The following is a 57,404-nucleotide window of genomic DNA, read 5'->3' as shown; positions in this document are numbered from 1 at the left end:
TTAATGGAGGCAATTGGCGCTCAATTGGGCATCGCCATCAGTCAATCTGAACTTTACACTAAAAGCGTCGATTCAGCTCGGATAGCACAAGAACAAGCTGCCAAACTAGAAGTAACTCTGTGCGAACTCCAGCAAGCTCAAACTCAGCTCGTGCAGGCAGAAAAAATGTCGAGTCTCGGTCAGATGGTAGCAGGAATTGCCCACGAAATTAATAACCCGATCAGCTTTATTTTCGGCAATCTTACCTACACAGAAGAATACACCACAAATTTGATGAAACTGGTGCAAATGTATCGAGATGAATACCCGGAACCTTCTCCGGATATTCAGCAGGCAATAGAGGTGTTAGAACTAGATTTTGTGCTAGACGACTTGCCGAAAATGCTGTCTTCTATGCAGGTGGGAGCCACTCGCATCCGCGATATCGTGAGGAGTTTGCGTAATTTTTCTCGCCTAGATGAATCTGACATGAAAAAGGTTAATATTCATGAAGGCATCGACAGCACATTGATGATTTTAGAACACCGTCTGAAAGTTCAGCCCGTTAGCGTAGCCGGTACGGAGTACCGTCGCCCCGCAATTCAACTCGTTAAAGAATACGGACAATTGCCACTCGTGGAGTGCTACGCCGGACTGTTAAATCAGGTGTTTATGAATATTATCGCTAACGCTATTGACGTTTTACAACAATCGCTCGAAAATCCGGGAATTATCCGCATTCGTACAGCGGTAGAAGGTACTCTCGCTGTGATTAGAATTGCTGATAACGGTGCAGGCATGACCGATCGAGTCAAGCAGCGGATCTTTGACCCGTTCTATACTACAAAACCGATCGGTTCGGGGACAGGGATGGGTTTGGCCATTTCCCATTCAATTATTGTCGAAAAACATAAAGGTGAAATCAAGTGTTTCTCGGTGGTGGGGAAAGGCAGTGAATTTATAATAGAGATTCCGATTAAAAGAACAGAAAATTAAATTGGTTCTTTGCAAAAATAGTAATGTAAGTCAGTCGGAAAAACCCTATTTTTTTGTATTAACTTTAAGACAGACTCACCTATAGGCTGCAAACAAATAAAAGTTATTTTCACCGAAATTTGTCTGGTATACAATATGCACGAGAAAACTAAAATTGATATGATATTAAAAATCTAAAATCTAAAATCTAAAATCTAAAATGGCATTACCTCCCGGCAGTTTAGGTTTACCCCTAATTGGCGATACCCTCAACTTTTTGCTAGATTCCCAATTTGCCAATAAACGCCACCAGCAGTACGGGCCCATTTTCAAAAGCAGCATTTTCGGACAGCCTACCGTGTTTATGTGTGGCAAAGAGGCTAATTTGTTTGTTTTAAGCAATGACAACCAATATTTTGTTGTGGCTTGGCCTGCCAGCACGAGAGCGCTTTTAGGGCCGCTTTCCTTGGCGTTGCAAACGGGTGCTAGCCACCAAAATCGGCGTAAGTTGCTGTACCAAGCGTTTCAGCCGCGAGCTTTGGGCGGGTACATCGGCGGGATGGAAAATATCACTCAGCGCTATTTAGAAAAATGGGCCAAAATGGAAACCATGACTTGGTATCCAGAACTGAGAAATTATACTTTTGATGTTGCGGGTAAGTTGTTAGTAGGGATTGAAAATGGTTCGGAAACGGCGCTAGGACATTATTTTGAAACTTGGTGCAATGGTTTATTTTCGATTCCTTTAGATGTGCCTTGGACTCAGTTTGGCAAGGCGAAAAAATGTCGCAAGCTGCTGTTGGCAGAACTTGAAAAGATTATTCGCGATCGCCAGCAAGGAACCCCTAGTGGCAATGATGCTTTGAGTTTGCTGATTTCGGCTCGCGATGACGAGGGAAATAGTTTGAGTTTGGATGAGTTAAAAGATCAAGTGCTGTTGCTGCTGTTTGCCGGACACGAAACTTTAACTTCAGCGATCGCCTCTTTTTGTCTTCTCCTAGCTCAACATCCCGATGTGATGGCAAAAGTGCGGGCCGAACAGCAGCAGTTCCCCACAAGTGAACCCCTAACATTGGAACAGCTCAAACAAATGACTTATTTAGAACAGGTTATGCGAGAAGTGCTGCGTTTAGTTCCACCGGTGGGAGCTGTTTTTCGGACAGTAATTAATGCTTGTGAGTTCGGCGGCTATGAAATTCCCAAGGGTTGGAGCCTGATTTCTGGGATTAATCAAACCCATCAGGATAGTCAACTTTATCCTGAACCCGATCGATTCGACCCCGATCGATTTAGCTCGGATCGATCGGCTAAACCGTTCAGTTACGTGCCATTTGGTGGAGGTTTGCGAGAATGTTTGGGCAAAGAATTTGCCCGGTTAGAGATGAAGTTGTTTGCGGCAAAGATTATTCGGGAGTTTGAATGGGAGCTTTTACCGGATCAAGATTTGAATTTAATCCGAGTACCGACTCCTCATCCCCGCGACGGTTTGCAAGTGAAATTTCGGCGGAACTATTCTTAAGAAAAGGCAAGATGCCTGTTCCACAATAGGTAAATGTTCTTGTGGGGTGGGCACGCTCGCGTGCCCTGAAACCCTTATTGATAATGGTGCAAGATCTCAGTCTCAATCAACATCCAATTGCATCGGCCCCAAATACTTAGTTAAATAAGGAGAAAAAACCTCATAAATCAGCGTCAGTGGCTTCCCGTGATGCCAAAACAAATAGTGTCGCCCCCAAAAAGGCCCCGACTGTTCAAAAGCTGATTCCAAAGCAGCCGAATTACCCAAATAAATGCCTTGCACGTCCCGATACAATTCTGTGCGCAGCCGCGCTAAACTGGCCCAAATTGGCAAAGATTTATTTTGTAAATATTCATCTACATGGCTCGCTTCCCACCAAGAAGTTGCATAGGCCAAGCGCTGTCCCGAAGCAGTCCGCAGCCACACTTGGCGGCGCAGGCGCGGCCCCGGAACGGCGACAATTTGCTGGGGCGCGCCGTCTGCGTCTTCACCCACTAAAGACATATCGATCACATCTACTTCTGTGGGTTCCCCTGTCAGCAGTTGCAGGTGACGGGTGGGGGAACCGTCGCCTAGAAGCAGTATTTGCCATGCCGGTGCGAGCTTGGCGTGGGGCAAACCCTTCTGTACTGCGTCTTCGGCTCCTTGCCACAGGGGGTTGAGAGCGTGCCAGGTGCGGCTGTTTTTGGGTGTGAATGTTGCAGTCAAGGGTCTTTACAAAACTTAATTTTTTATTTATTATAACGCTTCTTCAATTATCCACTCAAAAATAAAAAATTGAGCGACCGAGGACGATCGCCCATAGGATGTCCGGTTAAATAGTTATAATACTTCTGTTCGGGATTTTTATTCTTCCTTCTTCCTTCTTTCTTCCTTCTTCCTTCTTCCTTCTTCCTTCTTTCTTCCTTCTTCCTTCTTCCTTCTTCCTTCTTCCTTCTTCCTTCTTCCTTCTTCCTTCCACTATATGTTACGAATAACCGAAATAAAACTCCCCCTAGATCATCCTCAAGATGCGATCGCCAGCGCCATTCTCAAAAAGCTGCAAATTCCCCCCGAAGAATTGCTCGGCTATTCCATCTTCAAGCGCAGCTACGATGCTCGTAAAAAAGCAGAAATCCTCCTTGTCTATATTGTGGACGTAGAGACGACACAGGAAAAGCAACTTCTCCAACGCTTCAAAAAAGATCCTCATGTAATGGTGACACCAGACACGAGTTATCGCTATGTAGCGCAAGCCCCCAACAATTTGACGATTCGCCCCATTGTGATTGGTACAGGGCCGTGCGGTATGTTTGCAGGTCTGATGCTGGCACAAATGGGGTTTCGCCCCATCCTTTTAGAACGCGGAAAAGCAGTGCGCGATCGCACAGTTGACACCTTTGGATTTTGGAAGAAAAAAGCAGAATTCAACCCAGAATCTAACGCTCAGTTTGGCGAAGGTGGTGCGGGTACTTTTTCCGATGGCAAACTCTACAGCCAAGTTAAAGATCCTCAACATTATGGACGCAAGGTGCTGACGGAACTTGTGAATGCGGGAGCTTCACCGGAAATTTTATATATTAACAAACCGCATATTGGCACGTTCAAACTGGTGGGAATTGTCCAAAGTCTTCGCGCCCAAATAGAATCATTAGGCGGAGAAATTCGGTTTCAAACTCGTGTAGAAGATATCCACATCGAAAATGGAAAAGTGCAGGGAGTTACCCTAGCCAGTGGAGAATATATTGCTAGTAATTATATAGTTTTGGCGGTGGGACACAGCGCCCGCGATACTTTTGAAATGTTGTTTTCGCGCGGGGTTTACATCGAAGCAAAACCATTTTCTGTAGGTTTTCGGGTCGAACATCCCCAAACTATCATCGATCGCTGTCGTTTTGGCGATCGGGCGGGCCATAAGCTTTTGGGCGCCGCCGATTACAAACTGGTTCACCACTGCCAAAACAATCGTTCTGTATATAGTTTCTGTATGTGTCCCGGTGGTTTGGTAGTGGCGGCTGCGTCAGAACCGGGGCGACTTGTCACTAATGGGATGAGTCAATATTCTCGCAATGAACGCAATGCTAACAGCGGGATTGTGGTGGGTATCACGCCGGAGGATTATCCCGGTCATCCCTTAGCAGGAATTGAGTTTCAGCGTCGCCTAGAAGAACGGGCATTTGAGTTAGGTGGTGGCACTTATAACGCCCCTGGGCAGCTTGTGGGTGATTTTTTGGCAAATCGCCCTTCCACGGCGCTAGGCAGCGTGCAGCCGTCTTATACGCCGGGAGTTGTGATGACTGATTTGAGCGAAAGTTTGCCAGATTATGCGATCGCAGCTATCCGCGAAGCACTTCCGGCTTTTGACAAACAGATTAAAGGATTTGCGATGGATGATGCGGTTTTGACTGGGGTGGAAACGCGCACTTCTTCACCAATTCGGATTAAACGCAAGGAAGATTATCAGAGTTTGAATACAGAAGGTCTTTATCCTGCTGGGGAAGGTGCAGGATATGCGGGTGGAATTCTGTCGGCGGGGATTGATGGAATTAAGGTGGCGGAGGCGGTTGCTTTGAGTATTTTGCAATCTTCAAACCATAAAATTTGATGCGGGATTTGAGGATTTTTAGATGGTTTGAAGATTGCCGTCAACTGTCAACTGTCAACCGTCAACTGTCAACCGTCAAGTCTGTTCAAACAGCAGCTAAACGCGATCGAATTTCCGTATCGGTATACTCAGGCGTCCAGCCTTCTTTGGTGGTAAAATACCGCACAGCTTTAATTTTCCGGGCTGCTGTCAAATAAAACCAGTGTTCTGTATTCGCCGGCACGTTGATAAATTCTTCCGGCTGCACTGTGAGTTCGACTTGGCTGCCGTCGGGCCGCACGAAGCCGAAAATGCCCTCGCCTGCTACGATATAGCGGACTTCATCATCGGCGTGGATGTGGCACTTGTTGAATTTGGACAGCATGGTGTCGAGGTTGGGAATGTCTGGGTGCAGTACGAGTAAGTCGCGATCCTGATAGCCTGCACTTTGGTTTAGCTGTTGAAAGTAGCCGTCGAGAGCTTGCAGCACTTGCTCTTTTTGATTGTCGTCAAGAGCATCTTTCGCTAACAAATTTTGAATTTCAGCGCTGTCACCCACGGGCCAGCGGTTGAGTTGAATGTTTAAAGGCGCGAGTTCGCGCGCAATGTCGCTTAATTGAGTGTAGGTTGTACCGTTTTCGAGTTGCAGGATAGCCATTTTTGCACGTTCCAATTTTTGGATGAGGCGATAAACAGACACAGCGAAAGATGTTTGTCGATCGCGCCTGTACCAGAATCCCAATTTTAACGCTAATTTGAACAGGCTTTCCGGCCTGTTCCACAACAGTTCAATATTTGTCGCGATAATATTATAAGTCAGGCGCCAGCTAGCACCAGCAGCGATGGCATTACTGATATCTTAAATGTAACTTTTGCAACAACTATGCCTACTTATACGGGAATTTCTAGCGAAGCATTTCAGCATCCCCTCGATCGGCAAGCTGAGGAAGCGCTGCGCAGCGTACCTGGATTTGACTTAATTGCCAGCAAATTTGTAGAATTTGTCTACGAACGACCGCAATTCGTTTACCTAATGGGAAATAGCATTCAAGTCGGCCCACGCCAATATGCCAGCATTTATCATATATTTCGGGAGTGCTTGCAGGATTTAGATGTTTTTCCAGAACCTGGTTTGTTTGTTTCTCAGAATCCCTCAGTTAACAGCTATGCCCTGGGGAAAAACCAGCCTTATGTAGTATTAAACACTGGTCTTTTAGACTTGTTGGAAGAGCCAGAAATTAGGGTAGTATTGGCTCACGAGTTGGGACATATTAAATGCGGTCATCCAACTTTAAATCAAATGGCGACGTGGGCAATGAGCGTTGCCTCGACAATTGGCGAGATGACTTTCGGGCTGGGAAATATGGTAGGCAGCGGTTTAATTTACGCTTTTTATGAGTGGCGCCGCAAGGCTGAATTATCGGCAGACCGGGCGGCTTTGTTGGTAACGGATGACTTAAACAGTGTGATGAAGACGATGATGAAACTTGCGGGAGTTAGCAGTAAATATGCTGACCAATGCAGTTTGCAAGAATTTATCCGCCAGTCTGACAACTATCAAGAGCTCGATCGAGACAATCTCAACCAAGTGTATAAGTTTTTACTTTACAACGGCGGTCAGGGCGTGATGCTGAGTCACCCTTTCCCGGTGGAACGCCTGCGGTATTTGCGAGACTGGGCAAGTTCCGAGGAATACCGCCAAATTAAGCTGGGGAACTACAAGCGGGCTGTAGCTGAGGGTGCGGTTGATGTGAAGTCCCAAACGCCTAACAGCGAGACGGAGGCTTTGCGCCGTCAAATTGAAGAGTTGCAGCGGGAGATCGATCGGCAAAAATCAAAGCGAAACTAAGTTTAAATTCCTCGTTTCCAGGCTCTGCCTGGGAACCAGCTAAATGTTTTGTTGAAGATTTACCGGATGTGAGGGAGGGAGAAACGTAAAAGGAAGGTAAACCAGTGAGAGACTTACTCGCAAATGGTCTCCAATCTAAAAACTGTCCCCTCCTTTCGGAAATCTGTTTCTGAGGAGGTGTAGTTTAAATCAAGAGAAGCTTATAAATCAACGGGGCTAAAAAAAATGATTATTGATAACGCAATGAATACTAAGAAGCCAACTTCTAAATTTTTCGGCAATGTGGGAAAAGTCGCGATCGCCCTGACTCTTCTGGCCGCCGGCATGGCATTTACAAATCCTGGGAGAGACAAATACCTAACTTATGCTTCCGGCGTACTCGAAACCGAGTTGGAAAGCACTGTGTGCAAAGATTCTCGCGTTCCGAAAGCTTTGAGCGGCATTACAGATACTTTGATCGGCAGTTGCAAGAATTTACTGACTTCGCAACGGGACACGATCGAAGGCTTGCTCGACAATACAACGCAGCGTCAAAATTTGGGCGTAGCCAGTATTTACACAACTGAATTAGGCAAAAAAAGCTATCAAACTGTTGGAGCTTTTGGTAACTTTGTTACCCTGCCACCTAGTTCGGAAAATGCTCAAAAGTAGAGTCGAATTAAGTTCAATTGTAGGAACCGGGTTTTGGAGAAAGCCCGGTTTTTGCTTGCGTAATTATATATAAGTAAATCTAAATAAATTCGGATACAGGCAGCACATATTTTTAATCAAGCCCGCTATTAAAGCCAAATATTAAGTTTTATTAAATATGAAAAGTTATTGTGCCACTTAATATTAACATTAACACTATAAAGTTTAATGTTTAACAAATAAGCAGATGGCAATGCAATTAAGTAAGGGTGAGAGATTTAATATCTCTCAAGAAGCGCCCGGTTTAAAAAAAATGGCGATCGCCCTCGGTTGGCAGGTGACAGAGGCAGGGCAAAGCTACGAGATTGATGTCTCGGCGTTTATGCTAGGTGCTGACGGCAAAATACCTAACGATAAATATTTTATCTTTTACAATAATCTGCAATCCTTTGACAGTTCGGTACTGCAATCGATTCCTGAAACAAACAACCAAGGTCAAGAGAATAAGACTATTTACGGCGTTATCTTAGAAAGAGTTAATCCTGAAATTGAGGAAATAACTTTTGTTGTGACTATTCACGACGCAGAGAAAATTAATGCAAATTTTAGCAATATCAAAAATGCTTTTATCAAAATTAGCAATTTGGATACAAAAAGCGAACTGGTTCGGTATGAATTAAAAGAGAATTTTTCGCGAGAGACTGCTGTAGAATTTGGTCGTTTGTATAGAAAGAATGGAGAGTGGAGATTTCAGGCGGTAGGAGCAGGATATCAGGCTGGATTGCAGAGTTTTGTTGACAAGTATTGCAGCTAAAACAGTAATAATATTGCTCCAATTACTAACGAGTTGGCAGCGGGAACAGCAGATGATTTGCAGTTCCCGGCTGGGGAGTTGGACGTGAAGCCAGAACCGGAAGCGGAACAGTTTCGTCTGGAGATTTTGGTAAATTTGTTACCTTGCTACCTAGTTTTGAAAATGCTCCAAACTAATGTCAAATTAAGTTCAATTGTAGAAACCGCTTGGGGCAGAAATTCCGGTTTGTACTTAGGTAATTCTCTCTAAGTAAATCTCAATAAATTCAGATACAGGCAGCAGATATTTTTAATCAAGCCCGCGATTAGAGAAACTCTGTTAAATTTCATTAATTAAAGAACTTATTGTGCCACGTAACATTAAGATTAGGAATATAAAATTTTAGGTTTAACAAATAAGCAGATGGCAATGCAATTAAGTAAGGGTGAGAGATTTAATATCTCTAAAAAAGTGCCTGGTTTAAAAAAAATGGCGATCGCCCTGGGTTGGCAGGCGACAGAGGCAGGACAAAGCTACGAGATTGATGTCTCTGCGTTTATGCTAGGTTCTGACGGCAAACTACCTAACGATAAATATTTGATCTTTTACAATAATCTGCAATCCTGTGACGGTTCGGTACTGCAATCGATTCCTGAGAAAAACAACCGAGGTCAAGAGAATAAGACTATTTACGGCGTTATTTTAGAGAAAATTAATCCTGAAATTGAGGAAGTGACTTTTGCTGTCACTATTCACGAAGCAAATAAAATCAATGCAAATTTTAGCAATATCAAAAATGCTTTTATCAAAATTAGCAATTTGGATACGAAAAGCGAACTGGTTCGGTATGAATTAAAAGAGAATTTTTCGCGAGAGACTGCTGTAGAGTTTGGTCGTTTGTATAGAAAGAATGGAGAGTGGAGTTTTCAGGCGGTAGGAGAAGGATATCAAGCAGGATTGCAGAGTTTGGTTGACAAGTATTCCAGCGGAAATAGCAATAATATTGCTCCCATTAGTAGGGAGTTGACAGCGGGAACAGCAGCAGATGATTTGCAGTTGCCGGCTTGGGAGTTGGAGGTGGATTCAGAACCGGAAGCGGAACAATCTCGTCAGACGACTCGAAGTGTACAACCATCACGATTTAACAATCAAGTTAATAATTCGCGAAGCCGCAAAATACCCGCAGCTTTATTAGCAAGTTTAGGCGTTTTGATGTTGGGAACAGGTGCAGGGATGAGCGCCGTTATGCGATCGGGAAATGAAACGCTGAAGCAAGCGAACATACTGGCAGTTGAAACGCAGAATGCAGGGAAAGTCACCGATGTAAATCTGCTCAGAAGTTTCGATCGACGACTTAAAGAAACGATCGCCAATTTAGAGAAAATTCCTAACTTCCCCGGCTTTGGGTATCAACAAGCTAGAGCAGATTTGCTGCAACTGCGCCCGAGTTTGGTTCCAGTAGCGCAAAATTTACAGGCTGCAGAAAGTCTAGAAAAAGCTCAACAATTGGCGATGGAAGCTGCTGTAGTTGTGCAAAAGCCGCCTCATCCGATGGAAGTTTGGCATCAGTCGCAAAGTAAATGGCAACAGGCGATCGCACTTTTAGAAGCGATCGATTCACGTACACCTGTTTATAATTTAGCTCAAAATAAGTTATCTAATTACCGGGCCAATCGCGCTGTTATTAGTCAAAGAGTTGCGAGCGCTCAAAAAGCCGCAACTTTCAGCAACCAAGGTTCTTTGAAAGTTCAAAAGGGAGATGTTCCGGGGGCGATCGCCAATTTTACTCAGGCTTTAGCGCTGAATCCGAACATACCTCAAGCTTACCTCGGATTGGGAATTGCTACTTCCAAACAGGGAAACAAGCAGCAAGCAATTTACAATTACGATCGAGCGCTGCAATTTAATCCTAACTTGGCAGAAGCTTATTTCGGTCGCGGTCAAGCATACTATGAATTGGGAAATAAGCAAAAGGCGATCGGGGATTACGAACAAGCTATTCGCGTTAATCCTAATTATGGTTTGGCTTATTTGGAACGAGGTGCTATTCGCTGTATGCTGGGAACAAAATCGCCAGCAGTAGCAGACTTTCAACAAGCGGGAGAACTTTTCTCAAAGCAAGGAGACGGAAATAATTACAAACTAGCACAAAGCTTTATTAATGATTGTCAAAAACCGATTGTACAGGCTGCAATCTGCGATTATCGAAGGAACATAGACTCCTTCGGCAGACCCTGCGGTCGCTCTATTAATGTTCCGATTATAATTAGAAGAAAATCGGTGATCGATGCCTCAAACTCTGACTCTACTAATATTAAAAGCAATAGCACAGTTGAAAAAATATCGCCTGAAAATTCAGATAGCAGCAGCACCAGAACTCGCAGCAGGAGAAGAAGCAGAAGATAAACCTCACTCGCATTAGTTAATATAGCAACCGCCAAGACGGTTAGGACGTTGTTAATGGCTGAAACGATGGATTTTATTGCTTCTTCCTTCTTCCTTCTTCCTTCTTCCTTCTTCCTTCTGGTATAGATGACAAAATCTGCTGGTAAGCATCGATGGTTTGTTGGGCGATCGCCTCCCAGTTATAATGCTTTTCGGCATACTCTTTGCCGTTCAATCCCCGCCGTTGGCGCTCCTGTGGATTCAGAAGTGCTGATTTGATTGAATTGGCGATCGCCCCTATTTCCAAAGGTTCTACCCAACCAGCTTCTGCTTGCTGTATGTCTTCGGCAATATGTATGCGATCGGAAATGGCGACAGGTACACCGGCGGCCATTGCTTCTGCTACAGCAATGCCAAAGTTTTCGTAATAAGAAGGCAATACAAATAAGTCTGCCTTTGTCAACAGTTCCCTTTTTAAATCACCGCTCACAAAGCCAGTTATTGTTGTGTATTTTGCTAAGCTTGAATTCTGAATTTGCACTTTAATTTTTGTTTCATAATCAGCATCTTGGGGACTAGAGCCCGCTAAAATAAAGTGAAACTCTACGCCCGTTTCTAAAATACTTTCTAATGCTGGAATTAGCAAATCAAGCCCTTTTTTAGGTTCAATTCGCGACATAAATAAGATGATTGGCACTTGAGATTCCCCCCGCAATCTCTTAGGAAACAAACCTGCTGTCACCCCCAATGGAATCACCAAATCTCGTGGCACAGGCATCTTGCCTGTGAAGTCCAAATTTCGTGGCACAGGCATCTTGCCTGTGCTCCCCACACCAAATCTTTCTGAGATTTTAGCTTCTTGTTTACTCGTGAAGTGAATTGCGGCTGCCCCTGCTAAATTAGGACGTTCTAAAAGTGCTGCATAAATCTGTTTTAAGCGCTTTTTTTTCTGCAAATCGGCGGGGTCAAGCATACCGCAGGGACGGATAATATACGGTAAGTGGCGATATCTAGCAATTGTGGCGGCAAAGGTAGTTACTGGCGAGAATAAAGCGTGAATGTGGGCGAGGTCAAATTGTTTCGCATTTTCATTCAACCACTGCAATAAACTCAGAGAAAACTTATATCTACGAAACGGAGAACAGCGGAAATAAATAATCTGATAACCGTTTTGTTTGATGGGTTGATTTAAGGGGACATCTAAGGGAATTTGACCGATATCTCCATTAGAATCAGTGGTGATAATTGTGACATCAGCACCTCGGGAAGCCAGGGCCGCAGAAAGTCCGAGTACCATTTGACTGGGCCCCCCGTAGACTAGGGAAATTGAGGGGATAATTTGGAGAATCCGCATCAGGGATAGTTATTTAAATCCACATACCAACATCTCCCATTACAAATTTAATTATCTGGAAAAGGTTGCCCGTCTAGCTGTTCAGCTTCCTCTCTCTTTGTTGCTGTAATTTGGGTATTGTGAGCCATTGTCTTGGAAAATTCATACATTTCACTGGATTTTGCTTCCGCAGCTTTCACAATTTCAAGGATTTCCAGGAGTTGGGTTTCATCTGGTAATTGTTTCATGGCAATGCTTCTAATCTCTCAACTACTTTGTCAATCATAATTTTCGATTCTGGAGCCATATGTAGCAAGGCTGCTAAATAATCTGTTGCTTTTTTAACCTCTTCATCGGGCACACCAGCCAGCAATACATTGCCCACAATGTGCTCTGCTTGTAAGCGAGTACCTGCTACGTTGAATTGAAAATTGGTGATGGAAGAAAAATATTGCATCAGTATTTCATTCTGGGGAAAAAGAGACATTGCTCTTCTAAGTGCAAAAAGTCCCTGCGTTGCTTGGCGTTCGGTATCGTGCAGTACCTGGTAGAGTTCGTCTACCAAAGGTCGTATGTCGGAAGGAATAGACATTTACCACAGCTTTTATTTAACACTTGCATTCTACTACTAAAAATTACAACAATTCTTTGTAAAATTCCAACAAGTGGTCAGCTAAAGCTTTATTGGTATAATTGCTCATCGCTCTATGATAACCCCGATCGCCCAAATCTGCCGCCAACTCCGGCCGCTCCATCAATTGCTGCAAACACTCTCGCAAAACCCCTGCATTTCCCTCGGGGAATACTAACCCCGCATCGCCGATGACGTGGGGAATTTCCCCGCAGTCGGAACCAATAACCGGAATTTTACAGGCCATCGCTTCGATTAAAACGTGACCGAATTGTTCTTTCCAGCCCACTGTGGTCAAAGTTTTGAATTTATAGCTGGTTTGCGAGGGCAATACCAAACAGTTCATTAAGTTAATGTAGGGAGGGATTTCCTCGTGCGAAACGCTTTCTACCCAAATTATGCGGTCGCTGATTCCCCATTCCATACATTTTTCTGCGAGTTGCATCCGCAATTTTCCTTGTCCTACTAACAGCCACTTCCAAGAGAGTTTTTTCAACCCTGCCAAGGCCTCAGCTAAAGTTAACAATCCTTTTTCTTCGACAAATCGCCCTACAAATCCTACCACAAAATCGGTCGGTTCAATGCCGAACCTGCGGGATAAATCAGCGTCTTTACCAGTGCGGCGAAACAAAGTTTCATCTACTCCGAGTTGTGGCATTACTTTCACCGCACCTTGATAGCCCCGCTGCCGCAAAATTTTAGCTCCATCTAAGTTCCCTGCAATAATTCCGTCGGTGTGCTGAAGATTGTAATTTTCTAAAATTGAAACAGGCCACTTCAATTTATAAGGCAGATTCCACCAGGTAAATAATATATTTTTTGCTTTTAGTTTGAGCAGTTTATTTAAAAATATTAATTGCGCGCAAGCGAGGGATTTTGAACCTTGTTCAACTTGGATAATCTGCGGTCTAAAGTTTTCTAAAATTTCAATTAAATCAGTACCAAATGTTAGCAGTCCTTGATTGTTCTGGCTGTAATTGGAGACTGCGACTACTTTAAATGAGCCTTCTTGACAGAATTGTGTTTCTATAATTTTATTTTGTACGCCTCCGGGTTTCCAACGCTGCGGCACTGCAACTGTTACTTCAATATTGGGTTCGAGATTTGCTAAAATTTTCAATTTTGCCCGATTTATGTCCACAATATAGGTGTGGCTGGCAACGAGGATTCTCATTGTTTATTCAGTGGTAATTGGAAATTGGTAATAAAACTTATTTACCGTTAATCTTATCTTGACGGGTGTAAATTTGTCCGTCGTTCCATAGAGACTGAATTAATGTATTGAGGACACTGATAAAACCGAGGAGATAAAAACTAAATCGAACGATAATTTTAATGGGCGATCGGCTTTTATGGCAAGGCGGATTCCCCAAAACGTGGCAGTCAAAAAGTTTGGCAAAAAATCGCAGGCATTGAAAAGCTGTTAAATTTGTCAATCCCATTAGAAAGTGATTGTGATAAAATGTGACTTGATATTCGATCGATCGCGTGCTGACATCGTGACATCCGCCGCTCTCTTCCCCAAAGTGAACTAAACACGCATTGGGATCGTACCAAATTTTCATGCCAGTCGATCGCAATTTCAAACAAAAATCCGACTCTTCCCGTACCGCACTCCCTACAAATCGCTCGTCAAACCTCAGCCCGCACTCGGCAAAAACCTGCCTGCGAAATGACATATTGCAGCCTCTAGCCGAGAGCACCTGCTGCGGTTTTACTGTATGTACCAAATCTATAAAATACCAGGCAATGCCTGCATCCATCGCTTCTGAGGGCAAATATTCGATCGCCAAATCGCCTCCAGAAAAATCCAATTTCATTCTGTCAAAAACCCTGCCCGCCACACATCCCACATCAGGTTTTTCTAAATAGTTGTCAGCGTGAGCCGTCAAAAAACCATCTGGCAATTGTACATCATCATCAATAAATAAAATAATCTCTCCAACTGCGCGCCGCACTGCATAATTTCGAGCTCCCGGCAAACTCGCCCAATCTACTCGAAACCACCGAATTTTGCCAGCATTTGCCAATTCCTCTAAATAAACTTGAGTTGCCGATTCGTGGGTGCGAGTTTGATCGATTACCAGCACTTCAAAATTCGGGTAATTTTGCCGAATCACATCAGCCAATGTCTCTCGCAGGGGTTGCTCGCGGTTGTAGGTGGGTATCACAACAGAAATCATCATTTGCAGTTGCCACTTTCCTTATTTCTCTACACGCCAAAGCCAAACATCGCCAGGCTGGTAAATTGGTGTGATTTTATATTTTTGCACTTTTTCTAGTTCAAATTGTAATGCTTCTGTAGCTCTGTATAGATATACATCGCTAAAACCATTAGGAATTTTGACTTGTTCAGGTTTAACTGCTAGCAAAAGCTGTGCTTGCGGCTTGAGCAGATAGCTGACAGACAGTATTTTTCCTGTGATGTTGTTGCCTCCGTGAGTGATTACTAAAGGTTTTTGGGCTTGATTGACAATTGCTGCTATTGGGGGATTGTATTTAGTGCTAGAAGGATATTTGTTCCACCAAAGTTGTGACTGTGAGCTGACGGCACAAGAAACTATTTCACTCGATATTAGCACTATTAAACCGAGCTGCCACAGTTTTTGTTGTCGGGAATTGGTGGCGGCTGCAATTTTATCGGTAAATAGGTAGGCAACAGCTATCTGGATTGCTAAAATATAAGGAACCAGATAGCGATCGGCAACGCCTCCCACTGCTATCAATACTATCGCTGTAATTCCGATCGCTGTCAATACAAACAGCCAAACTCGTTTGGGAGTTGAGCGGCAGAGTGAGTATATTGAATGTGCGATCGCTAACAGCAATAGTGCGGCTACAATCAGTCTGATTAAATCTGTAGCAATACCGCTCGAACACAATTTGATAATTCCGCCCGCCCAATGTGTGTCGATAAACATTCGGCAGGTGATGAGAATTAAAGGTTTAAGTGAAGATAGGAAAGACAGGGAAATGCGGGGTAAGCCTACTGTTGCCTCGATTTTTGGCGCGTTACAAAATAATATCCAAATCCAAGGAGCAAAAAGGATTGTTGCCGTCGCTGAAGCTAGTAAATAAGCAATTAATCTATTGCAAAAACGCCAATTTTCAGTTAAAATTACATAGATGCCGTGGGCGAATATTACTAAAAAAAATAATAAACTAGAATAAAGTCCTAAAGTCAAGGCGAGCGCATAAATAGACCAAACAGCCTTGCTCAATTTAGATGTGGCGGGAGATTTTTGTAGGGCGATCGCCCGCAGCAGAATTGCATTCGACAGCAAAACCAGGACTGCAAACATCATGTACGGTCTTGCCTCTTGCGCGTACAAGACGTGAAAAGGTGAAACAGCGACGATTGTAACAGCCACCCATCCCACAGACGCAGAGCGAAATAATTCCCAGCACAGCCAATAAATGCTGGGAAAAACTAACAAACTAATCAAAGCTGAAAGACTTCTCACAGTCGCCACTTCCGGGTCGAACAACTGCACCCAAAACCTGGCAAAAATAAAATACAACGGCGATAGTTGGGGTTCTTCTGTAGCTAAACCTTTAACAGTATCCAACCAACTTTTTTCGGGATTTATCTGCTGGTATTTCTGCTGCAAATCTGCGACGCTAATTGTTTTGCCTTGAAAATCTTGCTGCACCATTTCCGTCCAGGTGTAGCCAGAAATTCGCAGCGAGGTGATAGATTCGTCGAAGGAGTAGACTTTGCGATCGAGGTTAGTAAATCGAAAAAATATCCCCGTTATTAATATGATGACAATTAAAAATTTTAACGAAATTCGATGCAGCCGCCCATTTTGAATTGATTTACTCTTCATAAAATCAGAAATGGGAAAAGGGAGAAAGAAGAATTTAGTGATTTAGGACAGAGGGAATAAGCAAGAGGGAATAAAGAATGAGAAATTAGTTTCAATAGCCCCTATATTTATCTAGAGGATTCTTCCTTCTTCCTTCTTCCTTCTTCCTTCTTCCTTCTTCCTTCTTCCTTCTTCCTTCTTCCTTCAGATTAATTTGCCATTTCCATTAAATAGCGATGTGTTGCCCAACGGCTAAAACTAAATTTTCAGTCCAGAAATTAGCCAATTCGGCGCTGGCAGCTTCCACCATAACTCGGATCAGCGGTTCAGTGCCTGAAGCGCGAACCAAAACCCGTCCCTGTTCTCCCATTGCAGTTGTAGCACGATCGATCGCCTTTTGCATTGCGTCGCACTCGTGCCATTTTAGACGTTTTTCGCGATCGTCCACCCGAATATTTCGCAGCAACTGCGGATAAGTTTGGAAACTGCCACTTACCAATTGTGCCAAAGATTGCCCGGACTGGCGCACCAGCGAAGCCAAATGCAAAGCTGTCAGCAAACCGTCGCCGCTGACACCGTAATGCGGGCAAAGAATGTGTCCCGATTGTTCGCCGCCCAACATCGAACCGGTGCGCTGCATTTCAGCATGAACGTACTGATCTCCTACGTTCGTTCTAGTTAGTTTGCCGCCCAATTCTTCCCAAGCTCGCTCGAAGCCGAGGTTAGCCATTACAGTAGAAATAATTAAATTGGAGGGTAACTGTTCGGAGTCGCGCAACTGCCGACCCCACAGATAAAGAATGTAATCGCCGTCAATCGCTCGACCTTGGTTGTCAACACCCAAAACTCGATCGGCATCGCCGTCAAAAGCAAATCCCAAATCAGCATTGTGTTCCAAAACCGCCGCTTGCAAACTGTCGAGATGAGTAGAACCGCAGTTAACATTAATACGAGATCCATCAGGAGTGTCGTGCAAACAGATCACATCCGCCCCCATTTGTGCGAACACCGCCGGCGCCAAACCCGCAGCCGCCCCCCAAGCCAAATCCAAAACTATCCGCATTCCCTCCAAATTCATCTTTTGCAGCGAATCACAGAGCGAAGTGGCATAATCTTTAATCAACTCTGACCGATGGTAGTGCTGCCCCCAACCCAAGCTAGCAACCGGAACCTTTGCCCCCCGGATTCCCGCTTCGATTTGTTCCTGCAACTGCTGCGACAGCTTCGAGCCGTTTGATCCGAAAAACTTAATGCCGTTGTCTTCTGGGGGATTGTGAGAAGCCGAAATCATCACTCCGCCGACAGACTCCGAAATGCTTGCCAGATAAGCAACGCAGGGAGTGGGACACAAGCCCAAATTCCAAACTTCTAAACCGGCGGCTGTCAAACCCGCTGACAGTGCCATTGCCAGCATATCGCTGGAATTCCTGCTGTCTTGTCCCAAAATCACAGGCCCCTGGTTGGAGGTATTTTGGCGTAGAACTTGTCCAGCCCAGAAGCCCACTTGCAGCGCTAAGGGTGCATTCAGCAATTCTCCAACTTTCCCGCGAATGCCGTCTGTGCCGAAGAGTTTGGTATTGGGCAGGGGGAGGCTATCTCCCACCATAATCGTATCCCGTTTGACTGGCTGTACCGAGTTAGCAGCCGGAAACTCGCTGCCACGAGGGCGCGAAGGTGTCTGAACCATATTCACTCCTTTAGGAATATTCACACTCACACTTTGGGTTCATGTTACAACTGAAAGTCTTTATTTTCAGCCTAAACTCCATTTATTTCGTCAATTGCTGAGGCAACTTGCTCTGACAACCTACGCACAAAGCTTAACTTCATCGGAAAAATTTGTATTGTATCCAGGGGAAAAACTTTTAGTCCCGGGCGCGCCAACGCCATGAAACCCGGTTTCTTTCTGCGTCGAGGAGTGAGGCTGCTGCTGTTTGAGCCTGTCAGCCACTGCGTGTGTAGAAGGTTAATGCTGTATTGCCGTATACTTTCTGGCGGCAAATTTCTAGACCGGAAATCGGTTGTGTCGATCGCTCCGGGCTGTGTTCGACGGCCATTTCGCCGTTTGGTGCTAGCATTTCTTGGCTGGCGATCGTATTTAACACAGGTTCGTACAAGTCGCTGGCGTAGGGCGGATCGAAGTAAATGCGATCGAACTGCTGGCCCGCTAAAGTTGCCAACTTCGCCGTCGCGTTTCCCCGCAGTATTTGGAATGTTTGGGACGAGTCTGCTACTTGCTCCCAGTTTTCGCGGATAATCGCAGAAGCTTTCGCCGACTGTTCGATGCCCGTGACACTCGCGGCTTGCCGACATAAAGCTTCTGCACCCATCGAACCGCTGCCGGTACAAATGTCAAGCCATCTGCAATCTGCGATCGTCCCTTGCCAAATATTAAATAAAGCTTCTCTGACTCGCGAAGGTGTAGGGCGAGTTGCGAGTCCCGGCAGAGTTTTGATTTGGCGGTTGCCACAGATTCTTAAAGTCATTTAGGAAGAAGGAAGAAGGAAGAAGGAAGAAGGAAGAAGGAAAATGACTTTTAAAAATGTCAAACCCGGTTTCGGCAATCTACCGGGTTTTTCAAGATTCATGCTACCTAAGCGGCTACTTTTTCCCTCACCAGACTGACAAAATTTGACAGCATTTGCAATCCCGTACTCGAAGACTTTTCCGGGTGAAATTGTACGGCCATCAAATTGTCTTTAGCTATAGCCGCCGTCACGTTTTGACTGCCGTGAGTCACCATTGCCGATCGCACTTCCCAATCAACAGGATCGACATAATAAGAATGCACGAAATAAACCCAAGGATCGGACGGTAAATTTTGCCACAGCGGCAAATCCGGCTGAGTAAATTGCAATTGATTCCATCCCATGTGGGGAATTGTCAAACCCGGTTCCGAGCGAAATCGGCGCACTTTTCCCGCAATAGCGCCCAATCCCGGTTCTACGCCTTCTTCGGAACTTTCAAACAGAATTTGCAAACCCAAACAAATGCCTAAAAAAGGTTTTCCCGAGGCGATCGCCCTTTTTATCGGTTCTATCAAATTGCGCGATCGTAAATTCTGCATTGCCGGGTCAAACGAACCAACTCCCGGCAAAACCACCGCATCAGCCTGCTCGATTATAGCAGGAGAATCTGTAATTTTTGGCACTGCACCCACATTTTCCAAGCCTTTACAGACTGAGTGCAGATTGCCCATGCCATAGTCTATTACTGCAATGACAGACATTGACTTACTTGCCTTATATTATCAATATCAGTATTATTGCACAAATATGACGGCGAAAATCCTGCTAACCTCATTTGATACTTGGCTTCCCCATCAGAAATCCAACTCTTCGGACGACTTATTAGCCAAGATTTCCCAGATAAAATCTTTGCCTGATTCCCTGACTTTTTTGAGGAAACTGCCAGTAGATTTTCAGCTAGCACCGAATTTGGCGATCGCCCAAATCAACCAACTCCAACCCGACACTATTATCTGCTGCGGCATGGCCGAAAGTCGGCAAAAATTAACCGTAGAATCTTGCGCTTGCTGCGATAGCGACATTCTGAAAACAGCAGTTAATCTCGAACCGCTAGTCGCTGATTTAGCTGCAACAGAAATCAGTCACGAAGCCGGAAAATTTGTTTGCGAAGCCCTGTATTATGCGGTTTTAAAACATATTTGCGATTCTCAAATAGCCGCTAAATGTATTTTCGTCCACGTACCAATTTTAACTCCCGATAACGCTGACAGAATTGTCGCCGATTTTTTATTAGTTATGCGTCGCCTAACTCTCGCAATTAATAAATAGGTCGCTCTAATTCAACATAAAAATTTGTTTAGTGTTCAGAAACCCGGACTTTTCAAGAAACCGGGTTTCTCAGTGTTAGTTTTTTTTACTAACAACTGCCAACTGCCAAGTCTTTAGCCGCCGTAATTCCAACCGGTGCTTTCTAGCAGCAACGGATTGCCTTCTCGGTGGACGCCTGCGGCCAAAACTTCTCCCACATAAACCGTGTGATCCCCGTGTTCCACAGCACCGACAACTTTGCACTCGATGTAACCCAGAGAATCCGAGATAATCGGACAACCAGTTTCCGCGCCCGGATAAAATTCTACATCCTCAAATTTATTGCCAACGCGGCGCTGCTGTTTGAAGAATTTCTGGGCTAAGTCTTTTTGACCTGCTTCTAGGAAACTCAAAGCAAAGACACCGCTGGCTTTGATCATGCTGTGGGATTTGGAGTCTTGCTTGACGCAGTTGACAACTAAGGGAGGGGTAAAGGAAGATTGCATCACCCAGCTAGCGGTGAAACCGTTGACTTCCTCCCCGTCTTTGACACCGCAGATGTACAATCCGTGAGGGATTTTCCGCAAGATGGTCTTTTTAGCTTGTTCGTCTAGCACGGGCTTACCTGTTCGATCGATAATTCTACACCGCTCAGTTTACCAATGTCGGGCCTACAAACCCACCTGTCTTAAGGGCTATTCGCTAATATTGCCTTTTTCGATCCCAAACTTGACACCAGTTTTAAGTCAAAATTAACAACTCAAAACTATTGTGCAACTCCGTGCTTCTTAAACCAATCTTGCATCTGTTTCCAAGCATCCTTAGCTTCTTTTTCCCGGTAACTGGGGCGATAGTCAGCGTTAAAACCGTGGGGCGTATCTGGATAAAGCACAATTTCGGAACCGCTGCTGCCAGTTTTGAGAACTTGGCGCATTTTCTCGACTGTATCGTTGGGAATTGACTCGTCTTTGCCGCCGTAAAGCCCCAATACAGGCACTTTCAAAGTTGCTGCAAGGTCGATCGGCTGTTTGGGAGTTAAAGCCGTAGGATTGCCAACCAAACGCCCGTACCAAGCCACTCCAGCTTTGACTTTGGGGTTGTGGGAAGAGTACAGCCAAACCATTCTGCCACCCCAGCAAAATCCTGTAATTCCCAACTTATTAATATTGCCTTTTCCTGACTTTTGTGCCCACTCTACGGTTGCATCTAAATCGGACATAGCTTGAGCGTCGGGAACTTTCGAGACAACTTTACTAATAATTTCTTGGATGTCGGTGATTTTAGAAACATCACCTTGACGGGCAAACATTTCTGGGGCGATCGCTAAATAACCTAATTTAGCAAAACGGCGGCAAATATCTTGAATGTGAGCGTGAACTCCGAAGATTTCTTGAATTACTAAAATTACTGGAAAATTGCTGCCGCTGGCTGGCATTGCTCTGTAGGCTGGAATTTGCCCGTCTTTGACGGGAATTTTTACCTCACCTGCTATTAAACCAGCAGCATCGGTATTGATAACGGCAGCCGCAATAGGATGAACTGCTAACGCAAATCCGGCGCTTAATGCGGTGACAGTGATAAATTGTCTGCGAGTTAAATCAGTCATGGCGATTTTAGATTTTAGATTTTAGATTTTAGATTTGGGGATTGAGAATTGGTAATTGGTTATTGGTTATTGGTTATTGGTTATTTCATAATTGCTCCTTCTTCCCTCTTCCTTCTTCCTTCTTCCTTCTTCCTTCTTCCTTCGAGGGTCGGAAAAGCCGATCGTGCTCTGGATGGTACAAGCGCGATCGCCCTTCTGCTGATTTTCCCAACGCCGGACTAATAACGTACATTGTCGTTCTGATCAAATTATTTTCGCGCGTAGCAACGGCCATTTTGTCAAGGGGAACTAGCACAATTTTTTCATCCGGCCAGCCCAACCGATAACAAATCGCTACAGGCAAATCAGATGGGTAATGTTCCATCAATTTAGCTTGAGCTTGTTCGACATGGCGGGCGCTCAAATACAGGCACAAACTCGCTTGATGAGCCGCTAAACTCGCCAATTCTTCGCGTTCGGGTACTTCGGTTCTGCCGCTAATTCGCGTCAAAATAATTGTCTGCACAACTCCCGGAACTGTCAACTCAATTTTAAGTTTAGCCGCCGCAAGTTGGAAAGCGCTAATTCCCGGGATTACCTCAAAAGCAATTCCCTCGGAGGCCAAAGCTTGCATTTGTTCGCCGACGGCCCCGTAGAGACAGGGATCGCCCGAATGCAGGCGGACGACGCTTTTTCCCTCGCGCACTCGTTGCACCATCAAAGGTACAATCTCTTCGAGGGTTTTATCGGCAGTTTGGATCGCTTCAGCATCCGCGCGTACCCCCTGCAAAATTTGCTCTGGGACTAAGGAATCAGCAAATAATATGACATCAGCAGCAGCCAGTAATTTTTGAGCCTTAACAGTCAACAAATCCGGGTCTCCCGGGCCTGCACCTACAATGTATACTCCTGGAATTAGGGCTTCAATCTCTTTCAAACTCATTGCTGCTAAAAAATTTGCTAAATTTACGGACGCTTCCGGATGTACCTATTTTGGTTGGAAGTAAGAGATGGTAGATGCACCCTGGTTTTGAACCCTAGAGACTAACCTCTCTGGGGTTTTTTATTTATCCTCTGTGGATTTGTGAGCAACATTTGCCCGATCGTTATTGGGGGAGACAACATCGGGTAAAGGTCGATCGACCAAATAAAGCCAAGCCAACCCGCCCAACCCTAAAACAATCCCAGTCAAGCTTACCATCTGTGCCGTCCGCAGCGGCCCGAACATCAAACTATCAGTTCGCAACCCTTCAATCCAGATTCGACCGGAACTGTAAGCTGCGATATAAACCAAAAATAAAGCACCAGTTTTCAAGCGAATTTTGCCCTGCAAATCGCGGAAAAACAAAGTCAGAAGCAACCCAAATACTGTCAAATTCCACAGGGATTCGTAGAGAAATGTGGGATGGAAGTATTCAAAATTAGCGTAGGCGGGCGGGCGGCTGTTTGGCGGAATATAGAGTTTCCAAGGCAAATCCGTAGGACCGCCAAAAGCTTCGGAGTTAAAGAAATTTCCCCAGCGTCCGATCGCCTGACCGAGAATTGCCGAAGGCGCGATTAAATCTGCCAATTGCCAAAAAGAAACTCGCTGAATTTTCGCAAAAATTAAAGCTGCGATCGTGCCACCCAAAATCGCCCCGTGAATGGCAATTCCGCCTTTCCAAATCGCAATAATATCCTCTGGCCTCTGGGCGTATTGCTGCCACTCGAAAGCCACGTAATAAATTCGAGCACAGGGAATAGCGCCCAGAACCAGCCAAATTGCCAAATCACCCAACAATTCCGGGTTTACGCGGCGTTTTTGGGCCAAGTATTGGGACAGGCTGACCCCAATCAAGACGGCAGAAGCTATTAACAGCCCGTACCAGCGAATGGCTACGGGGCCAAGTTGAAAGATAATTGGACCCGGCGATGTAAATTGAAACGCTAAGGGCAGCGCAAGAATATTTAGCACCATAAAAGTTGCATTAATTGTGATGGAAAGCTGTCAAATTTGCACACCCTTTAACAAACTCCAGAGTTTATTTTAGGTGGCTGCGGTCATTTAGATGCAATTTTTGGGGAATTTTACCAAATATTAACTGGATTCTTGATTTTGCAGATTGCTGTCTGGAGTTTTTTTTGTGCGTCCACAATAAGATACCCCTAACCCCCTTTTTTAAGGGGGGAACCGGATTATTCTTAAACTTCCCCTTATTAAGGGATTTAGCCGGATCGAGATTCCGCCTTCTGCTTTCTGCATAAGTGCCTTCTGGAGGATTAACGGCCGCTTTGGTCGAGAAGTTTTAATATAGAGGGTGGCTTTCAATTTTGTGATGACCTATGTCTCCTACTTCCGTTTCTCAGGTGTACTCTTCTGGTAATTCCAAGGGTGCGAATCAGTCGCGCAAGACTGCTGCTTTGGCTGTTGAGTCGGGTAAAATTCCGCCCTTGCTGGGGGCGAGTTTAGCTGAGTTAACGGAGTGGGTACAGCAGCAGGGACAACCGGCTTATCGGGGAAAGCAGTTGTACCAGTGGATTTATGAGAAAGGTGCGCGATCGATCTCTGACATTTCTGTATTCTCGAAACAGTGGCGCGAGACTGTTGCTAAAATTCCGATCGGGCGATCGACCATTCACTATCGATCGGTCGCACCAGACGCCACGGTAAAGTATCTCTTAAAATTGGCAGACGGTCAAATCATTGAAACCGTAGGCATTCCCACCGATAAACGGCTGACTGTGTGCGTCTCAGCCCAAGTTGGCTGCGCGATGGGATGCGACTTTTGCGCTACTGGGAAAGGCGGTTTCAAGCGCAATTTAGAAAAACACGAAATCGTCGATCAAGTCTTGACAGTACAGCAAGATTTCGGCCGCAGAGTCAGCCACATCGTGTTTATGGGAATGGGCGAACCCCTGCTGAATTTCGATAATGTTGTAGCTGCTGTCAAGTGTTTGAATCAAGACGTAGGGATTGGACAGCGAAATATCACAATTTCCACAGTAGGAATTCGCAATCGCATCAGCCAACTAGCTGAACATCAACTGCAAGTTACCCTCGCCGTCAGCCTCCACGCTTCCAATCAAAGATTGCGCGAAGAGTTAATTCCTAGCGCCCGCCCTTATCCTTTGGGTGAGTTAGTAGCAGAATGTCGGGAATATGTGCGATCGACTGGGCGCAGATTGAGTTTTGAATACGTACTTTTAGCAGGTGTGAATGACTTGCCGGAACACGCAGCCGAGTTAGCAACTCACTTGCGCGGTTTTCAGTGTCACGTCAATTTGATTCCTTACAATCCGATTCAGGAAGCTGAATATAAGCGACCGACTCCCAATCGAATTAACAGTTTTGTTGCGGTTTTGAAGGAAAAGAAAATTGCTGTTAGCGTGCGGTATTCTCGCGGCTTAGAAGCAGATGCAGCCTGCGGACAATTGCGGGCATCCGAGGTTTAGGATTGGATTTTTAATCCCTAAAATTTGTCGTAGGGTGCGTGAGCTCTGAGATGCTGCACCATTCTCAATTAGCCTTTTGCGGGCGGGCAGGATGCCCACCCCACAAGAAGAAAACTCCATCTTTGTGGAACAGGCATCTTGCCTGTTCTTAAGAATGGTGCAAGATGTGAGTTAGACCGCGTTATTTTATCAATCATCGATAAACTAAATTGTGACCGAAAGCATCTAGGATACAAGCCCCCGGATTCATCCGTCCAGAAATAAAAAACCTGTATCCGATAAAGTAGCCCCCAAATTTATCCGTGGGGTCAATGCTTCGATTCTTGAATCTAAAATCTAAAATCTAAAATCTAAAATCGATTGACGCACCATACTAACTATTTACAAGCGTTTAACAAGTATCCACCGCAACTCTAACGGCGGTGTTTGTTGCACGGGAAATAAATCGCGCCCGCTAGCCCAACTCGCAAACCAAGGTGTCGGCGGCCACGCCGAGTCAGGCAAATGTTTTTGTTCGTATTCAATCACAGATTCATCAGAAATAATTTCTAACGGCAAACCCTCTATTGCTGCTTGCAATTCTTGTCTGGTAATCAGATAAGACCAAGACAATTCAGACATTTGTTTTGCCATCTCGTCGGGTTCGTACCCATCTACAGCTAAGAAAGCACTGAATAAGATAAACCCGCCGCTTAAAACGGCATCGGACATTTTGCCGAGGAACAGGCGGACTTGTTCGGGGTAGCGGAAGTGAGAGAGAACTTCGGTAGCAATCGCTAATTTGTACCGATAAGTTTTCATCCTCAATAATGGGTCTAAAACGTCGCCTTGGGTGACATTTACCGGCAAGTTTTCGGCGGTTGCTGCTGCTGATAGTTTTTCGGCAAATATCGGTGTTAGTTCGATCGCATCCACGGAATGGCCTAACCTTGCTAAGGGCAGACTATTGCGCCCTGGACCCGCACCGACATCTAAAATAGGTGCTTTTCCCGGTTCGCCTAATTCAGCGGCAGCGGCGATAACTTTGGCATCGGGATGGCTGCCGAATAAAGGTTCGGGGCGAATATCCGGCCAGCTATGATATTTCTGGGCCATCGATTCGACTTGAATCTTAGTATTCAGAGTAATGCCGCCGGCTAAACCGGTTTGGGAATTGGCGGGAAAATATGAGACTATTAGATTAGCATGGGGGGAATTTTTGAATCCTTCTGCTAAGGCGTTGGCGATTAGTGTTCGTAAGTTTTCGCTTTGGGCAGCGTCGATGTTTTGTCCGAGAATGTTTAAGAAGTCGGACAGTAATTTAAGATAGTCGTCTAGCATCGATGGCAAGCAAGGCAGATAGAATTCTCCCTTGATGCCGATGTTCTTTTTGAGCCTTTCTTTGAGAATTAATTTCAGGCGATTGGAGTCTGTCATTCGATTTTAGATTTTAGATTTTAGATTTTAGATTGACTCTCGCATTGAATCTGGGATCTAGAACAAGACTCTAAAATTTTGATCTTTGCAGCACTTAAGTCATTCGCAACTATCCGTTTTTGGGCGGAGTCAGCGGCGGACCTGTTTCGGGTGATTCGCTGACGGGCAATTCGGGGATAGATGCGGCACTGGTGAGGTTTTTAGTCACAATATTTTCGATTGGATTCGGCAATAAGTGCGATCGCACCGAGCATAATCTTGTGCTCTTGCACCTGAATTCTCGCGTGCAGCGTTTCTGCGGTATCGTCAGGCAATACTGGCACCGCAGCCTGCATTAAAATCGGCCCGCTGTCTACTTCTAAACGGGCGATATGCACCGTACATCCGGTGATTTTAACCTTAGCGGCCAGTGCTTGCTCGACGGCGCGAATTCCTGGGAAACTCGGCAGCAAACTGGGGTGAATGTTAATAACGCGATCGGGAAAAGCATCGAGCAAAACTTTGGTAACAATCCGCATCCAACCCGCCATCACTATCCATTCTACATCATATTCTTGGAAAGTTTTAACAATTTTTGTATCTAATTCTTCGCGGCTTTTGCACTCGCGGTGATTGAGCAGAATCGAGGGAATGCCGTATTTTTCTGCTCTGGCTGCGGCTTTGGCTTCGGGATTGTTGTAAATTAATACTGGGATTTTAGCGTTGAGTTGTTGATTTTGGATGGCTTGTGCAATTACCTCGAAGTTGCTGCCGCTTCCTGATGCTAAAACTCCTAATTTTAATGGAGGATGAGCCGGCGCGATCAAGCTTTTGCCAATCTCAGGAGAAATCAGGCAGGTATTGGAATTAGCAGATACTGGATTAGCGGTCATTCGATTTTAGATTTTAGATTTTAGATTTTGGATTGACCCCATGGATAAATTCGGGGGCGTGAGGATTGTAGATTTTAGATTTTGGATTGATTCCACAGATAAATCACGTGGCGGGTACCATCAAGAAATTCTTGGTCATAAAGATAAAAACTATTCACTCGTCTTCTACAATACAGGTAAAGGGTAATGTGTGCTTCGGCGCACTCTACATAGAGATATTGCCTAAGTCCTAAGTATATTATTTTTTTTCGCTGAGCTACTGATTAACTCCTATTCTACAATATTATCAAAAAACTCTTCCCTGAGAATCGAATAAATTTTCAGATCCCAATATCTGTCTTTCACAAATAGGTGCTGTCGCAATATCCCTTCCCATTGCATCCCCACTTTTTCCATCACCCGAGCCGAAGCAATATTGTTAACCTCACAGCGAGCCATAATTCGATTCAGCAACATCTCCCGAAAACCGAATTCAATCACTGCATTGACAGCCTCGCTCATGTATCCTTCGCCCCAATAGCTCCTAGAGAGTGCGTAGCCAATTTCCGCGCGGCTGTGCGTCATGCTCCATTCCACAAATCCGCAAGTCCCGATAAACTTTTTCTCGGCTTTATGGACGAGTCCCCAATCTACCAGCTCTCGTCTTTTGTACATTTTTGTAAGTGACTTGAGAAAGTATTTAGTGTCTTCGAGCGAGGTGTGGGTTGACCACATTGTGTATTGTGATACTTCGGGGTTTGAGGCATACTCAAACATATCGCTCGCATCGTTTAAAGTAATTTTCCTCAGCAGCAGTCTCTCAGTTTCTATAGTGGGTAAATTGGCTAATATATCGAGAAGATTCATTTTGACATTGACCTATATTGTGATACCATTTAAAACTAAAAGCTAAAATTTACAAGCCAATGGTTCCGATTAAATTTGGGCGTTTTAACTGGTTGGATAATGATGCGATCGCAGCTTGGACTTTTCTGGCCCCAGCTTTGCTGTTTCTGGGTACTTTTTTGATTTGGCCGATCGCCTATTTATTTTACCTCAGCTTTACCAGCGGCAGCTTTACCCAGTCGGGAGTGCGTTGGATTGGCTTGAACAACTACTGGCGTCTAGTCACCAACCCGGATTTCTGGCAAATTGTCCAAAACACGCTCTATTTTACTACTGCGACAGTCATTCCCAGTTTAGTGATTCCATTGGGCTTAGCAGTTTTGCTAAATCGCTCGTTTGCTTGGCGAGGAGCTCTCCGCACCGCTTATTTTATTCCTTCGATTACCTCTTTAGTTGCAGTTGGCTTGGGTTGGCGGTGGTTGTTTCAAACCGAAGGCCCGGTGAATAGTGTGTTAATGGCGATCGGCTTAAATCCAATTCCTTGGCTTAGCAGCACAGTTTGGGCAATGCCAGTGATAATTCTGCTCAGTGTTTGGAAACAATTAGGCTTTAATATGGTAGTATTTTTAGCAGGATTGCAAGCAATTCCGGTAAATCGTTACGAAGCAGCAGAATTGGATGGAGCTAATGCTTGGCAGCAATTTTTGTACATCACTTTACCCGGTTTGCGACCGACTTTAGTATTTGCTACCGTCACTACAGCTATTTTTACTCTGCGGAGTTTTGAGCAAGTTTACGTAATCACCGGCGGCGGCCCTTTAAACTCTACTAATTTGCTAGTTTATTATATTTACGAGCAAGCTTTTTCGCAATTTGATTTTGGCTATGCAGCCGCTGCGGCAACTTTCCTGATGGTTTTAGCTTTGGTATTAGTCTATTTACAACTAAAAGTTTGGGGCGAAGATTCTTAATACCTATTTAAAAAAGTCTTGCTACAATCCTCAATCTTATACCAATTATTAAAAGGGAACCGTAGGGAAATGGCATTGGCGTTTCCGGCGCGGGGAGTAGGACACAGCATTACCGTGTCCCTAGAGATGCTCGATTTTCAGAATTGGTATAATTAGGTTATACGTAGTTTGACGCGCAAGAATTATAGCGGTGAGGTGCGCACTTCGCACCCTAGATATACAGGTTTTGCATAAGGACGGAATTAACTGGATTCCTAATTACCAATTTTATATTCCATGTGCTCTGCTGTTTGTTCAGCTTGTGCTGTTCCCAAAAGCTTGCCGACAACGTGCAAAGACATATCAATTCCCGCAGAAATTCCCCCAGAGGTGATGATTTTGCCGTTATCTACAAATCGCTGATTTTCGATAATAGTTGTGTTGGGAGCTAATTCTCTCAATAAATCCAATGCCAGATGGTGTGTAGTTGCTGCCAAACCTTCCAACAAGCCAGCTTTTGCTAAAAGCAGCGAACCCGTACAGACAGAAAGCACTAATTCTGCGGTTGGCGCACAATCTTTTATCCAATTAACAACTGCTGAATTATTGATTAACTGTCTCGTACCTTGTCCTCCCGGTACAATTAAAATATCCGGTGGCGGACAATCGGAAATGGTGCAGTGGGGATTTACGCTCAAACCGTTGCGGGCGTTGACAGCACCGGGATGTTCGGCTAAGGTAGAGACTGCAAAAGGTCGCTCGCCCTTACTTAATTCTGATGTCACCGCAAACACTTCAAAAGGACCTGCAAAGTCCAGTACCTCGACATCATCGAACATTAAAATAGCTACGTTCCTAGTTGCCATAAGACATACTTCTGATAGAGACCAAAAATAGGGGCGATTTGTTATGGTAGAAGTTGTATAATTTCAATTATTAAAGCTATGCCGAAAAATATTCGCCATCGCGCCATAAAAATCTGTCTTTTTTGTCTGGCTTGCGTCTTAGCAATTGCTGTTGCGCCAATTGTCACGCCCGCTCAATCCACAACCCAATTAGAATTTCGCATTACTCAATTAGAAACTCAAATTTCTGAACTCAGAGGACAAATCTACAGTTTGCAGAATCAAGGTTCTAGAGTTAACAGGCCTCAGTCTCCTAACCTTCCGGGTGCTAGTCGGACAAATCCTAGAGTGCGGTCGGGAGACCCGATGTTTGACAATTTAGCAACTTTGGCAATTGAAACGAAGCAAGATGTTATCAAAATTAAAGAGCGGTTGTCAAAGCTAGAATCCTCTAGAAATCGCTAGAGAAGTCATTAGTTAGAAGGAAGAGGGAAGAAGTCAGCAGTCATTAGTTAGAAGGATGAAGTCATATTCTAGCCAACTCAAAACTCAAAACTCTCCCCCTCTCCCTCTCTCCGTCTCTTCGACGTTGAGGTCGAGAGCAGCAGGGTCTGCTAAAAATCAAGTTGCAGAACTATTCAATGATATGGAAATAATAGGCTGCAACCAAAAAATTGATAGCTAACAGCAACAGAAACCAGGCTGCGCGAAAGGTGTAAGGGAACTTGCCCGTTTTCATCACGGACTCGGATTTTAATTGGTTCTTCGCTATCTCTGCCATAGGTAAAGCTCCTAATTCATAATGTCACTCTATTTACAAATAGCAGAGAGCGTCGCACTTATGCACAATCCTCTAGAGTTATTTTTTGTAACAATGAGTTTATACCGAGTTAAATAGAGATTAATTTCAATCGCTCTCTCCGGCGTGGTATGAACTGCGGACGAGAGGCCCCGATCGCACGCGCTCAAACCCCATCTCCCGGGCGATCGACCCGAAACGGTCAAATTCGACCGGCGTCCAGTATTTGCGCACTGGGAGGTGATCTAGAGACGGTCTCATGTATTGACCGAGGGTGAGCCGATCGCACTTGGCCTCCCGCAAATCGGCCATCGCTTCGACTATCTCGGCTTCGGTTTCTCCGTGCCCCAACATCAAACCGGATTTGGTGGGAATAGTTGGGTCATATTGCTTAACAATACGCAGAACGTCGATCGAGCGATCGTACTTCGCCCCCCTCCGCACCGGCCCTTGCAACCGGCGCACCGTCTCAATATTGTGGTTGTAACAGGCCGGTTTAGCCTCCACCACCGTGCGAATTCGCTGTCGCTGCAACTCATCGAGGCCGGAATTCTCCCTCTCTGAACTCCTCCCCATTCCCCCCCAAAAATCCGGCGTCAGTACCTCAACTTCAGTATGCGGGTTCAGAATGCGGATTTGGGCGATCGTCCTCGCAAACCAACCCGCACCCCCATCCGGCAAATCGTCCCTAGCCACCGAAGTCAGCACCGCATAGCGCAAACCCAACAACTGCACAGCCTCGGCCACCTTTTGCGGTTCCTCCGGGTCTAGGGGCATCGGAGAATGACCTTTATCTACTTGACAAAAAGCACAAGCGCGGGTGCAAGTCGGCCCCATCAACAAAAAAGTCGCCGTTTTTTGCGCGTAGCACTCGCCCCGGTTGGGACATCTCCCCTCCTCGCAAATCGTGTGAATTTGCCGCTGTTTAATAATTTTTTGCACTTGCGAAAGTTCGCTAGCTTTGCCAACGGGCCTGCGCAACCACTGGGGCATCGCCTCGATTTCACCCCGCATTTGGGCGGCAACTGCTTTGACTGTAGGAGTTTGAGGAGTTTGGGGCGACATATAATTAAGTGGCGATCGAGTTAATGCCTTCGATCCTATCCGAAATCAAAGTCCCTGAACTTGTAGCAATCTCACCCTAAACCCGAATCGCGTCCAAGTGCAACAAAACTAAACTCGCCCAGAATTATGGGTAGAATTCTGTTAGGGATATACTGAAGGTTGCAAATCATCACTCATTCATTACTGAAGGAGTCAGTCGTGGCTGGTCAAAAAATCTTGGTAATCGATGACAGTAAAGTCATCCGCGTCCGAGTCCGAGAGATGTTGCCTCAGGGTAACTTTGAAGTTCTAGAAGCAAAAGACGGCGAAGAGGGACTCAAACTGATCCGTCAAGCCCGTCCCAATCTAATTATGTTAGATTTCCTACTGCCGAAAGTCAGCGGTTGGGAAGTGTATCAAAAAGTGCAAGCCCATCCCGAGCTTTCTAAGATACCTTTGGTGATCATGTCGGGCCGCGAAGAAGAGGTGATGGAAAAAATTCCGAAACCCTTTGAGAAGCATTTTTTTGCATTCATCGCCAAACCCTTTGAGAAGAAGCAGCTAACCGAGGCAATCAAATCGGCGATGGTACTGGCGAAAAAGAAACCCGTGCCGGAAGCCCCAGCCGCCACCGCTGCTGCACCCACTTCTGGAGCGGGTGCGGCCGAAATTCAGGCGATGACTGTGAAAATGGCAAAAATGCAAGCGGAAATTGATGCACTCAAAAAACAAATGACTCAGGTGATTACGATCATCAAGCAGAAATTGAAATAACTTTGCTGTTTTTTGAAGACACTTATGTAGAAGGAAACTTCCACACCGTAAAACTTTCTCTTGAGTCTGAATGGCTGCGCTTTTATCCGCATTTTTTTGCCCAATTGTTTGAGCGAGTGCGATCGCCAACAGCCTGCAACTGGTTTCTCAAAATCCCAGTCAGAAAATCAATTAAAAGTTAAAAATAAAATAAGGGAGGAAATTAATTATTAATTAATATTAGGATTTTTAATTCCCGCTCGTTCCCCACTCAATTATCAACTCCTCAGTCTCATTTTTTTGGTTAATGACTAACGACTATTCCGACTTTTTGCCTCAACTGCGTGCCTCAACAGAGCAATTATTGAAAAGATTAGACTGCTTCCATCGAGCGCAGGTATTAGCGATCGGAGATTTGACCTTGGACGAGTTTCTTACCGGACAAGTAGAGCGAATTTCCCGCGAAGCACCTGTGTTGATTTTGCGCTACGAAAATACTCAGCAAGTACCCGGAGGTGGCGCAAATGCTGTCTACAATTTAGCCAAACTGGGAGGCAAAGTAAAAGTTGCTGGTTTGGTGGGAAAAGACGACCAGGGAAAGGCTTTGTGCGGTATTTTTGAGGCGGCGGGAATTGATACGGCTGGGATTTTAATCGATTCGCAGCGTCCAACTGTCACCAAAACTCGCATTTCCGGGCACGCGCGGCAGTCGGTGACTCAGCAAATTGTCCGAGTCGATCGCAAATCGGACGAGTTGCCGGATTTAGATTTGCAGTTGCAACTGGCAGACTACATCCGGCAGCAAATACCGACAGTAGATGCAGTGGTTTGTTCCGACTACGGCGACGGAGTTTTGACAAATTTGGCGATCGAATCGGCAGTGATTCCCGGCAAAACAATTGTAGACGCTCAAACAAATTTGCAGCGATATTCTGGAGCAATGTTATTTACTCCGAACTTGCCAGAAGCCGAGCAAGCAGTGGGATATGCTATCAAAAACCCTCAAACTTTAATGCAAGCAGGACGCGATTTATTGAATTTAACTCAAGCTCAAAAAATCCTGATTACTCGCGGCGAAGAAGGGATGACTTTGTTTGAAAGGGCGAACGGCGAAGAAATCAAAAATTCACCTTCTCCAACATCGACTTGTGAAAAGGGGGAATTTGCCATTCAAAGTTGGGACATTCCCCCTTTTAACAAGACTGATGTATTCGACGTAACCGGTGCTGGAGATACAGTCGTAGCAGCAATGACTTTAGCTTTGTGCGTCGGTGCATCCGGTTGGGAAGCGGCAGTTTTGGGCAATTTGGCGGCTAGTATTGTCGTGCGTCAATTCGGTACGGCGACAACAACGGTAGAGGAGATGAAAGAAGCTTTGCTATCGCTCCTGAATCTCGAATAAAGCCAAAACAGAAACCTGCTGGCGATCGATCGAGCATCTATCAGCACTTGAGTTTTTAATCCTGTTTTACTTCAGGCAAATACCCTGGCATTGAGTTAATCTAGTTTATATATAAATTAGTTTAAAAACTTATGGCTGAGACTTCAGGCTATTACGTTCGCGCTGCGAAACTTGCAGAAGTCGAGACAAAGGGCAGTTTGTTAGTGAATTTAGAAAAACACACGATCGCCCTTTTTTACTCAAACGATCGGGTATACGCGATCGACAACCGCTGTCCCCACATGGGTTTTCCCCTCAACGGCAGCACTTGCAAAGATGGCATAGTCACCTGTCCTTGGCACTACGCCCGCTTTGATGTCGCCAGCGGCGGTACTTTTGACTCTTGGGCCGACGACGTGCGATCGTTCCCAGCGGAAATTCGCGACGGGGAAGTTTGGGTAAATTTAGCACAACAGCTTGACCGTTACGCCCACCAGCGCCAGAGACTTCAAGATGGGTTAGAACAAGGAATTTCTCTAGTCATCGCCAAGTCAGTGATTGCCTTGCTAGATATGGGGGCAACTGCCAGCGAACCTTTCCAAATCGGATTAGAATTTGGCACCCGCTACAACAAATCGGGATGGGATACGGGTTTATCGATCCACACCTGCTTGATGAATATCCTGCCTTATCTAGATCCAGAAGACCGACCCCGTGCCCTCTATCAGGGACTTTCGGCAGTGGCCCGCGATAGTGCAGGCGCACCTCCTCACTTTGCAGTTCACCCCTTGCCTAATTCTGAGGTTGATGCAGAGACACTCAAAAGCTGGTTCCGGCAATTTATTGAAATCAGAGACAGCGAAGCCGCGGAACGATGTTTGTTGACAGCAGTACGCGCGCCTCTTGAACGAGAACAAATTGCTGATATGCTGTTTGCGGCCGCTACTGACCACCGCTACATTGATGTCGGTCACAGCCTCGACTTTATTAACAAGGCGTTAGAAGCCCTGGATGCAGTGAATTGGGAAGGGGCAGAAACTATTTTCGCGAGTTTGGTGGGTGGTTTGGCGAATGCGGCGCGCATGGAAGAGTCGAGTTCTTGGCGCTACCCTGTGGATGTGGTGGCAATTTTAGAGTCAGCGATGGCGCAGTTGCCGGCAGCTTTAGAAATGGGTCGATCGCACCGGGGCAATTGGTTGGGAAGAGAACAGTTAATTCCGATGTTGTTGGGCGAAGATGTATTGGCGATCGTCGATGCACTTTTAACTGCCTTGAAAGAAGGTTGTAGCGAAGACGAATTAGCGAGTGCAGTCACTTATGCTGCTGCCCTCCGCGTAGCCCGGTTTAATACGAATAACGACCACAGCGACTGGAATTCAGCGCACCATCCGTTTACCTTTGCGAATGCGGTGCATCAAGGATTGCGACGATCGCCTTCAATAGAGTTGCTGCGGGGAGTTTTCGATGCAGCGATCGCCGTATATCTCAACCGTTTCTTAAATGTACCGCCTGCGCGACTTCCAGAACCAACAGATGTAGTTGAGAATCCAGAGGAATTGCTCAAACAACTGCCAGATTTGTTGGACAGACAGCAACAGGTGAATCCAGTCGGTAAATTAGTTGCAAAATACTTATATAGCGGCGGCAAATCGGAACGGTTGATGGCAGTTTTAGGAAAACTGATGCTGCGGGAAAATCGGGATTTCCACGTTATTCAGCAGGTAGAAGCGGCATTTCGCCAGTATGCTTTATTAGAGAATGCGGGCGATCGCATTGTGGTATTAGTGGCGGCGGCAAGGTATTTAGCCGCCCATGCCCCGACAGTGCGATCGCAAGCACAAACTTATCAAATGGCAGATGGATTGCACCGGGGCGATCGCTTATTTGAGGAGTCACCGGAAGTATAGCTTCTCGTCATCAGGCACTTCTTCGGTAAATAATTGCCCCGATCATTTCTTGGAAATTATCCCTTTGTCATCAATTTTCAAATCTGTCTTGGGAAAATCGCTTTTTGTCAAACGGTCAATCAACCCCACACTCCTAAAATCGTCATCAATAGATGGGATGCCTTGCCGATTAAGTTCCACTGGGATAATCTTACCCGAAACAAAATCCCCTTGCGGAGTCATTTTCACATCCAAAATTAGAGATTGACCGAGTGCTCCGGCTGTGGACAAAGTGCGATAACCCAAAAAATTGCCCAGCGAATAAGCAATCAATTTACCTTTATAAAGCTCCATCGCTCGGGGAACGTGCGGGCCGTGTCCCAAAATCAAATCTGCTCCCGCATCAATCATCGTCCGCGAAAACAAAACCATATTTCCCCGGTTTTCTCCGTAAAATAATTCGTTTTTGTTTCTCACATTCAGAGCTCCCGTTCCTTCAGCTCCAGCATGAACTGATATCACTACAATATCAGCTTTTTCCTTCGCTTTTTTTACAATTTCTGCCCCCGCTTTCAGTTCCAGTAAGGAATTGTGAACTTCGCCGTAGTTGCTGAACCCGATAAAGGCAAAATTCACGCCTTTGACATTTTGATAAACAATTTGATCTCTTTTGCCAACAGCTTTCATGCCGTTGCTGTCGATGTTTTTAATCGTGTCCTTAAATCCCTGCTCGTTAAAATCGTAAGAATGATTGTTGGCAACATTCAAAATATCAAAACCAACATCTTTGAAAATTTTGGCATAACTCGGAGGCGTCCGAAAGGCAAACAGCATTCGTCCGCCGCCTGCTTTGGAACTGTAAGGATAATCGGTCATCGTGCTTTCAAAATTGCCAAACAGAATATCAGCTCCTTTGAGGTACGGTTTTACCGACTCTAATAAAAGCTCTTTTTTTGGCGGCAGTTTGTTGTACGGATAATTTGTGCCGGGGATCATGTCGCCAACTGCTTTGATGCTGACAGTTGCGGGCACAGCGGCAGGTTTTTTGGCAGCCGGGGAGGGCGATTTTGGAGCTGGAAGGGGTTTGGCTGCGGGTGCAGGTGCGGGTGTCGAGATCGCTTTTTGTACCGCAGGGTTTGACGTTAGAGGGTTAATAGTAGCGGTGCTTGAGGATTTGTAAAATTGAGAAGCCAGAACAAAGCCGGATATCGGCACGAGAATCAGACTCAGAACACCGACTGACAGCCCAGATTTTTTAGTTTTAGTGCGGGCTAATTCTGGCTGCGGTGATGGCTTTTGCTGCCTTTGGTTTGTGGGTTTTGGAGTTGGGATTTTAGGGGGTTGGGGCGGAGATTTTTCTGGTGTTTGAGTGGGCGCCGTTGTGGCATTTTGAGTTTTTTCTAGCTTTGGCAAAGCCACAGGAATAGGGGAAGCGGGTAAACTCGCGGCTACTGCTTCACTCGCAGCTAATGCTGCATTCACGGCAACTAATGCACTCACGGGTGCGGAAGTCAAGCGTTTTTTTAATTCTACCGTCTGAGTCCAACCCGGCAATTGCTGGCCGCCCCGCCGTCCGTAAACTGTCACTGAGTAAACGTTATTTGGTTGCAGCCGCTGCAACCCTTTGACTGCGACTCGGAGGCAGGCTTCTTCTGTGGGCAATTGTTCTGCTTCCAGCAGCAGGTGCAGGGTGTCATTTTCTCGGCTGGCTTTAGCCGTAACCCCAAAGCTTTCGAGTGCTTGGCCGATCAGAAATGCGATCGCCAGGGCATCGCCTTCTTTTGCTAAATTTAAAATATCTTGTTGGCTCACAAATGCCTCTACTCTCTCACACTAGAAATTTAGCTCGATCTTATATCAAATTTGGCGGCACAGGATTAAATACCGATTGATTTAGCTTAAGTAAGTGGGTACAAATAAACAGAACGTAGGGAGACGGCGCCTGCGTTAAACAGTTTACTCGCTCTCACTATAGCTCCTAACTAAACTGGCCCCCAGTTCTACAAGATAGTATGATTTTTGGCGCTTGCTTGCTGAATACAATATTTCCTAACGGTTATCTTAGTCGATCGCCCAAAAACTTCTATCCGCCATAATTCCCCCCCTTGAAATTAACATTGGTCAAATCAGCGCTCTCTTTTTTACAGCAGTTTCGATAAAAAAACCCGGTTTCTTCGATCGAGATTGCGTCCTGGAATGTACTGAAAATATTCGGTTTAGCAGCCAAGAATACACTCAAAAATGCAGTTAATCGTTTCCACTGCAAATGCACCTTGTCCGACTTCCGTCCAGATTAAGACAAAAACGATCGACCTGCAGGCTCGGAAGCTTGTTAAACTCTTGGTCATGCCACGCTATCCGTCAGAAATAGACGGCGAGCAACAATCGCCCGCCTGCGCCCCGGAGGCCCCGCGGCGCTGCGCGTGCACAGCACGCAGCTAAGGCTCCGCTTGCTGAGCTGAGCTGCAATCAATTTTCTCGATGCCGCTGCTTTATTCGCGGCCGCCGATGTAGCTCATCTCAAACTAATTAGTTAAAGGACTTCCACGTCAATGACGCAATTGTGTTAATCAGATCTGGCTCGCTGCCCTCTCAAACCCGGGTTTTTGGCGAGTCTGGTGCTATTTGTGAGTTAGTTAAGCGCATAGCAGCTAGGATCGAGCTAACTCAAGGTTAAACTAAAGCTCGTCATGCGGCGTTGCCTCTCAAAACCGGATTGAGTCTTATGGCGCACTACCGCTCCTTTGTATGTTTGTTCACCTGCATTGCCTGTCTGGGCGCTGCGTTCAGTCCCAGTGCCGACGGAAGGCAACAGGTACTCAATGCCTCCTACCGGGCTGTTTCCCTAGAAATTGCTCAGGCGAACTCTCCCCCGGACGATCGCCAGGACTCCAACCCTCCAAAACCGTCTCCAGCTCCCGATAAAAACAAATCTAAGCCGTCCAAAACGTCTAAACCTAATTCAAAAATCCCCAAACCGATATCTAATTTGATTGTCATTTTGTCTCGCCAGCGGGGGTTGTTAATGTTGGGTTTGGCAGCAGTTGTCGTCACGGCAGCGGCAGTATTTATCATGCTCAAATTAGTTAGCAACGGCGAGTCAAATCATTCAAGGCGAAGACGGGGGAGAGTCGATCGCCACAACCAAAGAAACTCTCAATTCACTAATCCCGATTCTCCTACAAACTCGCAGGAAATTGGACATCAAGAGGTTTCTTTTGGGGGACAAAAACCGCGGCCAGCTTTGCCCTACCATTTTGATTTGCCAAAAGACTACAGTCTCGACAGCAGCGATCGGCCTTTACCGTTTATCCGGGAATTGGGGGAATCAGAATCCGAGGATGCAGTTGTCGAGGGCGATCGAATTAATTCCGACACCGTGCCCTTGGAAACTAACAGCAACGGCTACAGCGACACAGGTTTCAACATTCCCGAAACAACTAATCGAGCCGATTCCCTCGCGAGTCGGAAGAAAGATATTTCTCTTCCAGAAACGGATGGTAGACCTAAAGTTGATATTATTGAAGCACTGATTGAAGATTTGCAGCACCTAAATCCGGCAAAAAGGCGCAAAGCAATTTGGGAACTCGGTCAGCAGGGAGATTCCAGAGCAGTTGAGCCGTTGCTCGATTTGCTAGCAAATTCTGACTCGAAGCAGTACAGTTTAATTTTGGCAAGTCTGTCGGAAATTGGCATTCGCACGCTCAAACCCATGAATAATGCCTGGTCAATTTCGCTGCAAAATGAAAACCCCGAAGTGCGTAAAAATGCGATTCGCGACTTGACGCGGATTTACGAATTGGTGAATCAAATCAGTCACTTGTTGCACCGTGCGACGGACGATCCCGATCCAGAAGTTCAGGAAACTGCTCGCTGGGCCATCAATCAGTTGAATCGCATCCGTCCGCGCTCTGGGAGAGATTGATAAATCTAGCAATTTTTAAATAATTTGAGATTGGAGATTGGAAAGTGAAAAATTTAGAATTTAGATTATGTTAGAATTAGTCAAGGCTGACTAATGACTAATGACTAATGACTAATAACTCTTTAAAACTATTGTTCCTGTCAACTTCTGTCGGTAAACTAGGTTCCGGGTTGGGTGGCGGTGTCGAACTTACGGTCCTTAACATTGCTAAAGAATTGCAGCGCCGCGGTCATAAAATAGCAGTCGTAGCACCAGTAGGTTCAGTCTTAGAATCAATTCCAGTAATTGAAATAACAGGCGATTTGCAAGTAACCGCCCAAACACAAGATTACAATGCTTGTATTGTGATGCCCGCCGATGCTGTGCTTGCGAATATGTGGGAATATGCTCGCCAAGTTCAGGATGAATGGGATGTCATTCTTAACTTTGCCTACGATTGGCTGCCGTTTTATTTGACGCCATTTTTTAGGACTCCGATCGCACATTTGATCAGCATGGGCTCCCTTTCGGCATCCCTCGATCGCATTGCCGGACAAACCGCCGTCCAGTTTCCAGGTACGATCGGAGTTCACACCGCTTCTCAAGCCAAAACATTCGCCTTTGCCGATGAATGTCAGTTGTTGGGAAATGGCATAGATTTATCCCTGTACGAATTTTGCAACCAACCGCAGTCTAAATTAGCTTGGCTAGGCCGCATCGCCCCGGAAAAAGGCTTAGAAGATGCAGTAGCGGCAGCGAAAATTACAGGCATTCCCCTAAAAATTATGGGCAAAATGCAACATGAGGATTATTGGGAAAAAATTTGTGCAGATTACCCGGATGCTCCGGTAGAATATTTAGGGTTTCTGACAACAACCCAAATGCAAGAGCAAGTCCGGCAGTGCCGAGCATTGTTGATGACGCCGCGCTGGGTGGAAGCTTTCGGAAATGTCGCGATCGAGGCTTTAGCGTGCGGTGTGCCTGTGATTGCTTACGAGCGCGGGGGGCCTGCCGAAATTGTTCGAGACGGACAGACGGGCTTTTTAGTGGAGCCTGATAGTGTAAATGGCTTAGTAGGTGCGATCGCCCGCTTAGACCAAATTGACCGCAGCGCTTGCCGGCGACAAGCAGAGGTAGAATATTCTTTGGGAGCTTTGGGCGATCGTTTTGAACACTGGTTCAAATCTATTCTAAAATTGAGTTAAATAAACTCTTAATCGATCACAAAAAAAGAAAACAGAAACAACTATGGCAACCGAACGTTTAGTGCTTTTATCCAGTAGAGAAATCGAAAAAATGCGCCAAGCAGGCCGTTTAGCTGCCGAACTTCTCCTACACCTAGAACCAATGGTTAAACCCGGTGTCAGCACTCTCGAAATTAACGACGAAGCCGAACGCTGGACTTTGGCACACGGAGCAAAAAGCGCTCCGCTAGGTTATAAAGGATTTCCTAAATCTCTGTGTGCAAGCGTCAATGAAGTAGTCTGTCACGGCATCCCCAATGCTAAACAAATTCTGAGAGAAGGTGACATTATTAATATTGATGTAACGCCTTTAGTAGATGGTTATCACGGCGATACTTCCAAAACTTTTTTTGTCGGGAAACCTTCACCCCTAGCAAAAAAGTTAGTTGAAGTAACCGAGGAATGTTTAAGAAGAGGAATTGCGGAAGTCAAACCTGGTGCTCGTACTGGCGATATCGGTGCAGCGATTCAAGAATATGCTGAAGCACAGGGTTTTTCGGTAGTGCGAAATTTTGCTGGACACGGGGTTCACCGAGTCTTTCATACTGAACCGGAAATTCTGCACTACGGCAAGCGGGGCACGGGGAAGAAGCTCAGACAAGGCATGGTTTTTACGATCGAGCCGATGATTAATGAGGGTACTTGGGAAGTGGAAATTTTGGGCGACGGTTGGACTGCGATCACCCAGGATGGAAAGCTTTCGGCTCAATTCGAGCACACTCTGGCTGTTACTGATTCTGGGGTGGAAATTCTAACTTTGCCTTAGCAATCATTAACAAACAATCTGAAAAACTCACTCCTAAATCAATAATTAACCATATCCAGTAGGGGCGGGTTTCACCGACAATATCTAACGATTATCAACAATCTAGATAAACCCGCCCCGCCACAACCGATAACCCATATCAACCTGAAATTTGCATCGAATCCGAAAATGTAGGTCTACACCTATGGGTGGGTGGGGGCGGGTTTGCGAGATTGTCTGTTTCAGTCAGAAATTGTCTGTAAAACCCGCCCATAGGGAATTATTATCGATTCACAAAATACCATATAACTAATAACTAATAACTAACTAACTAATAACTAATAACTAATGACTAACATAAAATTTCTGCAACCAGGAGATTTGCTCAAAGTAATTGCCCCTAGTGGCACTCTGCGAGAATCAACCAACTTTGAAAAGGGTGTAGAAATTTGGAAATCTCGCGGCTATCGAGTTGAATTAACACCGGGTTTTGACGATCGCTGGGGCTATTTGGCTGGTTCTGACGAAAACCGCGTCCGACAGCTAGCAGATGCCCTCAACGACCCGGATTGTCGCGGTATTCTCTGTGTGCGAGGCGGTTTCGGCAGCACTCGACTTTTGGAAAAAGGAAATGTGGGAAAGTCGGAAAACTCCCAATTTCCACCTCCCGATTCCCATTCGCCGAAATGGTTAATCGGCTTTTCCGACATTACTGCTTTGCTGTGGAATCACGACAAATTGGGTATTTGGGGCGTTCACGGGCCGATGCTGACAACTTTGGCGGATGAACCGGATTGGTCTGTCGATCGACTTTTTGACTGCATCGAAGGTCGTCCCTTACAATCTTTGCAAGGTAAAGGATGGGGCAGCGGAAAAGCCACGGGACGGCTGTTTCCGGCGAATCTGACGGTTGCTTCTCATTTGCTCGGAACCCCGTATCAACCGGATTTGACCGGGGTTATTCTCGCATTTGAGGATGTTTCCGAGGCTCCTTACAGGGTCGATCGGATGCTGACTTTGTGGCGGATGGCGGGGGCTTTCGCAGGCGTGCGGGGCATTGCTTTGGGGCGCTTCAGTCGCTGCGAGATTGACCCGAGTATTCCCAGTTTTAGCATTGAAGAGGTTTTGCGCGATCGGCTGGGGGACTTGAATATTCCCATAGTCTCGGATTTGCCCTTCGGCCACGAGGGGGTTAACGCTGCTTTACCGATGGGAATTACAGCTTGTCTCGACGCTGAATCGGGATTGCTGATTTGCGGCGATAAATCGCAACTTTAGGTTAAGGATCGACGTCTATAAATTTAACATGAGATTTTGCACCAGCTAAACAGCCCTGGGGTTGGGTGAGGTTGACACGGTTGGCAGAAATTACATTTAAAATGGATTGTGTATGCAAATGTCGGCGCCAAGAAAGCACAAAGATTTTAAAATTTTCCAGAGGTTGATATGAGAACGCACAACTTGTTAAAAAGTATTGCTGCCACTGTGCTAGTTGCAGGATTGGCACTCACGGGCATTTCGTCTAGTGCAGTTGGCGAACAGATACAGAATAACGATCGCATAGATGGAGTAATTCGCCGCACTTCCCCGATTTACCGTTTCCGGAATATGTGGGTTCCGGGCTCTCCGACGGAAGAATTGCGCGGCCAAGAATACACATTCAGCGCTCGCGAAGGCGATAACATTGAAGTGTTTTTAAACACAGATAGAAGTCGCGGTTTTACTCCCGTGATGGTACTGTTTTACGAGAACAACAAACAAGTTGCTTTTACGCAAGACAGTTCTTTTAATTATCAAATTCCCCGTAGTGGCGAGTACAAACTTTTAGTATTAGCAAAAGATGCTGCCAGAGGCGGTAGCTACACCCTAGAAGTTGCGGGAATTGATGGGGGCGACAGACGATCTCGCAATTCGCGGGACGATTGGTACACCGGGCGAGATAACGACCGATATGACAGTCGATCTGACAGAGCACAGCTTCTGCAAGATGATTTTGGCTTGCGGTCTGTTGATTGTCGCGAGAGACGTTCTGTGGTGAGAGTAAGGTTTGACGATAATAATCAAAACTCAACTTACTGCGCTGTCCCGACTAGAAACTTTCCGGCGGGAGATTATTACTACAATTCGCGGACTAGAGATTTAGATTCAGCGAGGGTGGATGATAATAGGAGGTTCGATGAGGGCCGCGATCAATGTCGCGTATCCGTAGGCGGAGTGTGCGTAACGAGGTAAGTAGGTCAAACTGTAGCGCGGGATCAGAAACCGGGTTTCTACGAAGAAACCCGGTTTCTTTGCGTATACACAGGATTTATACCAGTCCTTTATATACAGTCGATCTCTAACCGAAAGCATCCAGGATACAAGCCCCCGGATTCATCCGTCCAGAAATAAAAAACCTGTATCCGATAAAGGAGCCCCCGAATTTATCCGTGGGGTCAATGCTTCAATTCTTTAATCTAAAATCTAAAATCTAAAATCGATTGGCCCTCGCCTCACTTTCTTTGGCCATGACAAAATACACATTTGTACACACAAGATTTTGTCGAAAAGGACGATCGCACAGTGGTAAGCTACCAAAGGCATTAAAATATCTAAGGTAGAGAAAAGTTAAAATGTCGGCATTAAATGAAGTTCCCTTGTTGTTGCGGGCAGCCCGCGGCGAAACCCTAGACCGCCCGCCCGTGTGGATGATGCGCCAAGCCGGCCGCTACATGAAGGCTTATCGAGATTTGCGAGAAAAGTATCCCTCGTTTCGCGAACGTTCCGAAATTCCCGAAGTTGCCATCGAAGTTTCCCTTCAGCCGTGGCGCGCGTTTCAACCCGACGGCGTAATTCTGTTTTCCGATATTGTCACACCCATGCCCGGTTTGGGCATCGACATGGACATCGCCGAAGGCAAAGGCCCGATTATCCACGCACCAATCCGCACTCAGCAGCAAATCGACAACCTGCAACCGCTGAACCCGGAAGAAAGCTTGCCGTTTATCAAAACCATCCTCAAATCCCTGCGCGAAGAAGTCGGCAACAAATCCACCGTGCTCGGTTTTGTGGGCGCGCCGTGGACGCTGGCGGCCTATGCGGTTGAGGGCAAAGGTTCTAAGGATTATGCAATTATCAAAAACATGGCATTTTCCGATCCAACTTTACTGCATCAGTTGCTCTCAAAATTCGCAGATGCGATCGCCGTTTACGTGCGCTATCAAATCGACTGCGGCGCGCAAGTAGTGCAAATGTTCGACTCCTGGGCCGGCCAACTGTCCCCGCAAGACTACGACACCTTCGCTCTACCTTACCAGAAACAAGTATTCGAGCAAGTCAAAAAAACCCATCCCGACACCCCGCTAATTCTGTTAGTCACTGGAAGTGCCGGCATCCTCGAACGCATGGCAACATCCGGCGCGGATATCGTCAGCGTCGATTGGACTGTTGACATGGCCGACGCGCGCCGACGTTTGGGCCCGAATATGAACGTTCAAGGAAATCTCGATCCGGGCGTGTTGTTTGGCTCTCAACCGTTTATTCGCGATCGAATTCTTGATACAATTCGCAAAGCCGGTCATCGCGGACACATCCTCAATTTGGGACACGGCGTATTACCGGGAACTCCCGAAGATAACGTGCGTTTCTTCTTTGAAACCGCAAAACAAGCCGACAAATTGCTTGCAGTTGCTGCTTGATTTGATTTCGATTCTAGAATCCGATCGAATCCGGTTAATTGCACCTGATATTTGTAGGGATAGGGCAATGCCATATCCCTACCGTGGAAAAAACATATATAATCCGAGTGAGTCCGGTTAATCTGACATTTTGCACCTGTTGCAATAGTCCCTTATTGGGCGGGCAGGATGCCCACCCCACAAGAAAATTTAATTTTTGTGGAACAGGCATCTTGCCTGTTATTGAGAATGCTGTAAGATTTAAGTTTAATTGCATCTGATATTTGTAGGGACACGGCCATGCCCTCTCCCTAGCGTCGAAAAAGCGTCAAATCCTTCCTCTTCTCCTGCGGCAAAATGAACTCCAAAAAAATTTTTGTGACGGGTGCAAGTGGCTGTATCGGTCACTACATGGCCGAAACTTTGATTCAAGAAACAAACCACGAACTTTACCTCTTAGTTCGCAACCCCGAAAAATTAAAATTTGATTGGAAAGCCCGCCCCGGCATCCATATAATACAAGGCGATATGCGAGATATCGAGCAATTTGCCGAACTTCTCCAAACAATAAATGTAGCAATTGTAGCCGCTACTGCTTGGGGAGGAACTCAAGAAGTTTTTGATGTTAACATAACCAAAACTCTCCGCTTAATTCAACTACTTTCGCCACAGACTTGCCAGCAAGTAATTTATTTTTCAACAGCCAGCATTCTCGGTAGAGACAACAATTTGCTCAAAGAAGCCGGGGAACTGGGAACAGATTATATTAGCTCAAAATACAATTGCATGGTGCATTTGTCAGCTTTGACAAATGTGCCTCCGATTACGGCACTTTACCCGACATTAGTATTGGGAGGAGACGCAGAAAAACCAGTCTCTCACTTGTCATCTGGCCTGCCACTTGTCGCAAAATGGATTGGTTTGATTCGCTGGTTTAAGGCAGATGGCAGTTTTCACTTCATCCACGGCGCAGATATTGCTAAAGTAGTTAATTATTTAGTCGAACATCCGCCGGCTTCCGAGGAACCGCGACATTTTGTGCTAGGAAATCCAGCGATTACAGCTAACGAAGTGGTAGAACAAGCTTGCCAGTATTTGAATAAAAAGATATTTTTTCGGATTACTTTGTCAGCTTGGCTAGCCAATTTCTTTATTTGGCTGTTCCGAATTCAGGTGGCTGCTTGGGATAGATTTTGCATCAGCTACCGCCATTTTACCTATCAAAATCTTGTGAATCCCGAAAGCATAGGAATGCCGAGTTACTGCGCCACAGTGGCCGATATGTTAAGAACTAGCGGGATTCCCGGCAAAGATTCAAATTAGGGGAGAAGGAAGAGGGAAGAGGGAAGAAGGAAGAGGGAAGAGGGAAGAGGGAAGAGGGAATGTGCACCTTACGAAATATATGTAGGGTGCGCCGAGGTGTATTTTACGAATAATGTAAGTTTTTCAAATTCTTTTTTGCCTTAGTCCCATGCTTTTTAAATGCGATTATCGTCAATTAAGGGTCAAATACGATAAGATATCAGCATTTGCAAACTTTAACAGGGAACTGCAAGCTAAAAATTGCGCTGACGATCTTTGTCTTAGGGGGTTTCACCCCTCGCCAGATATTCGATCGAGTGCAAGATCGTAATTTTAGCCTTAACATTAAGTCTTGAGAGTCGATCGAACTCTCAAACACGCCAGCCCGATCGCAAGTTGTTTACTGATGTGAGGTTTAACATATAATGCGAGTTCTTCTAGTTTACCCCCTGTTTCCGAAAACATTTTGGTCTTACGAGAAAATCCTAGAATTAGTCGATCGTAAAGTGCTGCTGCCACCGCTGGGTTTGGTAACGGTAGCAGCTATTTTACCCCAAGAATGGGAATTTAAGTTAGTCGATCGCAACATCAGACAAATCACAGAAGCAGAATGGGAATGGGCAGAGCTCGTTATTCTGTCCGCAATGATTGTCCAAAAAGAAGATTTGCTAGACATAATTGGCGAAGCAAAACGGCGCGGTAAATCCGTAGCTTGCGGCGGCCCCTACCCCACTTCCGTACCCGAAGAACCTCAAGCAGCGGGCATAGATTACCTGATTCTCGACGAAGGCGAAATCACCTTGCCGATGTTCGTCGAAGCAATACAACGGGGCGAAAAAAGCGGAATTTATCGATCGGACGGCGTAAAACCAGATGTTACCACAACCCCCGTTCCCCGCTTCGACTTGCTGGAATTAGACGCCTACGATTCGATGTCGATTCAATTTTCCCGAGGCTGTCCCTTCCAGTGCGAATTCTGCGATATCATCGTCCTCTACGGCCGCAAACCCCGCACCAAAAACCCCCAACAATTGATAGCAGAATTAGACTATCTATACAACTTGGGCTGGCGGCGCGGCGTGTTCATGGTAGACGACAACTTTATCGGCAACAAACGTAGCGTCAAACTGTTGCTAAAAGACTTAAAAGTTTGGCAAGAAGAACACAAATTCCCCTTTACTTTCAACACAGAAGCATCCATCGATTTAGCCCAAGACCAAGAATTGATGGAGATGATGGTAGCTTGCAATTTCAATGCAGTGTTTTTAGGGATTGAAACCCCTGATGAAGAAAGCCTGCAAATGACCAAGAAATTCCAAAATACCCGCAATTCCCTGATCGAATCAGTAGAGTTAATTGCGAAAACTGGTTTGCGAGTAATGGCCGGATTCATCATCGGATTCGACGGCGAAAAACCCGGTGCCGGTCAGCGGATTGTCCAGTTTGCCGAAGCAGCAGCTATTCCGAGCACAACCTTTGGAATGCTGCAAGCTTTGCCGCACACGGCATTGTCCCACAGATTAGCAAAAGAAGGGCGGTTGCGCGACAAATCTGGCAACCTCAACCAGACTACTTTAATGAACTTTATCCCGACGCGGCCTCTCGAAGATATTGCCCGCGAATATGTCGAGGCATTCTGCGAAGTGTACGATGCTGAGAAATATTTAGACCGGACTTATCGCCATTTCTTAATGTTAGGTGCACCTACAGCAAAGATACCTGCTCGAGTTCCCAGTTGGATAGACTTGCGAGCACTGCTAACTGTGGTGTGGCGGCAGGGAGTCAAGCGTAGCACTCGCTGGAAGTTTTGGCATCATTTGTTCAGCATTCTCAAGCGCAATCCTGCGGTTTGGGATCATTATTTGACTGTGTGTGCTCACAACGAGCATTTCCTGGAATACCGCCAAATTGTGCGGGATGAAATTGAAGCTCAATTAGCCGAGTTTTTGGCTAATGAGTCTCAAACTGTATATCAAGAACCTGTTGCTGTTGAGGGAAAGCAAGTGCAAGCGGTTTAGGGTTGGAGAATTTAACCGCAGATGAACGCAGACAAACGCAGATGAATGTAAGATTGTCTGCGTTTATTTTGTTTTTAATCTGGGTTCTAGGTTCGGGCTGGAAATGTCATATCCTGCGGCTCAGCAGCCTCTTGAGAGGAGGCGAGAGAGCCTTCCGAGGCCTTCCCAGTTTCTGACTGAAAAGGTGAAATACTACTATTGGCGACAGCAGTTATTTCGGCAGATAGAGGCGCGATCGCCCCCAAATATGAAAATCTAATCACAAGCTCAAAAATAAAAAAATCTCGATCGCCCTCAACCCGCCATGTTAGGAACAAATCAACTCAGAACAGCCGCTCTCTTAGGACTCCTAAGCGGCCTTCTCGTTTTAGGAAGTTATTATTTAATCGGGAACGAGCAAGGACTTTACATCGGTTTAGCGCTAGCCGCCTTCTCAAGTTTTAGCTCTTGGTACTATTCCGACACGGCCGCGTTAATGGCTTACCGCGCTCAGCCGATCGCCCGCAGCGAAGCACCAGAAATCTACGATATGGTAGCATCGCTGAGCGAAAAAGCCCAAATTCCGGTGCCGAAAATATTTCTAGTTCCCACTCAATCTCCCAACGCATTCGCCACAGGAAGAGACCCGGAACACGCGACAATAGCAGTTACTGAAGGCATCATCAATCTGCTTTCCCGCGAAGAATTGGAAGGCGTTTTAGCGCACGAACTGACGCACATCCGCAACCGCGACACACTCACTCAAGCAGTTGCAGGGACAATTGCCGGCGCGATTACATTTGTCGGGCGAATTCTGACTTTTGGAGCGCTTTACGGCCCGGTAACGCGGGATAGCAGACAAGGCCCGAATCCCTTTGGTTTGCTGTTTTTAATCATTTTAGCACCGCTATCAGCAACCGTAATTCAATTGGCGATTTCTCGGACGAGGGAATTTGCAGCAGACAGCGGTGCGGTGGAAATTACCAATAACCCGATCGGTTTAGCAAACGCGCTGCAAAAATTAGAGAAAATCGGTCGTGAAATTCCGATGCACGGCAATCCTGCGATGTCGCCGCTGCTGATTGTGAATCCTTTTTCGACTAAAGGTTTGCAGTCACTTTTCCGCACTCACCCGCCGACTGAAGAGCGAATTCAGCGGCTTTTGGAAATCGCGCAGCAGCAGCAAGGTACTCCAGTTATGGCCTACGTGCCCGGAATTTGATCGATCGAAAATGCAGCAACAATATTTAGAAACCCGGTGTTTTGAAGCAGCCGGGTTTCTCTATGTTTATCATGGTAACTGTAGGGAGCGACTAATGAGATAGGTTGGGGCGATCGCTAGTATAAAAGTTTTGGCTTCTTCATGACCAAACTCGCTGAATAGGATAAGCATCAAAAGCCTCATCGCGACTAATCAAAACCAGCGAATGATTCAGGGTCTGTGCTACCAGAATGCGATCGAAGGGATCTCGATGATGCAGAGGAAGACCTGCGTAAATCTCAGTGTCTTCAACTGTAATTGGTAGAATTTGAGCGTTAATGTATTGCAATTCCTTGGGCAGGTCTTCAAATGGTCGATTCAGTTGAAGCTTACCGACATTAATTTTAATAGAGATTTCCCACAGACTGGCAATACTAAAATATAAACCTGTTTTAGTATCGATCGCTTCTTTTGCTTTACTACTTAGATTGGAATCGCCAAGCAAATACCACAGAAAGGCATGAGTATCTAAAAGGGATTCCATGTTACATATATTCCTTTAAATCTTCCAGCGGTTCATCGAAATCATCAGACATAACGATCTGACCGGCCCAACTACCATAACCATGAGGTTGTTCAATTTCTTCTGGAGATGATTCTGTTTTGGCGTGTTTTTCAAGTAGATATTTTGCATAATGCAATATCTCTTGTTTGAGAGATTCTGGCATCTTGAGGACAGTTTGAAAAATCTGTAGTTCGATAGTCATGATTTCTGTACAATTTTTACTATGTCATATTCACCAATTATACTGTAATGGCAGTCAGAAGGTGTTTGGTGCGAAGGGAGAGCGCCTTGTGATTGCTCTCCCTTAATACGATTACTTGCGATCGCACTAACGCGGGTTTGTCTGTTTGCCGTTGTCTGTTTCAGTCGGCTCATCTTTCTGCAACGCTGTCAGGATTTGAAAGCACAGCTTGAGCGCAAAGAGCAGAAATCCTGCGTGGGGATTGAGGCAACTGGCAACGCCCACTACTGCAAACTCGACAATTTTGAGCCACTTTTTCTTGTGGGAAGCTTTCATGAGATCTACCTTTTTCTTGAGCTTTCAACAAGATGCCAAAATTTACCGAGGAAGCTGGTTCAGGTCATGTCCAACTGCTTGTCATATTCTGTCCAGGTTCTGTTCGGGTTCTGTTCAGGTGGCTATGATAGTTAAAAGACTAAAATAGTAACTATGGCTGGAAAGGCGATACCATCGCTCAAACTATCGACTGATGGAATTAAAAAAGCGAATGAGGCTCTGGCAAATTCATTTGTCACGAAGTCAGAGTTAGCAACCCACATCAGTAATTCTCGTAGAAACAAGAAAGGGGCATCTCCAAAAAATACGACGGCCATCTCGCGGACAACGATTGATGAGTTTTTTGACGGCTCTCCCAAAAATGCCAAGATTTTCAAAGAAATCTGTGCTGCGCTCGATCTGAACTGGCAAGATGTTAAGGCTGATGTGCCTGAAGGATGTGAACCTCAGCCTTTAGCCTCACTTCCAGCCAATATTCAGACGAGAAATATTTCGAGCCAAGTCAACGATCTTGATGGGTTGGTGCAACAAGTACGATCGCGCCTCCACGATCACATCCAACGCTTACATGGCACGATGCCACTTTGGGGTGTCGATCGTGGGGTGCCGTTGGGTGATTTGTTTGTGGATGTCAATATTCTGGAGAAACTGAGCAGTAGTCGTAAGTCTGAACTCGATGACTTGTGGCAGGATTTCAGCAAAAATCCCAGCTATCGCAGTTTTGATCGCATTGGATCGGGCAGGGAACAGGAACGAAAGTCAGGCTTAGAGGTGGTGGCGAACAATAAAAACCTGATGGTGGTGGGCAAACCGGGTTCGGGAAAAACCACGTATTTGCAACGAGTGGTGACGGAGTCCAATGCAGGAAAATTACAAGCGCACCGGATTCCGATTTTGATTAGGCTGCGGGATTTTGTGAAGGATGGAGGTGAGGTGGCTTATGCTCTAAAGCCTTATCTAGAGAAGTGTTGGGAGTTATCAGATGCAAAAAGCCTACTCAAGCAAGGTCGGGCGCTGGTGCTACTGGATGGATTGGATGAGGTGACAGGGGAAGATGGAAAGAACATCGCTGAGGCAATCAAGTGGTTTGCTCGTCACTATCCGCAGGTGCAAGTAATTGTGACGTGTCGAACGCAGAGTTTTACGGGCGAAATGGACTGGAAATCTCTAAACTTTCAGTTTGTGGAGGTAGCGGATTTTAATCAGTCGCAGGTGCGATCGTTTGCAAAGCATTGGTTTAAGGCGGTGGTGAGGGATCGGTCGGCGGAACTGACCAAGGCACAGGAGTTTCTGGAGCAGCTTTTTAGAGAAGAGAATAAGCCGATTCGGGAGTTGATGATTACTCCAATTTTGCTGAGTTTGACCTGTGCAGTATTTGAGCAGATTGAGTCGAATTATATGACCACAATAACTACAGTAACAACAGCCTCCAAACTGGCTGATTACTACATCTGGTTCGCGAATGACGTAGGCTCCTACCTCAGCAACCACAAGCTACAAAAACTATTGTACTATGCCCAAGCATGGTATCTAGCCTTTGAAGATAAACCGCTTTTTGATGAAGATTTTCAAGCCTGGGTGCACGGGCCGACTATCCCGGCTTTATTTTATGAATACAAAGAACAATTTGGGTTTAAGCCAATTCTCAAAGAAGTTAAAAAACCAGAATTCCCACAGGAAGTACAAGAGTTTTTAGACGAGTTATCCGATGATTATTTCTTTCGAGATGCTTATGAGTTAGAATTGATGGTGCGACGCGAAGACCCTTGGATTAAGGCTAGAGGTGAGTTGCCAAGAGATGAACCTTGCCATGCTATTATTTCTAAGGAATTAATGAAAGCATACTACAAAACCCGTGTCATCGAAGAAGAATAAAAAAAGAAAAGACACAAATATTCGCAGTCAGCCATCTTCCGCCAAGAGAGAGGTTGTCGAGATACAAATACCCGAAGGAATTAGTTTTTCTTTCAGGTATTATCAGGATGATAAAGATAAATTTTCACTTGCAGATCGAGATTCGAGATATCTAGCATCTCTATTGAGAAGGCTGCGCGATTTACCACAATTGAAATCTCAAGAAATTATCAATAATCAGAGTAAAAGCCTGCGCTGTCATGGAATAGTCTGGCAAGATACAACAGAACCTAATGGCTTCGGCATTCCCAATGAAGATCAGCTAGTAAATCTCCCCTACCAGTTCCAAATATCTGCTAATGAATACGGCAGGGTGCATGGATTTTTTAGTGAAAATATTTTTTATATTGTCTGGTTAGACCCAGACCACAATCTTTACAGTTGAAATTATTATAAATTTTCGGGTAGTCAATCAAAAAACGCAGATGATATTGCACTCATCTGCGTTCATCTGCGTTCATCTGCGGTTTAATTAAACCCTATTAAACTGAAGCCGCAACCTTATCTAAAGGCCGCACTTGACCGAGGAATTCGCGAAGTGCGTCACCTTCCACCACCTCAGTTTCCAACAGTTTCTGCGTAATTGTTTCCAACAATTCCCGATTTGCTTTCAGAATATCCACAGCTTGCTGGTGTGCAGTTTCGACAATTTCCTTCACTTCTTGGTCGATCGCCTCAGCAGTCTGAGCACTTACCGCACGGCGGGCATTTCCCATACCATCGTTGAGGAACATTGCTTGTTGACCTCGATCGTAAGCTAGAGGCCCCAAAACCTTACTCATCCCGTAAGTTGTCACCATCCGTTCAGCTAAATCAGTCGCCCTTTGCAAGTCGTTGGAAGCGCCAGTAGTAATGCTACCAAACACCACTTCCTCAGCCGATCGCCCTCCAAGCAGTGTAGCAATTTGACCGCGCAACTCCGATTCATCTAACAAGAAACGGTCTTCAGTCGGTACTTGCAACGTGTAACCCAATGCAGCCATACCGCGAGGGACGATCGAGATTTTTGACACTTCGCCGCCGCCCGTCATCGCAGCACCAACCATCGCGTGCCCGACTTCGTGGTAAGCCACAATCTTTTTCTCTTTTTCGTTGAGCACCCGGCTTTTCTTTTCCAAGCCAGCGACAACGCGCTCAAACGCCTCATAAAAGTCTTCCTGAGCTACAGTTAGGCGCTTGTTGCGAGCAGCTAGCAAGGCAGCTTCATTGACCAAATTTGCCAAATCTGCGCCCGAAAAACCGGGGGTGCGAGTGGCGACCGCTTTCAAGTCAATATCCGGGCCCAACTTCACTTTTTGAGAGTGAATATTCAAAATTGCTTCGCGGCCGGATAAATCCGGGCGATCGACTAAAACTTGGCGATCGAAACGACCGGGGCGCAACAGAGCAGCATCCAAACTTTCCGGGCGGTTAGTTGCAGCCAGCACAATTACCGTAGTATTGCCCGCCGCAAAACCGTCCATTTCAGTTAATAATTGATTGAGAGTTTGTTCGCGTTCATCATTCCCACCGAAGCTAGCGTTACTGCTGCGGGATTTGCCGATCGCGTCCAATTCATCAATGAAAATAATACAAGGAGCCTGTTTCTTAGCCTGCTCGAATAAATCTCTAACTCTTGCAGAACCGACACCTACAAACAGTTCTACAAACTCCGAACCCGATATGCTAAAAAACGGCACGCCAGCTTCACCAGCCACTGCTTTTGCTAACAGCGTTTTGCCAGTTCCCGGAGGCCCGACTAACAGCACGCCTTTCGGAATTCTCGCGCCAATTGCCGTAAAGCGATCGGGAGTTTTCAGGAACTCAACAACTTCGACTAATTCAGTTTTAGCCTCTTCTACTCCAGCCACATCAGCAAAAGTAATTTTCGCCGATTCGCCTTCTACATAGACCTTAGCTTTGCTTTTGCCGATCGACAGCGCACCCTGCGGCCCGCCACCCTGCCTGTTCGCGAAAAATTGAAAAATCGCCACAAAAATCAGCGGGGGAACCACCCAGCTTAAAACACTGCCGATCCAGCCATTTTTGGAAGGGGGAGTTGCCGCAAATTCAACGCCTTTTTCTTGCAAAAGTTTAGGCAGATCCAGGTCAAAAATCGGGGTAGTTGACAGCACTTGACCGGGTTTGTCGCCTTCGCCTTTGAGCTGGTAGCGAATTTCATTTTGACCTACCGAAGCTCGCGCCACATCTTGTTCTTGAACCTGATGGACGAACAAGCTGTAAGGCACTTGCGGAATTTGCGGCCCGAACAAATTCGGCAAAAAGATATTGGCCAGCAGAAACAGACTTGAGAGCAATAACAAAATATTGCTAATTTGCCGAAAACGAGGTGGTTGGGGCTGGTCTTTAATTGCCATTGATAACCGTCATCCTTTAATTTAAACCAGTTTTATTCATTTATTTTCTCACCCAATACGCACACACTGTCAAGCGGATTCCCTCACTCGATGGGTGGGTTAACCAGCCAATGTTGCTTTGAGCAAATTCAAAACTAACAACGATCGGATGGCGATCTTCGGCGCACCTTGCCTCGATCTAAGGTGAGCATTGCGCACCGAATTACCTTGGTGTAAGGTACGAAATACTCACCGAATATTTATGCAGCAATCCACACCAAATATTTATGCAGATTCTGGGTTTAACTGAATCATTTCCCAAGTAGTATAAGTGCCGATCGCACCCCAAATCGCGTAAGGCAAAAGTAACAAAGCCGCGGTTTGAGAAATCGGCAAAACAGCCAACGTCAGCACAACTCCCAAAATCTCGCCAGCCCCTCCCAAAATCGTCCCTACTTTGAGACTTTTGGCTCTGAGAGTAGCGGGAATATAAGCAACTGTTACAATTTCTAAAAGCAAGTACAAAGCCATCAGCAGCCAAGTTTTGAGACTACCGGGTTCCTGTTCCCACACGAAAGTAGCGCTGCCGGCCCCGCAAGCAAAAATAACTGTCCAAATCAAGGGAATAGCAGGCTCAAAAAACATCCAATCCGGTCTTTGAAGTTTGACAGCCCAGTTAATATCGCGCAGTTTAAAAAACAGAGTGCCGAAGGCGACTGAGAAAGTCACGCCGCCGATAATCATCCAAGATTCAATCATGGTTTTTAACTTTCAAATTGCTCGATCGCTCATTAAGTCGATCGTGCCAATTCCAAGCCGAACTTAGATCCGCCTTTAGTAATAACTTTTGTAAAGCCCGATGCAATTATTGCTAACCCCCCGACACATTCTTAGCAAACTCATCGCGTCCAGACATCAAATTAGCTGGAACGCCGTTAGGGTAATTTTGCGCGATTAAAGCTTGCAACTTTTGAACTCGGTTTTCTGGATTCGGGTGAGAACTCAAAAACTCCGGTGGCGCTTCGCCCTTCCTAGCCGCACCGAGAATTTGCATCACCTCAACAATACCTCTAGGATCGTAACCCGCCTCGGTCATAAACCGAAAACCGAGCCGATCGCTCTCAAGTTCATCCGATCTACCGTACCGCAAACCGACAACTTGATTGACAGCTTGAGCAATTAATGCTGCCTGCTGGCCGCCCCCGCGATCGTCGCTAGTAGCCACCCCAACCGCCGTTACCAAAGACCTGCCGAACTGCTGTTTTGCCAAGTGTTCCGCAGCGTGGCGCCCTACAACGTGACCGCTTTCGTGTCCGAGTACAGCAGCCAACTGAGCCTCGGAATTCAGCCGCCGCAGCAGCCCCGCAGTAATAAAAACTTGTCCCCCCGGTAGAGCAAAAGCATTCACAGTTTCGGGGTCTCGCAGCAGGTGGAATTCAAACGGATAACCCGCTTGTTTCGCCACCGAACCGTTGACAACTCGTTCTCCTACTCGATCGACATACTGCTGAATACTCTGGCTGGGATAAAGCCCCCCGTACTTGGAGGCCATTTGATCTCGCGCCTGCAATCCCAAAACTATCTCTTGGCGGGGAGAAAGCTGCACCCGCTGTCTCTCTCCTGTTACCGGATTTTGTACGTCGTTTGTAAAATAGGTAATTGCCCCAAAAAATGCCATTAACAGCCCGATCGCGGCTCGAAATAAAAATTTGTTCACAGGCTTGATACCTAAAAAGTTTAGCGAGTAGATTACCAGCATGACAGCTATCTCGACATCTGTCTGAAGTATTAATAATAGAATATTGTTATCGTTTTTTTGGATGATTGGCGAAGAAGGCTTTTTTAAAACGAACCGCATAAGCGCTAGGACACGAAGGAAGAGAAGAAGAGAAGAAGGTTATAGTTATTAAATCGGTGTGCGATTCGTTTAACCTAAATGGATTAAAAATCCAGGGACGGTTAGCCTAACCCCTTGGTTAGTGTAACTGATTAT

At 45.8% G+C, this 57,404-nt stretch carries 57 protein-coding genes (1 of these 57 running past the window's edge); 27 read left to right on the top strand and 30 right to left on the bottom strand.

Going from position 1 to position 57,404, the window contains the following annotated elements:
* Together QUA54_RS14235 and QUA54_RS14230 are read left to right on the top strand one after the other, a co-directional pair.
* Positions 1–975, top strand: partial view of a PAS domain S-box protein gene (locus QUA54_RS14235; protein WP_333415149.1) — the 3' end only. 3,990 nt of this gene lie to the left of the window's left edge; 975 of the gene's 4,965 nt are visible here — the last part of the coding sequence; its start codon lies beyond the left edge, outside the window; it ends in the stop codon at positions 973–975.
* A 199-nt stretch (positions 976–1,174) separates the two neighbouring features.
* Entirely contained in the window at positions 1,175–2,473 is a 1,299-nt protein-coding gene (locus QUA54_RS14230; RefSeq protein ID WP_333415148.1) for a cytochrome P450, read from the top strand.
* A gap of 102 nt (positions 2,474–2,575) precedes the next feature.
* On the opposite strand, the gene QUA54_RS14225 is transcribed toward QUA54_RS14230, so the two are convergent.
* Positions 2,576–3,181 carry a chorismate lyase gene (locus QUA54_RS14225; protein WP_333189301.1) on the bottom strand — a complete coding sequence of 202 codons (606 nt, stop codon included), beginning with the start codon at positions 3,179–3,181 and terminating at the stop codon, positions 2,576–2,578.
* Between the two features lie 106 nt (positions 3,182–3,287).
* Entirely contained in the window at positions 3,288–3,434 is a 147-nt protein-coding gene (locus QUA54_RS14220) for a hypothetical protein (protein WP_333415147.1), read from the bottom strand.
* A gap of 3 nt (positions 3,435–3,437) precedes the next feature.
* On the opposite strand from QUA54_RS14220, the gene QUA54_RS14215 reads away from it, so the two are divergent.
* Positions 3,438–5,057, top strand: a complete 1,620-nt coding sequence (locus tag QUA54_RS14215) for an NAD(P)/FAD-dependent oxidoreductase (RefSeq protein ID WP_333415146.1) — start codon at positions 3,438–3,440, stop codon at positions 5,055–5,057.
* Between the two features lie 85 nt (positions 5,058–5,142).
* On the opposite strand, the gene QUA54_RS14210 is transcribed toward QUA54_RS14215, so the two are convergent.
* The gene (locus tag QUA54_RS14210) at positions 5,143–5,694 is read right to left on the bottom strand and encodes an acireductone dioxygenase (RefSeq protein ID WP_333189298.1); all 552 of its coding nucleotides are present in this window, start codon (positions 5,692–5,694) and stop codon (positions 5,143–5,145) included.
* A 225-nt stretch (positions 5,695–5,919) separates the two neighbouring features.
* On the opposite strand from QUA54_RS14210, the gene QUA54_RS14205 reads away from it, so the two are divergent.
* The 5 genes from QUA54_RS14205 to QUA54_RS14185 all read left to right on the top strand — a co-directional run bounded on the left by QUA54_RS14205 (position 5,920) and on the right by QUA54_RS14185 (position 10,714).
* On the top strand, positions 5,920–6,885 hold the full coding sequence (locus QUA54_RS14205) for a M48 family metallopeptidase (protein WP_333109567.1): 966 nt from the start codon (positions 5,920–5,922) through the stop codon (positions 6,883–6,885).
* Positions 6,886–7,110: 225 nt separating this feature from the next.
* The gene (locus QUA54_RS14200) at positions 7,111–7,536 is read left to right on the top strand and encodes a DUF4359 domain-containing protein (protein ID WP_333415145.1); all 426 of its coding nucleotides are present in this window, start codon (positions 7,111–7,113) and stop codon (positions 7,534–7,536) included.
* A 232-nt stretch (positions 7,537–7,768) separates the two neighbouring features.
* Positions 7,769–8,329, top strand: coding sequence for a TerD family protein (locus QUA54_RS14195; protein WP_333415144.1), 561 nt, complete (start codon positions 7,769–7,771; stop codon positions 8,327–8,329).
* A gap of 33 nt (positions 8,330–8,362) precedes the next feature.
* On the top strand, positions 8,363–8,578 hold the full coding sequence (locus QUA54_RS14190) for a hypothetical protein (protein ID WP_333415143.1): 216 nt from the start codon (positions 8,363–8,365) through the stop codon (positions 8,576–8,578).
* 153 nt (positions 8,579–8,731) lie between these two features.
* Complete coding sequence (locus QUA54_RS14185; RefSeq protein ID WP_333415142.1) at positions 8,732–10,714, top strand: TerD family protein; 1,983 nt, start codon at positions 8,732–8,734, stop codon at positions 10,712–10,714.
* A gap of 73 nt (positions 10,715–10,787) precedes the next feature.
* Here the strand turns inward: QUA54_RS14185 and hpsP are convergent, their stop codons facing one another.
* From hpsP to hisH, 9 genes are all read right to left on the bottom strand, one after another.
* Positions 10,788–12,047: a hormogonium polysaccharide biosynthesis glycosyltransferase HpsP gene (hpsP, locus tag QUA54_RS14180; protein WP_333415141.1), complete on the bottom strand. Its 1,260-nt coding sequence runs from the start codon at positions 12,045–12,047 to the stop codon at positions 10,788–10,790.
* Between the two features lie 47 nt (positions 12,048–12,094).
* On the bottom strand, positions 12,095–12,274 hold the full coding sequence (locus QUA54_RS14175) for a hypothetical protein (RefSeq protein ID WP_333415140.1): 180 nt from the start codon (positions 12,272–12,274) through the stop codon (positions 12,095–12,097).
* Positions 12,271–12,618 carry a hypothetical protein gene (locus QUA54_RS14170; RefSeq protein ID WP_333189290.1) on the bottom strand — a complete coding sequence of 116 codons (348 nt, stop codon included), beginning with the start codon at positions 12,616–12,618 and terminating at the stop codon, positions 12,271–12,273. Before QUA54_RS14170 ends, QUA54_RS14175 begins: the two co-directional genes overlap by 4 nt.
* A 43-nt stretch (positions 12,619–12,661) precedes the next feature.
* On the bottom strand, positions 12,662–13,831 hold the full coding sequence (gene hpsO, locus QUA54_RS14165; RefSeq protein WP_333415139.1) for a hormogonium polysaccharide biosynthesis glycosyltransferase HpsO: 1,170 nt from the start codon (positions 13,829–13,831) through the stop codon (positions 12,662–12,664).
* A 37-nt stretch (positions 13,832–13,868) separates the two neighbouring features.
* Entirely contained in the window at positions 13,869–14,843 is a 975-nt protein-coding gene (hpsN, locus tag QUA54_RS14160) for a hormogonium polysaccharide biosynthesis glycosyltransferase HpsN (protein ID WP_333415138.1), read from the bottom strand.
* 18 nt (positions 14,844–14,861) lie between these two features.
* Positions 14,862–16,487, bottom strand: coding sequence for a glycosyltransferase family 39 protein (locus QUA54_RS14155; RefSeq protein WP_333415137.1), 1,626 nt, complete (start codon positions 16,485–16,487; stop codon positions 14,862–14,864).
* Between the two features lie 205 nt (positions 16,488–16,692).
* On the bottom strand, positions 16,693–18,153 hold the full coding sequence (gene glmM, locus QUA54_RS14150) for a phosphoglucosamine mutase (protein ID WP_333415136.1): 1,461 nt from the start codon (positions 18,151–18,153) through the stop codon (positions 16,693–16,695).
* 256 nt (positions 18,154–18,409) lie between these two features.
* Positions 18,410–18,952: a 16S rRNA (guanine(966)-N(2))-methyltransferase RsmD gene (gene rsmD, locus QUA54_RS14145; protein ID WP_333415135.1), complete on the bottom strand. Its 543-nt coding sequence runs from the start codon at positions 18,950–18,952 to the stop codon at positions 18,410–18,412.
* Between the two features lie 107 nt (positions 18,953–19,059).
* Positions 19,060–19,695: an imidazole glycerol phosphate synthase subunit HisH gene (gene hisH / locus QUA54_RS14140; protein WP_333415134.1), complete on the bottom strand. Its 636-nt coding sequence runs from the start codon at positions 19,693–19,695 to the stop codon at positions 19,060–19,062.
* Positions 19,696–19,741: 46 nt separating this feature from the next.
* Between hisH and QUA54_RS14135 the strand changes: the two genes are divergently transcribed.
* Positions 19,742–20,263, top strand: coding sequence for a pyroglutamyl-peptidase I family protein (locus QUA54_RS14135; protein WP_333415183.1), 522 nt, complete (start codon positions 19,742–19,744; stop codon positions 20,261–20,263).
* A 113-nt stretch (positions 20,264–20,376) separates the two neighbouring features.
* On the opposite strand, the gene QUA54_RS14130 is transcribed toward QUA54_RS14135, so the two are convergent.
* The 4 genes from QUA54_RS14130 to lgt all read right to left on the bottom strand — a co-directional run bounded on the left by QUA54_RS14130 (position 20,377) and on the right by lgt (position 23,784).
* A complete protein-coding gene (locus QUA54_RS14130) occupies positions 20,377–20,859 on the bottom strand; it encodes a flavin reductase (protein ID WP_172190125.1) in 483 nt (160 codons plus the stop codon).
* A gap of 149 nt (positions 20,860–21,008) precedes the next feature.
* Entirely contained in the window at positions 21,009–21,848 is an 840-nt protein-coding gene (locus QUA54_RS14125; protein ID WP_333415133.1) for a dienelactone hydrolase family protein, read from the bottom strand.
* 85 nt (positions 21,849–21,933) lie between these two features.
* A complete protein-coding gene (gene cobM, locus QUA54_RS14120) occupies positions 21,934–22,770 on the bottom strand; it encodes a precorrin-4 C(11)-methyltransferase (protein ID WP_333415132.1) in 837 nt (278 codons plus the stop codon).
* Positions 22,771–22,890: 120 nt separating this feature from the next.
* Positions 22,891–23,784 (bottom strand): prolipoprotein diacylglyceryl transferase, encoded by an 894-nt coding sequence (lgt, locus tag QUA54_RS14115; protein ID WP_333415131.1) that lies wholly within the window; start codon positions 23,782–23,784, stop codon positions 22,891–22,893.
* 365 nt (positions 23,785–24,149) lie between these two features.
* On the opposite strand from lgt, the gene rlmN reads away from it, so the two are divergent.
* A complete protein-coding gene (gene rlmN / locus QUA54_RS14110; protein WP_333189279.1) occupies positions 24,150–25,259 on the top strand; it encodes a 23S rRNA (adenine(2503)-C(2))-methyltransferase RlmN in 1,110 nt (369 codons plus the stop codon).
* Positions 25,260–25,640: 381 nt separating this feature from the next.
* Here rlmN and QUA54_RS14105 read toward each other — a convergent pair whose 3' ends face one another.
* The 3 genes from QUA54_RS14105 to QUA54_RS14095 all read right to left on the bottom strand — a co-directional run bounded on the left by QUA54_RS14105 (position 25,641) and on the right by QUA54_RS14095 (position 28,393).
* The gene (locus tag QUA54_RS14105) at positions 25,641–26,675 is read right to left on the bottom strand and encodes a class I SAM-dependent methyltransferase (protein ID WP_333415130.1); all 1,035 of its coding nucleotides are present in this window, start codon (positions 26,673–26,675) and stop codon (positions 25,641–25,643) included.
* Between the two features lie 200 nt (positions 26,676–26,875).
* Positions 26,876–27,547, bottom strand: coding sequence for a phosphoribosylglycinamide formyltransferase (purN, locus tag QUA54_RS14100; protein WP_333415129.1), 672 nt, complete (start codon positions 27,545–27,547; stop codon positions 26,876–26,878).
* Between the two features lie 270 nt (positions 27,548–27,817).
* The gene (locus tag QUA54_RS14095; RefSeq protein WP_333189276.1) at positions 27,818–28,393 is read right to left on the bottom strand and encodes a GNAT family protein; all 576 of its coding nucleotides are present in this window, start codon (positions 28,391–28,393) and stop codon (positions 27,818–27,820) included.
* A gap of 59 nt (positions 28,394–28,452) precedes the next feature.
* Here QUA54_RS14095 and QUA54_RS14090 point away from each other — a divergent pair, with 59 nt between their 5' ends.
* The gene (locus QUA54_RS14090; protein WP_333415128.1) at positions 28,453–29,343 is read left to right on the top strand and encodes a sugar ABC transporter permease; all 891 of its coding nucleotides are present in this window, start codon (positions 28,453–28,455) and stop codon (positions 29,341–29,343) included.
* A gap of 254 nt (positions 29,344–29,597) precedes the next feature.
* Here the strand turns inward: QUA54_RS14090 and QUA54_RS14085 are convergent, their stop codons facing one another.
* Positions 29,598–30,188 (bottom strand): DJ-1/PfpI family protein, encoded by a 591-nt coding sequence (locus QUA54_RS14085; RefSeq protein WP_333415127.1) that lies wholly within the window; start codon positions 30,186–30,188, stop codon positions 29,598–29,600.
* 78 nt (positions 30,189–30,266) lie between these two features.
* Between QUA54_RS14085 and QUA54_RS14080 the strand changes: the two genes are divergently transcribed.
* A complete protein-coding gene (locus tag QUA54_RS14080) occupies positions 30,267–30,632 on the top strand; it encodes a hypothetical protein (protein WP_333189273.1) in 366 nt (121 codons plus the stop codon).
* A 169-nt stretch (positions 30,633–30,801) separates the two neighbouring features.
* Here QUA54_RS14080 and psaX read toward each other — a convergent pair whose 3' ends face one another.
* Entirely contained in the window at positions 30,802–30,906 is a 105-nt protein-coding gene (psaX, locus tag QUA54_RS14075; RefSeq protein WP_333309486.1) for a photosystem I protein PsaX, read from the bottom strand.
* 168 nt (positions 30,907–31,074) lie between these two features.
* Positions 31,075–32,031, bottom strand: a complete 957-nt coding sequence (gene lipA, locus QUA54_RS14070; protein ID WP_333415126.1) for a lipoyl synthase — start codon at positions 32,029–32,031, stop codon at positions 31,075–31,077.
* A gap of 198 nt (positions 32,032–32,229) precedes the next feature.
* Between lipA and QUA54_RS14065 the strand changes: the two genes are divergently transcribed.
* From QUA54_RS14065 to QUA54_RS14050, 4 genes are all read left to right on the top strand, one after another.
* Positions 32,230–32,784, top strand: coding sequence for a response regulator (locus QUA54_RS14065; RefSeq protein WP_333415125.1), 555 nt, complete (start codon positions 32,230–32,232; stop codon positions 32,782–32,784).
* Between the two features lie 2 nt (positions 32,785–32,786).
* Positions 32,787–32,966, top strand: a complete 180-nt coding sequence (locus QUA54_RS14060) for a hypothetical protein (protein ID WP_333189271.1) — start codon at positions 32,787–32,789, stop codon at positions 32,964–32,966.
* Between the two features lie 104 nt (positions 32,967–33,070).
* Entirely contained in the window at positions 33,071–34,165 is a 1,095-nt protein-coding gene (locus QUA54_RS14055) for a PfkB family carbohydrate kinase (protein ID WP_333415124.1), read from the top strand.
* Positions 34,166–34,296: 131 nt separating this feature from the next.
* Positions 34,297–36,051: a Rieske (2Fe-2S) protein gene (locus QUA54_RS14050; protein ID WP_333415123.1), complete on the top strand. Its 1,755-nt coding sequence runs from the start codon at positions 34,297–34,299 to the stop codon at positions 36,049–36,051.
* Between the two features lie 42 nt (positions 36,052–36,093).
* Here QUA54_RS14050 and QUA54_RS14045 read toward each other — a convergent pair whose 3' ends face one another.
* Entirely contained in the window at positions 36,094–37,842 is a 1,749-nt protein-coding gene (locus QUA54_RS14045; RefSeq protein ID WP_333415122.1) for a CapA family protein, read from the bottom strand.
* A 913-nt stretch (positions 37,843–38,755) separates the two neighbouring features.
* Here QUA54_RS14045 and QUA54_RS14040 point away from each other — a divergent pair.
* The 8 genes from QUA54_RS14040 to QUA54_RS14005 all read left to right on the top strand — a co-directional run bounded on the left by QUA54_RS14040 (position 38,756) and on the right by QUA54_RS14005 (position 48,899).
* Entirely contained in the window at positions 38,756–39,955 is a 1,200-nt protein-coding gene (locus QUA54_RS14040; protein ID WP_333415121.1) for a HEAT repeat domain-containing protein, read from the top strand.
* Between the two features lie 107 nt (positions 39,956–40,062).
* On the top strand, positions 40,063–41,139 hold the full coding sequence (locus QUA54_RS14035) for a glycosyltransferase family 4 protein (RefSeq protein WP_333415120.1): 1,077 nt from the start codon (positions 40,063–40,065) through the stop codon (positions 41,137–41,139).
* 43 nt (positions 41,140–41,182) lie between these two features.
* Positions 41,183–41,944 (top strand): type I methionyl aminopeptidase, encoded by a 762-nt coding sequence (gene map / locus QUA54_RS14030; RefSeq protein ID WP_333415119.1) that lies wholly within the window; start codon positions 41,183–41,185, stop codon positions 41,942–41,944.
* Between the two features lie 327 nt (positions 41,945–42,271).
* On the top strand, positions 42,272–43,201 hold the full coding sequence (locus QUA54_RS14025) for an LD-carboxypeptidase (RefSeq protein ID WP_333415118.1): 930 nt from the start codon (positions 42,272–42,274) through the stop codon (positions 43,199–43,201).
* 168 nt (positions 43,202–43,369) lie between these two features.
* The gene (locus tag QUA54_RS14020; protein WP_333415117.1) at positions 43,370–44,155 is read left to right on the top strand and encodes a hypothetical protein; all 786 of its coding nucleotides are present in this window, start codon (positions 43,370–43,372) and stop codon (positions 44,153–44,155) included.
* A 380-nt stretch (positions 44,156–44,535) separates the two neighbouring features.
* Complete coding sequence (gene hemE, locus QUA54_RS14015) at positions 44,536–45,600, top strand: uroporphyrinogen decarboxylase (protein WP_172190091.1); 1,065 nt, start codon at positions 44,536–44,538, stop codon at positions 45,598–45,600.
* Between the two features lie 336 nt (positions 45,601–45,936).
* Entirely contained in the window at positions 45,937–46,902 is a 966-nt protein-coding gene (locus tag QUA54_RS14010; protein WP_333415116.1) for an NAD(P)-dependent oxidoreductase, read from the top strand.
* Between the two features lie 404 nt (positions 46,903–47,306).
* On the top strand, positions 47,307–48,899 hold the full coding sequence (locus QUA54_RS14005; RefSeq protein WP_333415115.1) for a B12-binding domain-containing radical SAM protein: 1,593 nt from the start codon (positions 47,307–47,309) through the stop codon (positions 48,897–48,899).
* An 86-nt stretch (positions 48,900–48,985) separates the two neighbouring features.
* Here the strand turns inward: QUA54_RS14005 and QUA54_RS14000 are convergent, their stop codons facing one another.
* The gene (locus tag QUA54_RS14000; RefSeq protein WP_333415114.1) at positions 48,986–49,162 is read right to left on the bottom strand and encodes a hypothetical protein; all 177 of its coding nucleotides are present in this window, start codon (positions 49,160–49,162) and stop codon (positions 48,986–48,988) included.
* A 41-nt stretch (positions 49,163–49,203) separates the two neighbouring features.
* Here QUA54_RS14000 and QUA54_RS13995 point away from each other — a divergent pair, with 41 nt between their 5' ends.
* The gene (locus QUA54_RS13995; protein WP_172190088.1) at positions 49,204–50,100 is read left to right on the top strand and encodes a M48 family metalloprotease; all 897 of its coding nucleotides are present in this window, start codon (positions 49,204–49,206) and stop codon (positions 50,098–50,100) included.
* Positions 50,101–50,239: 139 nt separating this feature from the next.
* Here QUA54_RS13995 and QUA54_RS13990 read toward each other — a convergent pair whose 3' ends face one another.
* The 3 genes from QUA54_RS13990 to QUA54_RS13980 form a co-directional block, all read right to left on the bottom strand.
* Positions 50,240–50,623 (bottom strand): type II toxin-antitoxin system VapC family toxin, encoded by a 384-nt coding sequence (locus QUA54_RS13990; protein ID WP_333415113.1) that lies wholly within the window; start codon positions 50,621–50,623, stop codon positions 50,240–50,242.
* Between the two features lies 1 nt (position 50,624).
* Positions 50,625–50,846: a type II toxin-antitoxin system VapB family antitoxin gene (gene vapB / locus QUA54_RS13985; RefSeq protein WP_333415112.1), complete on the bottom strand. Its 222-nt coding sequence runs from the start codon at positions 50,844–50,846 to the stop codon at positions 50,625–50,627.
* Between the two features lie 126 nt (positions 50,847–50,972).
* Entirely contained in the window at positions 50,973–51,161 is a 189-nt protein-coding gene (locus QUA54_RS13980) for a hypothetical protein (RefSeq protein WP_333415111.1), read from the bottom strand.
* Positions 51,162–51,314: 153 nt separating this feature from the next.
* Between QUA54_RS13980 and QUA54_RS13975 the strand changes: the two genes are divergently transcribed.
* Both QUA54_RS13975 and QUA54_RS13970 read left to right on the top strand, forming a co-directional pair.
* Positions 51,315–53,036, top strand: coding sequence for an NACHT domain-containing protein (locus QUA54_RS13975; RefSeq protein WP_333415110.1), 1,722 nt, complete (start codon positions 51,315–51,317; stop codon positions 53,034–53,036).
* Positions 53,017–53,460, top strand: coding sequence for a hypothetical protein (locus QUA54_RS13970; protein WP_333415109.1), 444 nt, complete (start codon positions 53,017–53,019; stop codon positions 53,458–53,460). Before QUA54_RS13975 ends, QUA54_RS13970 begins: the two co-directional genes overlap by 20 nt.
* A gap of 97 nt (positions 53,461–53,557) precedes the next feature.
* Here QUA54_RS13970 and ftsH4 read toward each other — a convergent pair whose 3' ends face one another.
* The 3 genes from ftsH4 to QUA54_RS13955 all read right to left on the bottom strand — a co-directional run bounded on the left by ftsH4 (position 53,558) and on the right by QUA54_RS13955 (position 57,128).
* Positions 53,558–55,432: an ATP-dependent zinc metalloprotease FtsH4 gene (gene ftsH4 / locus QUA54_RS13965; RefSeq protein ID WP_333415108.1), complete on the bottom strand. Its 1,875-nt coding sequence runs from the start codon at positions 55,430–55,432 to the stop codon at positions 53,558–53,560.
* 264 nt (positions 55,433–55,696) lie between these two features.
* Entirely contained in the window at positions 55,697–56,170 is a 474-nt protein-coding gene (locus QUA54_RS13960) for a tryptophan-rich sensory protein (protein WP_333415107.1), read from the bottom strand.
* Positions 56,171–56,282: 112 nt separating this feature from the next.
* Entirely contained in the window at positions 56,283–57,128 is an 846-nt protein-coding gene (locus QUA54_RS13955; protein ID WP_333415106.1) for a M48 family metalloprotease, read from the bottom strand.
* Positions 57,129–57,404: the final 276 nt, after the last annotated feature.

It is taken from the genome of Microcoleus sp. MOSTC5, from assembly GCF_036701825.1.
Lineage (GTDB): Bacteria > Cyanobacteriota > Cyanobacteriia > Cyanobacteriales > Microcoleaceae > Microcoleus > Microcoleus asticus.
Note: the sequence above shows the minus strand (reverse complement) of the source record. Positions and strands in the feature narration are given on the sequence as shown.

Excerpts from the sequence above, each read along its gene's own strand:
- QUA54_RS14230 (WP_333415148.1), top strand. The coding sequence starts at position 1,175 with ATGGCATTACCTCCCGGCAGTTTAGGTTTACCCCTAATTGGCGATACC.
- QUA54_RS14215 (WP_333415146.1), top strand. The coding sequence starts at position 3,438 with ATGTTACGAATAACCGAAATAAAACTCCCCCTAGATCATCCTCAAGAT.
- QUA54_RS14210 (WP_333189298.1), bottom strand. The coding sequence starts at position 5,694 with ATGGCTATCCTGCAACTCGAAAACGGTACAACCTACACTCAATTAAGC.
- QUA54_RS14205 (WP_333109567.1), top strand. The coding sequence starts at position 5,920 with ATGCCTACTTATACGGGAATTTCTAGCGAAGCATTTCAGCATCCCCTC.
- QUA54_RS14200 (WP_333415145.1), top strand. The coding sequence starts at position 7,111 with ATGATTATTGATAACGCAATGAATACTAAGAAGCCAACTTCTAAATTT.
- QUA54_RS14195 (WP_333415144.1), top strand. The coding sequence starts at position 7,769 with ATGCAATTAAGTAAGGGTGAGAGATTTAATATCTCTCAAGAAGCGCCC.
- QUA54_RS14185 (WP_333415142.1), top strand. The coding sequence starts at position 8,732 with ATGGCAATGCAATTAAGTAAGGGTGAGAGATTTAATATCTCTAAAAAA.
- hpsP (WP_333415141.1), bottom strand. The coding sequence starts at position 12,047 with ATGCGGATTCTCCAAATTATCCCCTCAATTTCCCTAGTCTACGGGGGG.
- QUA54_RS14175 (WP_333415140.1), bottom strand. The coding sequence starts at position 12,274 with ATGAAACAATTACCAGATGAAACCCAACTCCTGGAAATCCTTGAAATT.
- QUA54_RS14170 (WP_333189290.1), bottom strand. The coding sequence starts at position 12,618 with ATGTCTATTCCTTCCGACATACGACCTTTGGTAGACGAACTCTACCAG.
- hpsO (WP_333415139.1), bottom strand. The coding sequence starts at position 13,831 with ATGAGAATCCTCGTTGCCAGCCACACCTATATTGTGGACATAAATCGG.
- hpsN (WP_333415138.1), bottom strand. The coding sequence starts at position 14,843 with ATGATGATTTCTGTTGTGATACCCACCTACAACCGCGAGCAACCCCTG.
- QUA54_RS14155 (WP_333415137.1), bottom strand. The coding sequence starts at position 16,487 with ATGAAGAGTAAATCAATTCAAAATGGGCGGCTGCATCGAATTTCGTTA.
- glmM (WP_333415136.1), bottom strand. The coding sequence starts at position 18,153 with ATGGTTCAGACACCTTCGCGCCCTCGTGGCAGCGAGTTTCCGGCTGCT.
- rsmD (WP_333415135.1), bottom strand. The coding sequence starts at position 18,952 with ATGACTTTAAGAATCTGTGGCAACCGCCAAATCAAAACTCTGCCGGGA.
- hisH (WP_333415134.1), bottom strand. The coding sequence starts at position 19,695 with ATGTCTGTCATTGCAGTAATAGACTATGGCATGGGCAATCTGCACTCA.
- QUA54_RS14135 (WP_333415183.1), top strand. The coding sequence starts at position 19,742 with ATGACGGCGAAAATCCTGCTAACCTCATTTGATACTTGGCTTCCCCAT.
- QUA54_RS14125 (WP_333415133.1), bottom strand. The coding sequence starts at position 21,848 with ATGACTGATTTAACTCGCAGACAATTTATCACTGTCACCGCATTAAGC.
- cobM (WP_333415132.1), bottom strand. The coding sequence starts at position 22,770 with ATGAGTTTGAAAGAGATTGAAGCCCTAATTCCAGGAGTATACATTGTA.
- lgt (WP_333415131.1), bottom strand. The coding sequence starts at position 23,784 with ATGGTGCTAAATATTCTTGCGCTGCCCTTAGCGTTTCAATTTACATCG.
- rlmN (WP_333189279.1), top strand. The coding sequence starts at position 24,150 with ATGTCTCCTACTTCCGTTTCTCAGGTGTACTCTTCTGGTAATTCCAAG.
- QUA54_RS14105 (WP_333415130.1), bottom strand. The coding sequence starts at position 26,675 with ATGACAGACTCCAATCGCCTGAAATTAATTCTCAAAGAAAGGCTCAAA.
- purN (WP_333415129.1), bottom strand. The coding sequence starts at position 27,547 with ATGACCGCTAATCCAGTATCTGCTAATTCCAATACCTGCCTGATTTCT.
- QUA54_RS14095 (WP_333189276.1), bottom strand. The coding sequence starts at position 28,393 with ATGAATCTTCTCGATATATTAGCCAATTTACCCACTATAGAAACTGAG.
- QUA54_RS14090 (WP_333415128.1), top strand. The coding sequence starts at position 28,453 with ATGGTTCCGATTAAATTTGGGCGTTTTAACTGGTTGGATAATGATGCG.
- QUA54_RS14085 (WP_333415127.1), bottom strand. The coding sequence starts at position 30,188 with ATGGCAACTAGGAACGTAGCTATTTTAATGTTCGATGATGTCGAGGTA.
- QUA54_RS14080 (WP_333189273.1), top strand. The coding sequence starts at position 30,267 with ATGCCGAAAAATATTCGCCATCGCGCCATAAAAATCTGTCTTTTTTGT.
- psaX (WP_333309486.1), bottom strand. The coding sequence starts at position 30,906 with ATGAAAACGGGCAAGTTCCCTTACACCTTTCGCGCAGCCTGGTTTCTG.
- lipA (WP_333415126.1), bottom strand. The coding sequence starts at position 32,031 with ATGTCGCCCCAAACTCCTCAAACTCCTACAGTCAAAGCAGTTGCCGCC.
- QUA54_RS14055 (WP_333415124.1), top strand. The coding sequence starts at position 33,071 with ATGACTAACGACTATTCCGACTTTTTGCCTCAACTGCGTGCCTCAACA.
- QUA54_RS14050 (WP_333415123.1), top strand. The coding sequence starts at position 34,297 with ATGGCTGAGACTTCAGGCTATTACGTTCGCGCTGCGAAACTTGCAGAA.
- QUA54_RS14040 (WP_333415121.1), top strand. The coding sequence starts at position 38,756 with ATGGCGCACTACCGCTCCTTTGTATGTTTGTTCACCTGCATTGCCTGT.
- QUA54_RS14035 (WP_333415120.1), top strand. The coding sequence starts at position 40,063 with ATGACTAATAACTCTTTAAAACTATTGTTCCTGTCAACTTCTGTCGGT.
- map (WP_333415119.1), top strand. The coding sequence starts at position 41,183 with ATGGCAACCGAACGTTTAGTGCTTTTATCCAGTAGAGAAATCGAAAAA.
- QUA54_RS14025 (WP_333415118.1), top strand. The coding sequence starts at position 42,272 with ATGACTAACATAAAATTTCTGCAACCAGGAGATTTGCTCAAAGTAATT.
- QUA54_RS14020 (WP_333415117.1), top strand. The coding sequence starts at position 43,370 with ATGAGAACGCACAACTTGTTAAAAAGTATTGCTGCCACTGTGCTAGTT.
- hemE (WP_172190091.1), top strand. The coding sequence starts at position 44,536 with ATGTCGGCATTAAATGAAGTTCCCTTGTTGTTGCGGGCAGCCCGCGGC.
- QUA54_RS14010 (WP_333415116.1), top strand. The coding sequence starts at position 45,937 with ATGAACTCCAAAAAAATTTTTGTGACGGGTGCAAGTGGCTGTATCGGT.
- QUA54_RS14005 (WP_333415115.1), top strand. The coding sequence starts at position 47,307 with ATGCGAGTTCTTCTAGTTTACCCCCTGTTTCCGAAAACATTTTGGTCT.
- QUA54_RS13995 (WP_172190088.1), top strand. The coding sequence starts at position 49,204 with ATGTTAGGAACAAATCAACTCAGAACAGCCGCTCTCTTAGGACTCCTA.
- QUA54_RS13990 (WP_333415113.1), bottom strand. The coding sequence starts at position 50,623 with ATGGAATCCCTTTTAGATACTCATGCCTTTCTGTGGTATTTGCTTGGC.
- vapB (WP_333415112.1), bottom strand. The coding sequence starts at position 50,846 with ATGACTATCGAACTACAGATTTTTCAAACTGTCCTCAAGATGCCAGAA.
- QUA54_RS13980 (WP_333415111.1), bottom strand. The coding sequence starts at position 51,161 with ATGAAAGCTTCCCACAAGAAAAAGTGGCTCAAAATTGTCGAGTTTGCA.
- QUA54_RS13975 (WP_333415110.1), top strand. The coding sequence starts at position 51,315 with ATGGCTGGAAAGGCGATACCATCGCTCAAACTATCGACTGATGGAATT.
- ftsH4 (WP_333415108.1), bottom strand. The coding sequence starts at position 55,432 with ATGGCAATTAAAGACCAGCCCCAACCACCTCGTTTTCGGCAAATTAGC.
- QUA54_RS13960 (WP_333415107.1), bottom strand. The coding sequence starts at position 56,170 with ATGATTGAATCTTGGATGATTATCGGCGGCGTGACTTTCTCAGTCGCC.